Origin of the sequence: Lewinella cohaerens DSM 23179, assembly GCF_000379805.1 — a bacterium.
Classification (GTDB): Bacteria; Bacteroidota; Bacteroidia; order Chitinophagales; family Saprospiraceae; genus Lewinella; species Lewinella cohaerens.
In genome coordinates, this window is record NZ_KB903556.1 from 1 (window position 1) to 57,671 (window position 57,671).

The window sequence follows — 57,671 nt, forward strand, 5'->3', positions numbered from 1 at the left end:
TCGTAAGCAGTCTCAATATCGCCAGGGAATGCCAATGGCAAATCAGAACAAGTCAAGCTTACTGGTGCTGGTGCATAACAGTAAGGGTTCAATTTATCTTCAGGAGTAATGACCATCCAACAGATGTTCTCATTACCAGATTCGTCAGTTACACGTAGTTCAATGGTGATTTCGTTGTCGATATCACAACAGTAGAAGTCAACGTAGTCACCCCATGGGCTCCAACGGTTAGCACTTGGGTTACAAGTCTCGTTGCGCCAGTAGTTACGACGTACTTCCAAAGTTACTGCTCCACAGTTGTCGTTAGAGCCTTCGTCTACATCTGCAGCGAAAATGCGAGCGATACCTTCGATACCGTTGGCTACATCGCCACCGCCGATAGATACGTTCAACTCATCATCACAAGCTGCACTTGGCTCGATTTCGTCAGCTACGTTCAATTCGTATTCTTCACAAGTTTCGTTGCCACAGTCATCTTCTGCACATACGATCAAGGTGTGTGAACCGATTGGTGCCTGTACAACATCACCGTCACACAAGTTACCGCCAGCGAAGAATGAAACGCCGTTAGCAAGTACAGTGTAAGTTGTGCCCACTACGCTTGAACAACCGTTGCCATCAACAATAGTAGGGCAAGGAATAACTACGTTAGCCAAACAGCTGAATGGTGAGGTAGATACGTTGATTACAGCAGGAATACCACTGATAACAGGACCAGTGAAGTCTCCTACTTTTACGTACTGATCATAAGTGAAGTTCGTTGAAGGATTACACCAGTCAATGAAATTCCACTCACGACGGAACTTGTACGTGCCATCACATACGTTGATACGAGGCTCATCTGAGTAGTTTGCACCAAGGTTACAGTAAGTAGGATCTAGTACTACGTAACCAGAAGCCGTCAAAATGAAAGGCTCACCAGCAAACTGAGCAGTTGGATTGTCGTCAGGACCACCTACGCTACCGTCAGTTTCGAAGTACTCGTCACACTCAATTACTGCAGTGTAAGGAGGTAAAACGAAGAATGGGTTAGGATCACCAAAAATGTCATTCTCTAAAGTAGGACGATTGAAGTTAATCGTCTGATCACAAGATACAGTACGTGGAGTACCAATACAAGCACCATCGTAGCGATCAGCTACAGTGAAAGTACGCGTAAGTGTAATATCTCCACAATCGCCATTTTCTACTACTACATCAGACAAGGTAACCAATACAGGACCACAGTTGTCGCCAACTACAGGGAAACCAGTAAGGCCAACCTTATCAAGGAATGCATTCAATGCAGCAGAGCTACCTCCGAAGAAGGTGTTACGAGTAGCAGTGAAATCAAGAACGCCATTAGCGTCAGCAATCCAGTTCTGAGGAGTTTGGAATCTAATAAGATCAACATCACCACAGTATAATGGCACGTTAAGATCTACTGGACGAGGAACACTAATGCCAGCAGCGCTAACACTGTTACCATTGTCGCTTGTAATACCCAAGTCATAGTCGTTAGGTACATCATTACTTGCCACCATGATGGTGTAAGTCTGACCTCCTTCTAATACTAAAGGAATGCGGAAGTTACTAGTGAAGTAATTCGCAAGTCCAAGCTGAGTATTGGCCCAAGTACCTTCGGTACCGCCAAGGATATTCTCACAAGGATTGTCTGCGTTAAAGTCACTGAAAACAGAAACAACCAATTGATCAGCAACTACACCATCAACACTGATATTGTAAACATCAGTTGTACTGATGGTAACCTCAATCAGGTCATAGTTGTATGCACCAGGAACCGTTTCGAAGAAACTCTGGAAACAGCTGTAGTCGCTCAATTCGATGCTAGGATCAGTAGCGTCAATAGTACCACTCAACTCCTGAACAGAGAATAATGCAGCAATTTCATCGGTATCATCAGGACAAGTAACAACAGGGTCGGTCTTGTCTTCAGCGAAGACATTACCCCAACAAGTGTAAGCCAAGTTGTCAAATGCGTCATAGATTTCAGCAACGTAAGTGTGCGTTCCACAACCACTGATTACATCAGAGTTGGTACCGTCTACGAGGATGAAAATGTTCTCTGCACAATCAACGTTAGCACCCGTCAGAACCATCTGAGGAGTGATACGAGCAGTACAATCAGCACCTAAAGTAACGTTTACATTAGCAATACAGCCAATTTCACCGTCATAAGGCATGAAAGGACAGTCAGGATCAACAGGAGGAGCTTCTACAGTAAGTGTAAGATCGAATTGGTCAATCTCACCACTGTCACCAGCGAAGTTGTCATTGATGTTCAGCGTCCAAGTACCATTGATTTCCTCACCTGCGAATACAGTTGCGAAAACATTGTCAGTAGTACAATCTCCTTCGGCATCAACAGTCAAGCCACCTTCTGGCTCAAAAGTACCAGTGTAAGGAGCTGTGCCAGCTTCGATACATGTGCCTCCACCATTAGCAAAAATAGTTCCTAGATAATCATCAGCAGCACCACCATTGCCGCCAGAAAGCAGCATAACAGTACCAGCAGGAGAAATCAAGGAAATGTCTAAGTCACCGTCAAAGGTGTGCGTAAGGTTGATGGCTACTTCGTCAACAGAAGCGTTCGTTCCAATAACACCATTCAAGGTAACATTGGTCGTAACTACTGTAGTACCTGATGTTCCAGTACTAGGAACAGCAGCAGGTAAGCCAGCACCAGAGAAGGTCTGCGTCGTCTGGGAAATACCCAAGATCGGCAGAGCCAGCATGAGCAAAAGGCCTAGGCCCCACTGCGTCATGTTTTTTAAGCGTAAAGTTCGCTTTGGTCATAAGATTACAATTTGTTAAAATAAAAAAAGGTTATGTATGCTTAGTCAAATATAAGCCTATACAGTATGTCTTGATTTTCTGATAGTTATACACTATCAGTGTGTCAAAACATTTTTTTTGGTCGTCAATTGCCCGCAAGATACTATTCTAGCTAGCAGATCACCAAAAAAAAAAAGACTTTTTTACATATAATCTCAGGAGTATAATCACTAAGTGCTCACCCTGTCGTAAAAAAAAGCGGCTGAGTCGACTCATGTCTACTCAACCGCTACAGTCATCATTATCGCAATATTTTACAATAGCCTGGTTGTATTCCTGGCGTACTTGGTTTTATTTGGTTCAGTCTTTTCTATTTATTCACTATACGCAAGCTGCTGTCATCACTAATCACTTGCTCACTGACCTCAACACCTTGGCCTAGTTTCACCCTGCTCCCTTCTGCGGCTGTGATACTCGCTGTTTTCACCTCTCCTCGATCAGTATCCAAGCGACTGCCTCCATTCAAATTGGCATTCAGGTGTTGGGCATTTCCTGTAAACTCGATAGCCACCCCTTCATTACCTGTAAACATCAGTTCTTGTACATCAACCGTCGTCTTAAGCTCAAAATCTCCACTAGCTGTTATATTCAACTGCTCTCCACTGAAATCCTTGACGCGTACATCATCGGTATGGTTCAGTGTCAAAGCCTGCAAGTCAGGTAAGGTCAGGTACAATCTCACAGGCGATTCAAGGTCTGTTGCTTCCAGGTTTACCATTAGCATTCCCTCCTCCAGCGTAGTTACGACCTCGCTCAGGTACTGCTCCTCGCCTGTAAGGCGCAAATCATAGGTGTCCCCTTTTTCAATCGTAACCTTCATTGGGCCGATCAGGGTAATATTATTATAGTCCTGATACTGCGGCATTGCTTCTTGTTGCACAGGGGCGGCATCCGAACTATTTCCCTCACTGTATCCAGCCGGGCAGTCCTGACAGATCAGTCGGCCTTCAGCATTCATTTGATAAAGTTGGGTTGCTTCGGGATACTTATCGACTGACAGGTTTCCAAAATCTGCTACGTCTTCTCCTATTATAAGGTAGGCTCCTACCGGCACTTGCAATTCCATCTTCACCTCCTGCGCTCGCCATTTGCTTAATTCCGAGAAAGGAACCTCTTGCGGGATGGCTAAACTCCCCTCACTCACTTGTAATGGATAAGGTAATTCCGTAGCTAATGCTCTCGCATCTGCTCCACGCTTACCGCGTGCGGTCACCTGCTTACTCAAATGCCATTCGCTATCCGGGCTTTTCTTGATACTGAATCGGCCGGTTGCACCGGGTAGTTGCACTTCCTCATCAAAAACCATGAAGTGCTCGTTTTGGCGATTTTCCAGTTGGTAGTAGGATAAGCTGACAGTCTCTGCCGAAAAGGATTCCGTACTCAACTGCTCTTCAATATGCTCTTCTACCATAAACTCCTGAGCCAGGGTGCCTCCAATACTCGCCAGCGAAAACACATTGATAAACCAAAAAACAATCATTGCTGTAGACCAGCCCTTACCCATCCGTCGGCCAAAGACCACTCTTACGATCAGCAGAATGATGGCCAATAGTGGTAGCCCTACCGAGAACAGTACATTGATCATCGCTATGACCGTCATCATTTCCTGTCCAGGGAAAAAGTTAGTTAGTAAAGGCATGGAGAAGGTAAGTCCGGCAATAATGCCTAACCACACCATAGCAAAGATGAAGATGAAAAAGATGGCTGCGGCGATCAATAACGCACGCAAAACCTTCCCTATTTTGGGCAGCTGCTCGCGTGCAGCTTGCCAGCTATCATTAATGGTGTCATTTACAGCAGCGAACCGCTGCGAAGGGCCCTCGTCGTTCTCGTCATTTTCGCGCGGACTTTTTTTTTACCGGCCAGTTCTTCTCCCAGCTCGGTCATCTTCTCTGATAAATGTTCGAATTCTTCAGTAATGATCTTACTGATATTCGAGATATTGATCGGCTCGCCCCGCATGGCCAGTCGATCACCAGCGGTCTTCGCTTCAGGCATTAAGGCCCAAAGTATCAAATACAGCGGAATACCTATTCCACCAGAAATAACGACCAGTACAAAGAAGAGTCTTACCCAAATCGGGTCAGCAATACCAAAGTAAGCGGTCAGTCCGGCAGCTACACCACCTACTACCGAGTCTTCGGTATCCCGGTAGAGTCGTTTGCCGGTTTTTATCTTAAACTTGGCATCGGTGCCGCCGGCATCAGCCTGAGCACTGCCACTTTCGGTAAAGCTTGCGCCCTCGCTCATAGGATCGGCTCCGAATTCTTCGGGCCGTCCCATGATAGCGATAGCATCTTCGACTTCTTGGAAACCAACAATCGGGCGATTATTCAGCTGCTCTACAAATAGCTCAGCTAAACGGGCTTCAATGTCGTGGGTGATTTCTTCGTATCCTTCCGTAGCACGGAAATGATTGTGGATAGCTTCCAAATACGAGCGAAGGTGGTTATAGGCGTCTTCATCAATCGTGAAGGGATAGCCACCGAGATTGATATTATAAACCTTATTCATTAGTTTGATTGTTTTGCGTGTTATGATGGACTGCGGAGACTAAGTCGCTCCAGGTAGACATCAGGCCATCCAAAAATTCGCGGCCGTCATCTGTTATCGAGAAATACTTGCGCGGAGGGCCACTCGTGCTTTCCCGCCAGGTATATTGTAGTAGCTGACTATTCTTCAGCCGGGTGAGCAACGGGTACAGTGTACCTTCCTTCACCTCCAAGGGTGTATCTTTCAGCTTCTCCTGAATGGTAGAAGAGTAAATCTCATCCTCCGCAGCAATGGCTGACAGTACACACAGCTCCAGTACTCCTCGTCGCAATTGCTTGCCCGCCGCATCCAAAGCTTTTATCTGTTCTTCTGTCATCATAATGGTCTGGGCTTGTAATGTGGAATAACTATTTTCATTCGTACGTTCCATCATTTTTTTTGGCCATTTGTTTAAGCTTACTCAAGCGCATCATTTTCATTAACAATACCTTCTTTCTGTAAGTCTCGATACAAAGATAAGGTAACGCTAGGTATTATGCAATACATAGTACCTAGAAAAGACAGCTACTGTAGCCCTTTTTAAGTGCTTTCTCGACCAACAGCTACTTTTAGCCGATAAACGTCAAAATAAACTTTCAAAAAAAGAACGATCGCAGCCCTTCCTTATGTTTTTTCATCGGTAATAGCTGCGCTATCGTAAAAAGGTGATCTAAATCAGCATTGATTTCTCGTACTGAAGAGGTTGACCCTAAGGCAATATTCCCTACCTTAGTTTTCAGGGCACATCCCCCGCTTGGAAACAGCACACAAATAAATTGTGCAGTACGCAAAGCGGCGGTCGCTCCCTTACAGGGTTCGCTATTCGCTCCGTCCCGACCTGCAAAACCAAGTATGGCTTTGCAGGTCGGGGCCGCTCACTTTGTTCGCGCCTTCCAGGCAGCTTGCGCGGGTACTCCTCAGGTTGAGCTCCCCCTCACAAGCAAAAAAGCGCAACGCCCCCCCTGTAGTATAACCAGCAACAGTATATGGAAGAATTAGACCGCATCATAGGACGTTACACAGGATCACAACCAGGGCCACTTATTATCGCCTTTGGTGCTATGCATGGTAATGAATTGGCCGGCGTACGGGCCATTGATATGGTATTCAGAATGCTCAAGGTAGAACCCCAACAAAATCCAGATTTTGTTTTCTATGGTCGAATGCTCGGAATCAGAGGAAACTTAAAAGCTTGCCAACTAGGAGTGCGCTACCTGCAAAAAGACCTCAACCGGCAATTCACTCCTGAAAACATTCAACGCGTCCGTCTATCCCAAAACCATGAACTGAGCGCCGAAGACCTGGAACTTAAAACCATCCTGGAGTTGGTTGATGCCGAGATCGCTGATTATCAACCTACCGAGCTTTTTGTTATTGATCTACATACGACTACTGCCGACGGCGGCATTTTCTCCATTGCTTCGGATGCCCCCCAGAGTTTAAAGCTGGCCAAGTCTTTACACGCCCCAGTCATTACAGGTATGTTGAGAAGCCTCCGCGGAACAACCCTTCATCATTTTTGCTGCGATCATTTTTCCTGCCCTACTACCAGCGTTACTTTTGAGGCTGGGCAGCACGAGGACCCACTCTCTACCCGTCGCGCCATTGCTGCCCTCATCAACTTACTTCGCTCTGTACGTTGTGTTCGTTCCGAAGATGTAGAAAACCGCCACGATGATATCTTAATGAATTACAGTAAAGGCCTCCCCAAAGTAGCCGAATTACTACAAGTACACCCTATAAAAAAAGAAGATCGTTTTAAAATGGAGCCTGGGTTCCAAAACTTCCAGCCTGTCCAAAAAGGACAGCTATTGGCCAATGACAAGAATGGCCCCATCTATTCAGGTTATGATTGCCATATCCTGATGCCGCTCTACCAACACCAGGGCGAAGATGGTTTTTTCCTCATCCAGGTTATCGAGTAGGTCTGTTTTCTAAAACGCCTACCCCAAACAAGGCAAAGTCATACTTCACGGGATCATCAGGATCCAGGCGGCGCAGGTTGTCGGTCAATTCTACTACGGTCTTCCAATCTCTTTGTGTTCTGGTAATCAAACCCAAGCGTCGGGCAACCCGCTCTACGTGTACATCCAGCGGCATCATTAACTGAGCTGGGCTAATGCGTTGCCACAGGCCAAAGTCTACGCCACGCTCATCGTTTCGAACCATCCAACGTAAAAACATATTCAACCGCTTACAGGCTGAATTTCGTGCGGGGGTAGCAATATGCTTACGCGTGCGCCGAGGTGCATCCGGCAAACTGAAGAAAAGTTCATGAAAGCCCCGCAAGGCAGGTTCCGTCGTAACCGTATCGGGTGTCATAAAACGAGCGAAGGCATCTTCCAACGAATCATGCTGTCGGTAATACCACTGCAGAAACTCCAAAAAGTATAAGGTATCTGTATACTGAAAGGTGCGATGCTTGAAGTCTGCAAAACGAGCGCGATCTTCTTCCGTATGATTAACAATAAAGTCGTGAGGTGTGCCCTCCATCAGTTCAATCAACCGGATAGCATTATTGATAATGGTTTTACGCTGCCCCCAGGCCAGTATGGACACCCAAAAGCCCATGATCTCCTGATCCTGTGGCAATGTAAACTGATGCGGAATCGATACCGGGTCCGCAGGAATGAACCCTGGTTCGTTGAAGCGGTCTACTTGCTCATCGAGATAAGCTTTGAGGTCTTGGGGCATGAATGGTATTTTTCGCTAAGGTAGCAAACTGTGATCTAGCGTGAAGCTCGAAGGTGCGCAGCGAATAGCGTAGCACGGCGCACGGAGGAGCAGCAGCAGCGATAGCAGCGGTACCGACCACCGGGAGGTAAGAGCGAATAGCGCGATGGCGAGCCGACAGGCGCAGCCAGCTGCCCAAATGTTTTGCCTGAAATATTTTAGTACACTTATTCCGTGCCTTCAGCACTACCTATTCGTGCCAAAAACGTAGACTGGGCTTCAGCCCGGGCGTAAAACCCACGCTCGGGCTGAAGCCCAAGCTACACTTACGCCGTACCTTCGGCATTAGACGCCCCCTCCTTTCTAGTCAACACTCCCAAGATCACCAGACTCAAAAAAGTAGATGTATAGAACAGGTAAGAATAGGGCAAGGCGTTCATATTGAAAAAATAAACCAGGCAGAGTTTCAAACTACATAACGCAAAAAGGGAGGAGGCCACTCTGTGCCGCAACCGAAAATGATACCATATATATAGCAACGGAGGAAGTAGTAATGACCCCAGGAATACCGCCTGGTGCAAAACCAGCAAATGGTCAAAATCTACGAACCGTGCCAATCCAATATTTTTGGCAATCGTATTCTCGGTACGCCACCTTACATCGGGGTTCTGAAAACTATCCAGGTAAGCATCTTTCAGGGAATAGAAAAGATCAATTTCATAAATACCTTGCGAGACAATCATCAACAAAAGGCACATCACTGCCGTTCCTCCCATTATCCACAATGCTTTCCGGCGGTCTTCTTGCCAAAGCATATATATAAGGTAGGTGGCCGCCCAAAAAAGCAGGGCGTAACGACTCAGCAAACAGCCTGCTAAAGCGACGACTATCCAACCCGTTCGTTTATGATATACGGTATAGCCCAACAAGGCATAAAACCCTACTACTATCGGCTCTTCGGAAATGGTGATAAATGTGGTGTAAGTAACGAGGATATAACTGAGCAATATGAGCAAAGGCACGTACACCCACCATTGCCGGCCCGAATATTGCTAGCAGCCAAACTGTAGCGCCGCCCCACTCGCCAGTGCAATAAAGAACAGGTTTATGATTCTGATGTCAACGCCCGCGAGAATAGCAGGTATGTAAGAGAGCCACATCACGGGTAAATAGATAGGCTGCATACCATCCCATATTTCCGGGATCACGGCGTAAACCTCCTCCCCTGCCAACCAGCGCTCACCCATAATCTGGATAATAGGGAGCATGTCTGCAAAAGTATAATCCAGCGGTTGCGCCTTAATTGCCTGAATGCCGAAGTAACCTATTCCTGCTACTAGTAAACCAAAGGCAATGGTCGTCCACCTATTTGAACGCAGCCCCTCCCCTTGCGGAGCAAGTTTGCCAGCCTCGCGCTTCAGTACAGGTAACAATCCGATTCCGATTCCGGCCAACAGGTAAGTAATTGCAGCCAAATCCTTGTTACCAAAAGCAGCGAGGTAAGTCTGGCTAATGACTTCCAGCACCACCAATAATAGCAACAACGGATACCAGGAAGGTTTAAACAAGGGAATTGATTTTGGGCAAAGGTAAAGAAGTTTTCAAAGTAGTCATCTTGAAAAGGCAGACCAACCTACATGCTCTTCCTGCTGAAACAACCTACACATTAATGTAGGAAAAATGATTCGGCGCGATAAAGAAACTTACTCCAATCACCTTACTGCGCTCCCAGACTAATGACCTCAAACTCTGTCCGTCGATTTAGTTTTCTGCCTTCGGGGGTATCGTTTCCAGCCAGAGGTTGGCTTTCGCCGAAGCCTTTGTAACTCAATCGTTCTGTCGGAATCCCTTGGTTGACCAAAAAGCTGTAAACCGACTTGGCACGCGCCTCACTCAGCACTTGATTAGCGGCATCATCCCCCACATTATCGGTATGACCATTGATTCTGATGTTCAGCTTTACGTTCTTTTCCAACAGCTCCACTAAACGATTCAGCTCCATTTCTGACATAGGGAGTAACTCTGCGGAACCAGAGACAAAAAGTACATTCTTTAGTATGATCGGCTGCTCTCCGTTTACGGACAATTCTTTAGGAACTGGCTGTAAAGGAATAGATAATTCGTAAGGCTTTTCTAAGTCAAACGCTCCAGCCAATTCAAAGCGATCGGAGTAAAAAAGGTACCCTTCCCTACTCACCTCAAAGGCGTAGTTTTCGCCCATTGGCAACACTATCAGAAAGGTTCCATCCTCAAGCGTTTTTACTTGGGCGAAGGTTGTGGTCTTACCTTCTGCAGTAATCAGTACGTCAGCGCCCTCGATGATTTCCTTAGTCTGTGCATCTACGACGAGGCCTTCTACGTAAGTCAGCGACTGAGGGCGAGCTTCCTGATAGAGATCAAACTGGTAGATATCAAGGTCTAAAGGTGACCCTTTTTGGGTATTCTGATCAGTTGTGTAGTAAGCCTTCTTACCATTCAAGCTCACGACCAGAGTACCTTCTCCAGCCGACGTATTGATGGGGTAGCCTATATTCTTGGGCTCACTCCAGGAGCCATCTAACTGCATCCGACTGATAAAAATATCGAAATCACCTAATCCCGGATGGGTATTGGATGCAAAATAAAGCGTCTGTCCATCGGCATGAAGAAATGGGGACTGTTCATTCCCTTCTGTATTGATGGTGGGCCCTAGGTTTTCGGGGTTACCAAACCGGCCATCCAAACCTCTTTTACAACGCCAAATATCGCTACCACCGAAACCTCCGGGTCGAGTACTGGTGAAATACAGGTAATCGCCGTTGGCCGAAAGGCTCGGTTGGGTATCCCATTGTGCACTATTGATGGGTGTTGCAGCGTGGCGAAGGTTGCCCCACTCTCCTTTTTCCCGACGGGCATAGTACAAATCGCAACTACCGTAGCTATCCGGCCAGTTGCACCCCGTAAAATAGAGCAGTCGACCATCGGCGGACATGCTCTGCGCACCCTCGTTCTCCAAGGTATTAACCCCTGTGAGCGCCTGCCCTTTCGTCCAGGTGCCGTCTTCTTTCAATTCACTATAATAAAAATCTTCTCCTCCTGTATAGTTCACGGTATACACCAGATAGCGGCCATCCGCCGAAAAGGCAGGCAGGTATTCTTTGCCTGGTGTATTGATAGATGGGCCTATAGATTCAGGCGAAAAAGGTACAGGATTGCGGCGTAATTCTGCTGCTACCTCTGCATTTTTTAGATATCTCTCCACGCGCTCGCGGCGGCGATCCCGTTCATCAGCTTGAGCCAAGTAAGCTTTGTGGTGCACTGCTGCCTCTTCGTATTTCTCCAGGTCATACTCAACCAAACCTAGTTGGTAGATCAACCTTGGCTTATAATCCATAGACATGGCGAGCACCTCTTCCAGGTCATGCTCAGCCATCTCCAATTCCCCCTTAGCATAATGCATATCACCGCGCAGGATTAAGGCGTCAATAGCTTGAGGTTCTCTCTCTAGTAAAGCATTTAAACTTTTGATAGCATTATCAAACTGCTGCCGGCGCGCCAAAGACTCTGCCTCTTCCAGCAGCTTACGTGAACGTTTGTCCAAATCCTCATTGGTTATGTACCCTTGGGCTTGAAGATTTATAGTCAAAAAGAACGAAATGAAAACGCAACTGATAAAAATTAAGCGAGGCATTGGCAGGTCATTATTATTCTATAACAGTTTCTGTACTGAAACCGTGCTCTGCCAATAACGTTATATGTCCTCAACAAAGTTTATCTTGGTTCAATACTTTATCTAAAGTATCACCTAATTTTCAATCTTGTTCTATGCCTGGTTCTCTTTCCGACGAAATTCTGTCTTCCTGGCAGGCCAATAGCCAAAGCTGGATAACTACAATTGACCAAAACGAAATTATTTCCCGACAATTAGCCACCAATGATGCGATCGTCACTGCCATTGAACAGCATAACCCCTCTCGTGTCCTTGACATCGGGTGTGGCGAAGGCTGGCTGAGTCGTGCAATTTACGCTCCTCATCGTTTTGTCATTGGCATAGATGGTGTAGAAAAACTGGTAAGCAATGCTACTAAAAAAGGTGGTGGCCCTGCATATGCTTGTTTTAACTATGAAGATATTCGGCAAGGGAAGCTCCCTTCTTGGGAGCCTTTTGACCTCATCGTCTTCAACTTCGCTTTGTTTGAAGATCGGGCTACTTTCACTTTATTAAATCAACTAAAGCAACTCTTAGTCCCTGGTGGGCACCTTCTCATTCAAACCATTGCCCTTCCAGCGCACGAATTTTCTGGCTGGCGAACTGAATACTGGCGCAGTATGAAAACCAACTACCCCGCTCCATTCCCGTGGTATTATCGCGAGCGTGATGAATGGAAAAAAGACGCGCAGCAAAATGGCTGGAAAATCCATCGATTCACCGATGTTGTACATCCTGAAAACAAACAGTTGTTATCCTGGATTATTGAGTTGCAGGTAGCCTTTTAGATAAGCCTGTATTTGAGTAAGTTCCTGGTATTGACTATACGTTTTGCAACCATCGGGCATAAAAAATATGAGTCATCCCGAATTTTGATGGTCATCAAAATCCGTGCTGACCAACTGCAAAACCTATCGTTAAAAACGAAACCCCATGATTTCTACTAATGAAATCATGGGGGTTTCTACAAAAAGTCGGACAAATCACTCTTTTCAGCTAATTACGGACTCTTTCTAAGTTAAAGTCAGGCTGGATTTTGGCCTTAGCCAAAATTTGGGATGACTTATGTTTCCAAAACAAGTGCTACGCAAGGCTGTTAGGCAACCTCTGCCAATAGCTCTGCCGCGCGCTTAGAGCCTTCGTTGGCAGCTTGCTTCCAATTTTCTTTAAATCCCTTTTTTCCGCTTTTTTGCATAGCAATACCACGATGAAGCAATATCTCAGCCTGTAGTAGGTTATTGCCGTCACGCGTAGGTAGATCAAGAGCTTCATCAAAGCACTTGATTGCTTCGTCCATTTTACCGTCAGCACTAAGTGCACGGCCTTTATCAAAAGTTACCTGACGCCTGAAGATAAACTGTGGATGATCTTCTAGCAATGGCCGGGTCAGGAAGAAGTTAAAAGAGGCAATCGCCTTACTGTTTTCTCCCATCTCCATCTGGCATCTCCCTTTGCGGTGTAGTGCCTCCAAATAGACATTATGATGAGGCATAGAGTGCTTCATACTCTGCGTAAGGTCAGCAAGGGCCGCGGGCCAATTCTCTTGATCAATATGTATTTTTGCTCTTCCCAGGTAAGCATCAGGGCGCTTGCTATCAGCGGTCATACTAGCCGCATAATCAGTCATTGCTTTAGCGGTATCCCCCTGCAAATAATAGATAAACCCTCTACGCTCCAGTGCTTGCGCATGGCGAGGAAAACGCTTGATTGCTAAAGACAGTTTCTCTTTTGCAGCATCTAATTTTCCATCTACTAAAAGGTCTCTTCCTTCCCGAAAAGCCTGAACAGTTGTCTTATCACTATTAGGCTCGATACATTGGTAGTCCTGCAATTCTCCGTCCAGAACTTTCCACATATTAATATCACCTGCTATAGAGAACTCAGCTGCCTTACTCAGCATGTGTAGCGTATTCGTCCACATTTTTTCCGAGCTGGTAAATTTTTCTCTGGGAACAGTTAAAGAACAGGTTTCTTCATTCAATAACTCGTTGGCTTCCTTATAACGGACGTCATTTTTATAGCGCGTTTCTAAAAGGTGTGCAATTACCTTTATTGCTTGCTGAATACTTCGGGTATTCGCAAACTCTAATCTCCCCAGAATAATGACAGTGTATTCCATGCCCCCTGCTGCTATTTATAAGTTACTAATTTCAATTAAAAACAGCTCTGCACCTTGTCCCAATCCTCACTCAATAATAGATGCCAAACTGCCTTTGCTTAGGCCGTCACGCGACCCAAACAACCCCCAAACAATGTTTTCCGTATCAGTAAATACTCGCGTATTAATTCCAGAAGGGAGCAAGATTTCAACAAGAAATCTTACGACAAGTATTTATTTTGCAACTTAGAAACGTCAATAGGTAATAAGAAACTCCCTGCCTTTATGACAATACGTCTGCACTTGCAAACTTATTTAAAAAATCCGACTTTGCAAAATTTAATCAGGCTGCAACCATACTTTGCACCCTTCCGTGCAATTTGTGCAAATGTCAATTTGGTCTCTACCTGAAAACAACTGCTTCCGAAAATGTTGATAAGGTACCCCCTCCCATACTTCACGAAATGAACTTTCTTTTAGGTTTCCTAGTCGATGTTCAGCATCCTTATCAAAGCAACAAGGCACAACCAACCCATCCCAGGTAATAACAGCTCCGTGCCACAACTTCCAACAATGATTATGCAAAGATGCTTTTGGTTCATAGCGGCCATCTTCCAACTTTCTATATCGCCTCAAGCCATCTGCATCTGGTAAAAGTGGATTTCCAAATTCGTAATCATAGACCTGAGCTGTTTTGAAAGAAAGTGCATCTACCCCCAGCTCTTCTGCCATTTTCTTTATTTCAGGTATTTGGTGCTCATTNGGTTTCACTACCAAAAACTGGAGTACAATATGTGGCGTGGAGGATTTTAATTGCCGTTTCCATTTAACAACATTCCTTATCCCTTGTAATACGACCTCTAATTTCCCCGCTTTTCGGTATTGCTCGTACACTTCCTGTGTTGTTCCATCTACAGAAATAATTAGTCGATCAAGGCCAGAGCTTACGGTTTTTTCTGCATTCTCATCGTTCAAAAAATGGCCATTGGTAGAGGTAATCGTGTATACCCGCTGAGCATGGGCATGGCGAACCATATCCAAAAAAGAAGGATTGATATAAGGTTCTCCCTGGAAATAAAAAATGAGGTAGAGTAGATGACCTGCCAATTCATCTAATGTTGTTCGAAAAAAGTCTGCTTTGAGGTTCCCTGTAGGTCGACTAAACTGCCGAAGGCCACTTGGGCATTCCGGGCACCTCAGGTTACAAGCCGTTGTAGGCTCAAAATTGATAGTAAAGGGTAAGCCCCATTGGCGCGGTTGCCCTGTCCAGCGACTAACATAATAGCTGGCTATAACCAGCAGCGCATTCCAAATCTTGCGCCACCTGAGTTTTCGAATAAAATTGATGGTATCTGCCCAAACGATGCGCTGCATAACCTTAATATTGCGCAGAAAATAAAACACTATTTTCCACAAGTCCAAACAGTTAACCCACTTAAAATGAACCGCTTGGCCAACTATTGTGAAAGCCAAAATCGTGTTTTGTTTTCGTGCTGTCCCTTAGAGCTTGTTTGGAAATTTCATTTGGTGAAAAATAATTACTCCAAATTAAAGGAAGAAATAAAGTTAATGCTTCCTTATTTCCAAGGAATTTCGAACCTGTCGTCGAAATAAAACCCTTACTTAGCCCGCTAAGCTCGGCTTTGATTTCTTTGCCAGAACCGTAATTCGTTGGAAATCAGTTCGCAAAATTTCCAAACAAGCTCTTAATTAGAGTCCTCTTCGTAAGAGACCTTCACACGCTCATTGATGTTGAGCACCTTGACTTCGGTACGACGATTAAGGACGTGTTCGGCATCGCTACAATTAACGCCATCAGCACAATGGTTTCGCAAATGTGCTTCTCCATAACCAACTGTTCGGATACGGTTAGCTGTAATCCCTCGCTGAATAAGAAACTCTTTCGCAGACTGGGCTCTCCGCAGAGAAAGATCAAGGTTGTACTCGTCTGTTCCCCTGCTATCAGTATGAGCGCCCAACTCAATTTGCATACTTGGATAAAGGTTCATCAATTGTGACAAGGCCTCCAAGTCCTGGGCGGCTCCTTTCCGAATTGCCGATTTATTAAAATCGTAATAAATATTTTCCAAGACAATGACTGTGCCTTCTTTGATTGGCTCTCTTAAAATCGCATCGGAGGTAGGGTGAATCATTAAATTAGCACTCAAAGAGCGACTTCCCCGCAAACGAACGGTAGTTATCCGTGTAGCTCCTGACTCGTAACCTGGCTTTGTACCCTCCAACACATAGTCGCAACCAATAGGTAGGCATATCTCATAATTCCCCCCAATATTACTACGATAAGTTGCAACAGAGTTATCACACAGGTTCGTTAATGTAATCGTAGCACTGGGAATAGCAATCTGAAAGCGATCTGAAAGAACCGTCCCTGTTAGCATAATACAGTTGGTTGGTTCCATAAGAAAATCCAAGGGTTGATCAGGCCCAAGCTCATCCGTTTTAAAGCGTAATTCCTGAGTAAAATAATCAGGCTTGGACACCAATAGAAGATAGTCTTTCTCCGCCTGTAGCTGTAGAACAGCTTCCCCGTTTCGGTCAGTAACAGCAAGAGGACTCCCAAGGTTATCATCCTTTTTCCTCACCATTTTCATCATCATCTCACCATCCTTGCCCTCACTTGGCACCAACTCCAGGTCATAGGCGGCTTCATCGTCAATTAAGCCATCTTTATTTAATTCAAAAAGTCGTATTGCGGCACCTATCATCCGACGACTTGTTGTTTTATCCGTAATACTCACGACACCACTCAAGACGGCTGTTGGCTGAATGCCCTGCATTCCCAGAGGGGCTTTGAACATATAAACATCATCCTGCCCAAATCCACCTTCTCTTGCCGATGAAAAATAACCGCTACGGCCATCAGGTAATATGACTAAACCCAAGTCATCGTCAGGCGAATTAAAGGGGTTACCCATATTGAAAACTTGGCCCCACTTGCGGCCAGCCATATCAATCATGTATAAATCCAGGTCTTTCCGCCCTGCGCCGTGGTGACCGTCCGAGGAGAAGAAAAGCGTTCCACTCTGATGAAAGAAAGGAAACACCTCATTGCCACTGGTATTTATTTCCGGGCCTAAATTGATTGGTGCTGACCATTGCCCATTGTCCCATTCTACCACGTAAAGGTCCATTCCTCCGTAACCATTTGGGCGATCCGATGAGAAAAAAAGTTTTTTCTCATCGGCCGAAATAGCGGGGTGAACACTACGATAATCATCGCTATTAAACGGGAGTTCTTTGACGTTTTCCCAATCAAATAAGCCGCGGGTAGCCTCATAGATTTTTTCTACAGAACGCCCTCTGCCATCTGACCGACGAACGCCATTACGTGAGTTGGTACGGGTAAAGAAGATCCGGTCTCCTGAAGGACTAAAAGAGACAGGCCCCTCGTGGTAAGCAGAGTTCAATTCGGTAGAAAATGACTCGGGTTTACCGGGCATCCCGTTAGGGTCTAGTTCTGCATAAAATAGCTCAAAGAACGTTTGGCCTGTTTTGGGGTCTATTGGCCCATTTTTATAACGAGAGACAAAGACCAGACCATTTTCATAAACTGCGGGGCAAAACTCAAGCCCTTCAGAATTAACCGGACTGGTATTAAATATACGAACCTCCTGCCCGGTGTGAGAATACTCCGAAACAGGTTGAGCATGCACCATGACTGTCAGCCATAATAAAACCAGCCCTATTAGGTTCCTTTTTTTCATTGTGTTCAAAATACGTCAGCATTGCGCAAAAAACAAATTGAGCCGTCTCTAAGGTTTTTTCAAATAGCTGACACGCTTTGAATGAACCGCTTTGACAGCTTTTTGAAAAACGACAGCTCAACTTATTTTTGTGCTGTTCCTTATCATGAGATTAAAGCATACCTACCATGCTTTAAAAAAATCGTGGACTCAATATTTCACCACTACGAGAACGGCCACCAATACCATAGCGAATGACCGCTTCTACTGAGCCGCTAGAGTAGTTCTTTAGTTCGGAAAGGGTGTAATCATAAGACAGACCAAACATAAATTGGTCACTAAACTGCATTCCTAGCAGAATTGCAGCAGACTCCCCAATTCCCGAGACACTCGAACCACCTAGGCGGTAAGATACGCCACTATATACGGTTTCTCTAAAAATAAAGTTTAAATTAACATCCCCATCAAATGGTGCTCCTTCTACATATTTAAAAAGAAACTGGGGTTGCATTTGCATATTCTCTCCCAAACTTACCAGTACGCCGGCCATTAAATAATAATGAGGCACCTCACGGGAAATCACCGTCCCTTCATCCGCAAAGTCGATATTATTGGTCAGTAAGCGGGGTGCACTAAAGCCTACATAAAAGGTTTGGTTGCTGTAATAGATTCCTGCACCAAAGTTAGGTAGCATTTTGCTCTGTTTACCTGTTGGTATAGCGGGGTCCCCTTCCCGAGGCTGAGTAGATTCGGTTTCATCAAAATTGACTTGCAGCATTCGTACAGAGCTGGATAATCCAATACCCATACGGCCGCCTCTGCCCAAATTAAAGCGATAACAGTAGGAAATATCGGCCGTCAGGCGTTCTGTTGCGCCGATACTATGACGTGAAATATTGGCACCTAAACCAATCCCTGATGCTGTCAAAGGCATATTAAACGTCAACAACTGTGATTGGGGGGCACCTTCCAGCCCGATCCATTGTTGCCGCACCAGCGCGGTAAACGTAGGGGTTTCCTGCATTCCAGCATAAGCAGGGTTGAACCCTAGCTTATGATACATAAACTGGGTAAACTGCTCGTCTTGCTGAGCCAGCAAAACACAACTGCTGCTCAGTAAAAGGAATATGGCAAAGTATAGTTTGCGCATCTTTTTTATTTTTTCCAATCAGCAGGTATTCTAAGTATTGCGCAGAAAATAAAACGCGATTTTCTTCAAGTTTTTCAAATAGTTAAAACACTTAAAATGAACCGTTTATTCAACTATTATGAAAAACAAAATCGCTATTTATTTTCGTGCTGTTCCTAAAATACCTGTCAATCATTTTTATGGCCCTTTGGTTCGGTCAGATGCCGAACCCAAGGGGCGTTTTTGGGAATAACTATCGTTGTATCATCACGTAACCTGCAGTAGGTTCACTTCCATCACCCAGGTCAACAATATAAAAATAAGTGTCCACAGGTAATTCTTCGCCAGAGTAGGTACCATCCCAAGCGCTGTCATATGGCGTACCTGAGCGGTAAACCTCATCTCCCCAGCGATTGAATATTGTAACCTGACTCCTTGGGTAAGCATCCTTATCCAAAAGGCAGGGAATCACAAAGTGATCATTGTAATCATCACCATTCGGCGTGAAAATCGAAGGTACTTTACAAGCAACACCATTTCCAATAATGAAATTAATTGTTGCGGTTGTTGATTCGCAACCCTCACTCACTGCGGCGTAGATCAGCTCATCCGTTCCTACAAAGTTAGCAGGAGCGATATAGTGAACAAGCTCAGGGTTGGTCAAACTAGCTTCACCACTGAATGGCCCACTTATAATAGACACCGTTGTTCCAATAGGCACCATGTCATTACCCAATGGGAGTACATCTGCTTCGCCGCCAAAATCAACACTCACATCATCGTCCATAAGTACTGGCGGAAGTTTGTACAAAACAATGGCCGTATCACGAGAAGATGGCCCACAATAGCCTTGATCAACCTCCATTATCAATATATTCTCTCCTACTTTTAGGCCACCTACTGTAGGTGTCGCAGATGTTGCATTAGAGAAGGTAAGGTCACCATCGGGAGAATACCAGCGAATGGTACTGCCCAGCGTTGGTTCTTCCCCTACTAATGAAACTTCGTTGAGATCATCACACACAATCCTGTCTGGGCCTGCTTTGGTAATCGGGTCACTCACGTTTACAGCTACCACATCAACGCTCATGCCACAGACACAATCGACCTGCCACTCAAAGAAATAGAAGTTATCTGGTGCTAAACCAATAATTTCCGTATTAGGGTTTGTTGGCTCTACAATCACTACCCCCAAACCAATTTGCGCAGGATCTTGCACCCAAATCCCAGTGCAATCCTCGCCGGGAGGAACGCCTTCCAGAATAACAATTTCATCTTCACAAACGAGCAAATCGGGCCCTGCGTTAGCTGGTTCCGCATTGATAACGTTGAGTGTCACTTCATCGAAAGAATAATTGCGACAAGCACCATTAGAAAGCGTCCAGCGCAAGGTGTAAGGATCACTTACCGTGGTAAGTCCACTCACAACAGAGTTGGCTGCATCAGGGTTTGCCAACACAAAGCCAGGAGGATCCATTGGACTCACTAAACTCCACATACCGGTGCCTACGGTAGGTACAGCCCCCTGCAAGACAAACTGACCAGAACAAACCGTGCTATCAACACCTGCAAAAGCAGTATTTACAGGAATTGTATCGAAACGCACTAGTGTAGGATTTGACAGCGACGAACGACAGCCATCCGCTTCTGAACGTGCGTAGAACGGAAAGATGCCTCCATTGGCAAAGAGGGCAAAATCTGTCACCTCCAGTACTAGATCGGGGCCAGGGCCGCCGATTTGAATTTCGCCTCCATCACCCGTATACCACAGGTAATCAGCTCCCGACACTGCGGACATACTATCAACAGCAAGGGTTAATACCGCGTCGGGATCATCCAAACAAATAGAAATATCGTGAGACACAATCGGCGTCTGAGGTCGATTACGCACCACTACATTGGTAATAACAGTATCTGACACACAACCTGCCACTTCTACCACTACACGATATACGCCATCATGCGTCAAAGAATCAGCATTATTGATCACCGGATTATGTGCTTCTACTCCGGTACCAAAAGAACTAGGGCCACTCCAAGAGTAGTCACCGCTAGGGTAAAACGTACTTTGTAGGGAGATCACATCACCCGCACAAACAGGCGAATTGCTCGTGAGGGTAACATTAGGAATTGGGTTAATCGTTATATTTCGTGGCGGAGAAAGGCTACTAGCGCATCCTTCTCGTACAACATAAACACGGTAATTACCTGCATCCCCGACATTCGCGGGGGGGACTACTAACATATTTTCACTACCTGTAGGAATATTGTTTCCAAACGGAGTATTCCAAAAATAGGTAACATCTGAGCCCGGTACCGCCGATGTAATCAAGGTAAAACTCTCTCCTTCACAGAAACTTGTCCCCCCTGAAACGGTAACAGGTTGGGTTAGCTGAGCAGGTACAAAGTTAAGGTCGACGGTTATTGATTCTGTTCCTGAGGAACAGCCATCAGCAGTAAAGACTTCCAATACATACACGCCATCGTCAGCGGACGTAGCGTTGGGGACATTTAGCATTGGTACGGTTGTCTCGACTGGTATTGGATCGCCAGGTTTTTGCCAGACATAGGTAAAGTCACCATCGTCAGCAGGCAAGGTAGCAGCTGTGATTTCGATATCAAAACCTGCATCTACACAGGCAGGCACATTATCGCTGAGACCTGTAATACTAACATTATCCAGCACATTGACCTCTACCATGGCACTATCTACACACCCGGCACCACTCGTCACGGTAACTTCGTAGGTACCCGCTCGTGAAGGTGTGATATTATTAATGACCGGATTTTGGATGCTCCGGCTATAGTTATTGGGGCCGCTCCACTCATACGATGATCCAGCGACGGTACTGAACCCACTCAAGGTTACATTATCGCCTTGACAAGCAGGCTCAGGATCAGCTGAAGCAGATGCTACCGGGGTAGGGTTAACGACCACACTAATACTTTCTGAGGCAGAGGAAGGGCAGCCATTGAGCGTCACAACCAAGCTCCACGTTCCTTGATCCATAGCCGATGCCATCGGAATGGTAAGTGAAGGCGTGCTCGTCGTTGTTGAAAATCCTCCACTTCGGCTCCACAAATAGGTACTTGCTCCAGTAAAGCTGGTTTGCAACACCAGAGGCGCGCCAGCACAAACGGGCGAATTACTGGCAATGGTAGGCTGAGCAGGTCGTGGTTTGACCGTTATCAGGGTAGAATCCGGAGCCGATACACATAAGCCTCGGTTAACCTCAACGAAATAATAACCTGCTTCACCAGCAGTAAGTACTGGTGTATTGGGAAATTGCACGTTTGCAGTAAAACCATTAGGGCCAGACCAGGAATAAATAGCATTGCTTTGAGGGTTAACCCCTAGCGCTATGATTTCCTGCGCACATACTAAGGTATCGGCGTAGGTAACAACTGCCGTAGGCCGCTGAAAAATGGTCAACTGCTGACCTGCAGAAGCTGCGGAAAGACAACCATTGGCCTCCACTTTCATATAGAAGCGTCGGACTCCCAGCGGATGAGGGCCTGACACCGTAAACATTGGTTCTGTACTGGTTCCTAACAAGGTTCCGTTGGGGGCAATTCCTTCGTACCAATAAAAGGTGACGTTCATGCCCGACGGAACCATAGGTGTCTCTAACAAAATATCTTCGTCACTACATAAACTACTGACAATTTGCAATTGTGGCGTTAGCGGAAGGTCTTCAATACTTACATTTACTACACCTTCTGCGGTACAGCCAGTAAGCCCCGTAATTACGACACGATAAGGACCTTCATCACTTCCATCGATGCCTGTAAGCATAAGATCCGGATTCGGGCCTGCTGGTGAAAGTGACATCCCTGTAGGTCCAAACCACTGATAAGTATATACACCAGGATTGGGAGCTGGCGGATTAGCCACCAAGAACAAAGTATCCCCACCACAAAGACCAGAGTTGGCTGTAGGCATAGGGCCATCCGGCGCAATCCCTACAATTGTTTGGCAGGTACCAATATTTCCCGAGGTGTCGCGTGCGCTCAACGTAACGTTGATGACTTGCCCAACCTGAGAGCAATCAAAAACATTAGGACTCAACCAGAGGCTATCAATCACTCCGCAGTTATCAAAACTGCCGGCATCTACGTCAACAGCACTCACATCCTCGACTTGCAGCCCCGATGGGTTGATAAATAAATTGGTGGGCTGACAAAGTACCATAGGAGGCGTAACATCTTCTACGTTTACGTTAAACGAACAAGTATCAGCATTACCAGCCTGGTCTTGAATGAGGTAAAACATTTCTGTCGTACCTACATTAAACGTGGCCGTAATCTCCCCGGAAGGGCTTGGAAAAGCGCTTTGCGGCATAGGTGTCGCTCCTGTAGCGTAATAGGTAGAAAGGAGTTCATCGTACCGCAGGGTAGCCGTAATATAGCTAATACTGTCCCGGTCACCGTCCATCGTAACGATCATCGGATTACAAGGATTGATGCCATCACCGAGTACCCCAGGAGGCACGGTAATATCATTGGGTACAATTTCCAAATTCACCAAGCCATCCGCAGCCCAGGTATTGAAAGTAGCTGCAGGAATTGTGACGCTTAGTTGGCCAGGTGTCGTACAATTGGCAATGCCAATATTCGTTGTAGCCAGCGTACTTCCATCATCACCAAGAATGGTCACAAAAGCGCCATTGGAGTTGAAGTCGCCCTGTAGATCAATCGTAAGCGTAACGTCGCTAAAAACATTTGCCGCTACATCATCAAAGGCGAGGGTCTGCCCCTGTGGCAGGTAATCGTTCAGGTTAGGATCAAGGAAGAACTGCAGGAATGCCTCCCCCTGTGTTGCTGGCAAGGTACGTTCATAAACGGCGTATACATCACAGTTATCGACAGCTCCCAGAGGAACGGGGAGCGTTAGCGTTTTTTGGCAAGAATCAGCGTCTACAGCTACCGTTATCGGCATTGGACAGCTGATTTCTGGCATCTGCATATCCTCTACAGTGATAGAATATTCACAGGAATCAATATTACCAGCACAATCAATTGCAAAATAGCGGATCAAGTGCTCACCCTGATCCAGCGTAACATCCACCGGCGCAATAGGTGCTACAGTCACGCGGCTACCACCATCAATACTATACTGGTAGCTTATCCCTCTTAGTTCATTGATAATAAAACTCAGGTCAGCCTGTACAATACTGCCTCCTGGGCAATTGGCGTTGATTGCGAAACGCTCCGGCTGCCCCATAGGAATATTGGGCTCTAACCGGATATTGATGACGCCATCAGCAGACCAGTTGTTGAGCTGACTAATTGTTAAAGGAAAAAGTGTCACCCCATCTCCACATTGAGTTGCAGTATTACTGGTTTGCCCTAACAGGGTACCATCTTCTCCGTACACGCGGAAAAATTCTTCTGGAGATTCGGCATCTGCTGTGAATAAACTGATGGCCAAATCGGCTACTCCGTCCACGTTGATCGGTAGCGTATTGGTGATCACTAAATCCAGGTCTACTGCATCTACTACAACCTCTCCTTCTTGGCCAGGGGCAGCCTGTGAGGTCAAAGGAGCATTGGCAGACAAGATGATCGTATCCATATCCAAGGAACACTCATCGGTGATTAAAGGTGGCACTAAGGTAGCTTCACCTGCACAATCACCAGGGTTGGTACCCACGATAAAGTCTGAAGGGCAATTACTAATAATCGGCGCTAACTGATCCAATACCGTAAAGGAAACCGTCGCGGTATCACTCAACCCACATTCATCAAAAATGATAAAGTCGATATCCTGGCGTTGAACGATCTGATCGGGGCCAGTAGGGCAATTGACTAAGACCAAGCTGGGCTCATCTGTCGTACCACTATTGTAAGCGACCCAGGTAATATCTTCTTCCAGGGTACAATTATCGGATGCTGTTCCATTACCATTGTTCATGATCCATTCATGGAACACCAATTCCGCTTCTGTATCTACGGCACAGAAAATCAGAAAATCCTCCGGATCTTCCACAAACTCTGGTGCTTGCTGATCAACGACGGTAATTTCCTGGGTAATTTCCGTAAACTGGCCACAGCGGTCTGTCACTATCCATTTACGGCGAATCAGATAGTTATTAGGGCAGGTATCCGGAAAAATATCATCGGTAAAGTTTACATCCGGATCAGGATCACAATCATCCATTACGTTGGTAGGTGTACCCGTAAGATTGATATCATCTGCCTGACTACAATCAACCGTAATATCTGGTGGTACGTTGAAGGAGGGGCTTTGCAAATCAGCAATAGTGATAACCTGCACCTTTCCTGAAACATTACCACAAACATCCGTTGCCCGCCATAGGCGAGTAATCGTTGCTTCGTCTTCGCAAGTCCCAGGAGTAAACTGATCGGTAAACTGTACATCCACATCTGCCGAACAGTTGTCAAATACATTTGAGACATCCCCAGTTACGGTCAGGTCCAGAGGGTCCGTCGTACAGGAAATCGTAATATCTGCTGGAGCGTTATAAGAAGGAGGCTCCTCATCCGTTATCCGAATAAATTGCGTTGCTACGGCTGAGTTTCCACAAGAATCACTTACCACCCAAGTTCTTAAAATATTGTATTCGTATTCCTGGCAGCTGCCATCAAATACCTGACTAGAACTAGGGAGGTACGTTGGTACTAAATTCGGTGTACAGTTATCGGTAACTGTTACTACTGGAGGGTCAGGGACCACATCATCACAGCTAAGGTTTAGATTCCCCGGCACTCCAGACAATACCGGAGCGATGGTATCGATCGTAGTGTAAGAAGCCATGTATTCACTTCCATTCCCACATTGATCGCTCAAACTGAAGGTCACAATTCGGGTAGCACAAGCCTCTGTAAATGAATTACTACTATCATCAGTGATCGTAATAGGGCCAGTACAATTGTCCGAGGCATTGGTACTGACGGCTACTCGTAGGGAGCTGATCCAAACATCATAGCGATCCGGGTTATTGGGTGCCGATGGAATGGCGAACTCACAGGCCACGGTATCATTGATAACGGGTAGGGCTACCATAGGGGCAGTCCCATCAGGCAACACTGTAATATTCTGGGAAACGGTTGTCGATTCCATACCTACGGTAGCTGTCCAGGAACGGACAATTATCCCTCCGGCACAAGGATCAATAGAAGCAGCATCCGGTGTATCAACCGGGCTGACTTCAAAATCAGCACCTCCCATTCCATCGTTCGCCGTTAAGTCTACGGGAGCAGGGACCGCATCAATACAAGGAACAGTAACATCACCGGGAGTAGGATCTACAAACACTGGTGCCATTACATCAACCGCACGTGCGGGAGGAGTAGGGTTAGTAAATGCTGAGAACAGCAACAAACTAAGTACAGCAGAAAAAACGATCGTGGTATATCGTAGCGCCATAGAGCAGCTTTTTGGGTCAATTTTCGGGTTTACAACAGGAAAGGGAATAGGTTCCTTCCCAATAGGAGGCCCACCGTGAGCACCATCGGGGCCAGGGTTAAGCAACATTGGTAATATTTGTGTTGATCGAAATCAGATGGAAAACACGTACCTGAAAATGACGGGCACCACTAAGAAGGGCACCATCGGGATGGACGTTTTGCGTGTAGTTCATGGGATCAAATCGGTTTGGCAAATGGATTATCTAAGCTAGGCTTAGACGATTCAGTATAGATCAAAAAGTAAAAAATATACTTTTCAATCCTTCCTTTGGGTAACAAATTTCGGTTAAAATAGTGAAAATCAGGAAGGAAATGCCAGAAAAATAAAAAGGAACGGCAGAAATGACAAAAATCATCCAAGAATAAATTAAAAGAGGGGAATCGAATGATCTTCGATTCCCCTCTTTTAATTTCCGCAATGAAGCGTTCTATTTCTTGAACACAAAACGGGTGATAAAAATGCCTTCACCATCATCTCCACCCGCTGAGCTTTCCACGCCGCTGGTGACAAAAGCCAGTTCCCAGCCCTCGGCGGTGAGATTGTTAAGCTTATCGGTAATCATGGCATCATTGGACGCTACATTCTGAAAATTGATCCCACCCAAACTGAAGAAGTTTAGAAGTTTTGTTTCTTCAAAATTGTCGATTTTCAAATCACGTCGGCGCACATCGTCCATATTGCTATTCTTGCCATCAGTACGACTAGTGGTTGCAGCATCGGAATTTNCCTCATCTTTCTCTTCAATTATTCTTGAACGGCCAAGCCCAGCAGGTACAATAGATTCAACGACTGTAACAATTTTATACTGGGTTTGAGCACTAAGGTCAATCGTAAACAAGCTGGCGATAGCAAGTAAAATAAATAGTTTCTTCATGATTAGTTTTGGTTTTAAGTACTGAAGTTATTTAAATAAATCTGGGCAAAGATAAGCCTACACAGGCTCCCTTTTCTTTACAGTATCGTTAAAGGGGGCGATAAAAAAGTTAAGAAAAACTAACTTTGCGTCCCTATTCACGACTTAAATTCAATGCGCAAACTATCTTTTTTTCGCCCACTGTTGCAAAAAACTTCGACCGACTGGCCCTGGCATTTGATGGGGCATCTGTTCTTCGGGATAATGTTCATCATGAGCCTTGTGCTTTACAAAGAGCGAATGCTGGCCATGGATAGTGCCTATTATGCGTTTAAGGTTATCGTTCATGAGGATTTTTTTACGGGGCATCATCGTTCAATCAGTTATCTCCCACAATTATTCCCTCTGCTGGGGATCAAGCTCGGGTGGTCACTGAAGGCGGTCTTGATGGCCTATTCTGCTGGCTTTATCTTGTTTTATTATGCTGCTTACAACATCATTGTATACCTGTTTAAAAATCCGCAAGCAGGGCTGTTTCTCGCGCTTTCTTTGGGATTAAGCATGCGTTATAAATTTTATGGCCCGGTAGGTGAAGTTGTTCTTTCTATCGTCTATATGGCTTTATTACTTGGTTGGTTGACCAAGCCCAAGGATAAATTTACCCGCCTAAATGCATGGCTGGATGTGCTCATAGGCATAGCGATTGCCAGCTTACTTCATACCGCCCACCCTTTCATTACCATCACAACAACGATAAGCTTAGGCTTTGTTTTGATTTTTCAAAAGGAGTGGAAAAACCTGCGCTTTTGGGCCACCAGTATTTACACGGGGGCACTTTTGCTTTTCTCTTTTGTTTTCGTGGAACGAAATGCCTACGAGGCAAACCGTGCCGATCGCTTGAGTGAAGCATGGGAAGTCCTGGAAAACTACAATGACTATTACNTCTCAGAGGTTATCTATTCGTATTTTGATGCTCAGTATGTACTTCCTTTTGTTGTTTTTCTGGTCAGCCTTGCGTTTCTCTTCTTCCGCAAGCGCTTTTTCTCGGCACTCTATCTCAGCTTAAGTTTCTTGATACTGCTTGGTATCATTATCGTTATGCATGCCTACTTGAGTTCTAAAATCCTCATTATGCTTGATGGTTACATGGTGCATTTAGGTGTCATCTGGGCGCTTCCATTAGCCTTTCATTGGGGTAGGGAACGACAACGATGGATGATTCCGGCAATGGCACTTTTATTGATTTTCAGCTTGGCCAGAATCAACGACAGTAAAGTATTCTTTCAGAAAAGGTTAGCTTATCTCGAAAATGCCCTGGCGCAACATACCAGCCCGGAACACCCCAAAGCCGTTGCTTATCTCGAAGACTTCAACTACGAGAAGTTATGGATTGGCTGGGCAATGAGTTGTGAAACGACTATGCTTTCTTCGTTGGAAGGCCCCACTTTTAGCCGCAGTATTTATCTGGCCGACAAGCGTGGTGACCTAGATGGGCGTTTTGATGAGCCCAGTCTTTATTTGAATGTTCCCTTCGCACCAGATTTCATCAAGAACGATGATTTACCTTCACAATACTTTCAATTCCGGAAGGTACCTTATCGGGAAATAGAGCTGGATTAAGCACCGCCCGACCACTAATGCCAACCTTCTTCGGAGATACTGTGTTTTTGTCAACAGAAGAAAATAAAGACAGCACAAAAAATACCAAGTCAATGTACATCGAACAAATCTATACCGGCTGTTTGGCACAAGGTGCTTACTATATTGAAAGCGAAGGCGAAGCTGTCGTTATCGACCCTTTACGGGAAACAAAACCTTACTTACAAAGGGCCCAGGAGCGAGGTGCTAACATTAAGTATATTTTGGAAACACACTTCCACGCTGACTTTGTTTCCGGCCACCTTGATTTGGCTCAGAAAACAGGAGCTACTATTATCTATGGTCCAGAAGCCCAGACATCGTACGAAAAGCACCTGGCCAAAGACGGAGAGACGTTCCAGGTAGGCAAGCTCACCATTCGCGTATTACATACACCAGGCCATACACCAGAAAGTACGACCTACCTACTCCTTGACGAAAACGGTAAAGAACACGCTATTTTCACTGGCGACACTCTTTTTATTGGTGATGTTGGCCGCCCAGACCTAGCGCAGAAAAAAGGGAGCCTTACGAAAGAAGACCTTGCTGGCTGGCTATTTGATAGCCTGCGCAACAAAATCATGCCACTTCCAGACGATGTCATTGTTTACCCTGCTCATGGTGCTGGCTCGGCTTGTGGCAAAAACATGAGTTCAGAAACCTGGAGTACACTGGGCGAGCAGAAGCAGAGCAACTATGCCTTACGGGCAGACATGAGCAGAGAGGAATTCATCCGTGAAGTAACCGACGGGCTATTACCTCCTCCACAATACTTTGCGAAGAACGCACAGCTCAACAAAACAGGCTATGCCGACATAGACGAAGTAATGGAGCGCGGTGCTCAAGCCCTACCGCCAGCAGCTTTTGAAACCGTCGCTAACGAACACGGCGCACTCATTCTTGACGTTCGCAGCAAGGAGAAGTTTGTAAAAGGATTTGTTCCAAATTCTGTTTTCATTGGCCTCGACGGCAGCTTTGCCCCTTGGGTGGGCGCTCTGATTACCGACCTCCAGCAACCCATTCTTATTGTAGCCCCTGAAGGGCGCGAAGAAGAAACAGTAACCCGCTTGGCGCGTGTAGGCTATGACAATGCCTTGGGCTATCTCCGGGGTGGTATTCCTGCCTGGACAGCCGCCGGGCAAGAGGTAGACACCATTGATACTATCCAATTAAAAACTTTTGCAAAAAGATTTAAAGGCAACCCTGAATTAGCGGTTCTGGATGTCCGCAAACCTTCTGAATGGGAGGCAGAGCATTTGGAAAACAGTCAAAATTTTCCGCTCGATTTTATCAATGCGCACATGCATGAAATCCAGCGCGACCAGCCGTACCACCTTCATTGTCGTAGCGGCTATCGTTCTACTGTTGCGGCATCAATCCTGAAGGCTCGTGGTTTTCAGGATGTGGTAAATGTTCAGGCAGCTTTCTCTGATTTCGGCGATGCTGATTTGCCGCTGACGGCTTTTGTCTGTCCATCTACATTGGACAAAGGGTAAACGCATAAAACCGTAAAGAATTCACTTAGTATTGCGCAGAAAATAAAACGCGATTTTCTTCAAGTTTTCCAAATAGTTAAAACACTTAAAATGAACCGTTTATTCAACTATTATGAAAAACAAAATCGCTATTTATTTTCGTGCTGTTCCTTAGAGAGGGGTCGGCCATAGATCAAACAGGTTTACACGAATTTAATAGCTACAATGTTATTATCTTAGTTGTCAACTTTTTTATTTAAACAACCACCTATCATGAAAAACTCCTATTTAACGATGCTGCTATTGCTGTTGCCTTACCTGATGACAGCCCAAGATGCAGACGGATGCACCGATCATCCGCTTATTTCCCGCTATCCGGACGCCCAAATTATCTGGTGTAGTGCGGAAGACTTTGCAGAATACCACATTGCCACCGGGCCAGTGACAGGCTACCAACACATTGACGAATGGATTGACCTGGAAGGAAAAGTATACCGTTATAATTATGAGTTACGGAATACGACCAACACGATGAACGAGGTCTACCAAAACTACCGTAACGCATTACAGAAAGCAGGTTTTGAAATACTGGCTGAAGGCAACGACCCTAATCGCGATCGCATGAAGGCCAATGAAGTGGGCGGCAAGAGTTGGATGCCGGTTGCCAGCCGCAGAAACCCTTTACCAACCACAAGTATGAGTAGGCTGAACACCGGCTCCTCCTCTTCTGGTGGGTACGGTTTCGCAGCAGGGAAGTTAGAAAAACCGGAGGGCAACGTCTTTGTTACCGTCTCTGCTTACCAGTACCGTTCTGATATTGTAGTCATACAAGTGGATGTGATTGAAGAAAAACCGTTGGACGATGGTAAAATCACCATTGACCCTGACTACCTCGCGCGGGAAATTGCTACCAAAGGCACCGTTACCCTTTCCGGCATCTTCTTCGATTTTGATCTCGCCATCGTCAAGCCGGAATCTGCGGATGCATTAGCCGTCATCGCCACCTACCTCAAGCAAAACGCCGATGCCCATTTCTTTGTCGTTGGCCATACCGACTATAAAGGGAATTTAGCCTACAACCTCAATTTATCAAAAGAGCGTGCGGCAGCGGTCGTCAACAAGTTGGTCAGTGATTATGGCATTGCCAAAGAACAACTGGAAGCACAGGGTGTAGGCCCCTTGGCACCGCGTACTACCAATGAATCAGACATTGGCCGCGAAAAGAATCGGCGCGTGGAGCTGGTGTTGGGCAATTGATTACTTCCGTTGAATCGGGCAACTAGACCTTTCGGCGAAAGTATGTAGAGAGATAATCTGCGATGATGACCTTCGGTGATCGCCCCTTCGGTTCTCAGCGTTCAGGCTGCTTCGCGCCCTGGAGGTAAAGGACATGAGGATAGCTAAATATCAAAGGCTAACTCACAACTTCGGGAAGAAAGGCTGTAAACAAATGAAGAGAAAAAGTGCGCAGGCCAACAGGCCGGAGCTCGGGGCCCGGAGGGCGCAAGGACGAGGGATAGCGTGGAGCGACAGCGACCAATAGCCCGGTGCCGATCCCGTCCCGACTTTTCTAGTCGGGACGGGACATGGCATGGCCCCAGATGAATCAGGAGGTAAGTACCTACTGGCTACTGCTTGATCACCCTCAGCAATTGCCCCTCTAGCTGGAGCAGATACACCCCTTTGGGTAAGCTGGCCACCTCTATTTGTGGGTGATTAGCGGCCAGGACACCTGACTTTAGTACTTGCCCCGTGAGGGTAGAAAGTTGGTAAAAACTACCGGGAACCGTTTTTCCGATAAGGTTAATAACATCTGTCGCCGGGTTGGGAAAAACACGCACCGTATTCTCCTTCAAAACCACTTCCGTACTGGTAGTCATTGGTATTAGGCCATTGATATCATACTGCGAAAAAAAGCGCCAAATTTCTTGCGAAGCGTTGATGTCATAATTGGTGCCCGGAAAGCCAAAAATGGTGCCCGGCCAAGTATGGCCACCATCGAAAATTTTAAAAAGTTCTACCTCTATACCTGTTGCGTTTTCCTCCGAGTAAACCCAACGCTCAACGGTTGAGCCATCATTGGTATTTGTATTAGGCACATCGGTAATAGTGGGATCAGGGCTTAAATTATTGAAGTTGGCCCAAAAGGCAACAACCTCCTCTGTGCCTTCAATCCAGTTGGCACCATTATAAGGTACGGTACCATCGGAGGTACCGTGAATCTCCATGACCGGCATCGGGTGACCAGGGTTGCAGCTACCAAACCGGCCGGCGTTCATCGTGCCCGTCACAGAGGCGATGGCCGCAATCCGCTCGCTGAGTTCACAGGCTAATTCATAGCTCATAAACCCTCCATTGGACATGCCTGTGCTGTAGATCCGATCCGCATTAATGTGATAGTTTGCCAAAAGCGTATCCAGCAAAGCATTGGTAAAGCCAACATCATCTACGGTGCTTGCGCCCCAACCGACGTTCCAGTGGGTGGTACCCGTATTGTCTTCGGTGCCCATGGGGTGTACTACCAGGAAGTTGGCCGTATCGGCAATGCCTCTAAAGTCACCATAGAACATCTGTTCGTTGGCCGTGGAAGTGTAGCCATGAAAATTGAGAATCAACGGTACTTCGGGGCCTACCGCCTCATAAATAGCAGGTACATAGAGGATATAAGATCGCTCTAGTCCATCATATTGGATGGTGGCGGTGATCGTCTGCTGAGCAGAAAGGAAGAGCGTGATAAAGAGAAAAAAGGTGGTCGTAAACAATGCTTTCATAATATTCGTTTTGGTCATGCACAGCAAATTTACAGTTTCCGAGTCAACCTCTATACTGAATCGTGCTCATACCGTGCAAAAGGCGTAGATTATTTATTTCCTCATCCCTTATTTAGTATATTTCCCTAACACTAGAAACTATCCTTTCATGAGAACGATAATTGTGGCAGTAGCCATCCTTTCCTTCAGTTTTTCCGTTAGTGCCCAAAACACCCCTAACGAAGATCAGCTTGGCGCTTGGTACATGTACTTTTTCAATGCGTCTTTGGGAGAAAGCCAATTTGGGATACAGGGTGATTATCAATTTCGTTTTTGGAATATTGGAAATGACTTAGAGCAAATACTACTTCGTACCGGCCTTACCTTCCGGCCCAAAAATGCTAATGTATTATTCACCCTCGGTTATGGCAACATTACCACTGGCGTTTTTGGAGAGAGTACCGCCACGACTTCCGAAAGCCGTATCTACCAAGAGGCGCTTCTTCCCCAAAAAATTGGCAGCAGGTTTTTGCTCACTCACCGCTTTCGCTACGAACAACGCTGGGTGGAAGGCCAAGACTTCCGAACGAGGTATCGTTATAACATCTTCGTTAACATCCTCCTAAACAAAACTCGTCTAGAGAAAAACACGGTCTACCTCGCCCTTTACAACGAAATTTTCATCAACGGCCAACGCAGTATAGGCAATGGCCAGCAGGTACAGTTTTTTGACCGCAACCGTACTTATCTGGGCCTCGGTCTGGGGTTGCGCAACAACCTGAGACTACAAGCAGGTTGGATGAAACAAACGACCGTCAACTGGAGTAAAGGCCAAACCCAGCTTAGTTTGCACCACAGTTTTTAACGCTCATTCAGCAGCTTCGCTGATCGCCTACGGAGGATAAAGGTCCGTTTACAAGGTCATAGCGGCACTCCACACAATGAGGCGAGGTAACAAGGAGCACAGGAGGTTTCCTATTCGTTTATTTGCTTTGAACGAAGACCACTACTTCAATAGGGGCTACCTCTTTATTTATTGATGACCGATGAAGCTGATTACCCAATCAAAGGGCGAAATACAAAATGACATCCTCAAAACGATGATCCATTCCTGGGACTACTTTGACATGGATTTCCCATTAGGCCCAAGTTTTGCTAATGCCCCTTCCTTTGTACCTAATGGCTTCATAGAGTTAATTTTCCTAAAAGATTTACAAGTCTACGAGGCAGCAATTAACCAGCCCCTACAGAAACTTTCTCAATCATTCGTTTGGGGGCAAACCAAACAAAGTAATCAAGTAGCAGTGACCGGCAAGGGCGCTTGGATCGAAATCAAAATCTACCCTTGGGCCTTTGAGTTGCTCTTTGGGCATTCGGCTAACAGTCTATCTTCTTGTGCAACCACAATTACGGATATCACTAAAGCTCTATCCCCTATTTCCGAGCAAATCAATACCGTGCAAAATGCAGCTCAGTTTATTCATTTATTTGAACAGTTTGCCATCCAACAACTACATAAAAGCAGAACTGTAAAGCCATTTTTGGTTCATGCTTTTGATTCCATAGTAAATAGCCATGGGCAAGTGCAGATTTCCGCACTTTGCAACAAAATGAATGTCAGTCGACAATACTTCCATCAGTATTTCAAAGATAAGATAGGCCTATCTCCCAAGTCCTATGCCAGGATCATACGCCTCCGAAAGACGGTAGATAATATCTACAAAAACAACGACTTATCTCTGACACAAATAGCGCTGGGGGGAGGCTATTTTGATCAAGCACATTTCATACATGACTTCAAATCTATTCTACACCAACCGCCCTCTACTTTCTTTAAACAGAAACAATTTATTTATTGGGATTTATGAGTCTTTACTGTGAAGTTTTCCGAACGCTTCATCAAGGAATCTTACATTTCTACAATCGCTGGCCTAGTGGGCAGAATACCTTTGCAAGAGCTAATATTGCTCAAAGCACAGCACCTTGTATCTACTTGACAGCTGCTGTTTCACCCACTAAACCAATCAAAATGATCACTGCTCTTCTCCTTCTTACCTTCTTCTTAATATTCACCCCCTGTGCAGAAGCACAATACGTAGAAACCATCATTTCTAATTCGGAACTCAGAGACGGTTTACACGTTGATCCAGCCGGCAACATTTACATTGCCTCCGGAGGGTTTGCTGGCTTTGAAGTAGGCCGTTATGATATTCAGCAGGAAACCTACAACCCCAATTTCGCAACAGGTTTTTTCGGGCCAGTAGATGTAGATCAATACCGTGACAGTCTACTGATTGTTACCAACTACGATAACAACACCGTAGCTGCACACAACCTGAATACTGGGCAAAACAGTATCATTGCTACTGGTTTAGACGGCCCCTCAGGCATTGCAATTGATGCAGACGAGAATATCTATGTGGCCAGTTGGGGCAACGCTCCGGCCTACGCCGGGCATCAGATTCATAAAATATCGCCAACCGGACAAGTAAACTTATATATCGACTCACCACTGCTTTACCGCCCACAAGCCATGACTATCGGAGCTGACGGAGCCTTGATCGTCCACTCCAACGAGCGCCTCTACCGTGTAAACCCTGCGGATAGTACCCTTCAATTATGGGTAACTCTTGGAGCTACTACTGGTCACATGATTCTCCGGCAACAGGACTCTTGTGTTTATGCCACAGCAGGTTCCAGGGTTCTGAAAATAACACCAGATGGAACATTTAGCACCCTTACTGGTGGGTTGGCGGGCTATCAGGATGGGCCATTAGCATCTGCAAGGTTCAGAGCGCTACTAGGGATACATTTTTCACCAAGTGAGGATACCTTATATGTCTGCGATTCGGGGTATGGCCAAAATATCGGGCGGCTGAGAAGAATAGTTTTAAACATGCCAGTCAGTACGGAATTGCCATTAGCTTCCAAGGAAGTAGAGGTTTTCCCCAACCCCACGCAAAACAGTATTACCATTAAGCATTCAGAACAAGGAATTGTACCTATTGAAATTTACGATGCTTTAGGTCGCCTTATTTTAGCCAGCCCCAAAGCCACCAGTAATACCCAATTGGATTTTGGTAATTGCGCTCCTGGCACCTATAGCATAAAGTTGTACTACCCAGAGGGCGTACTGGTCAGGAAGTTTGTCAAGCAATAAGTTTTTGACATCCCTATACCGGAGCAGGCACGCGCATCACGCCTGTAAAGTAATGCGCGTGTTCATTTTCGGGAAATTCATCCCATCGAAATAGTCTTAATCAACGTTTCCGACTTCCAATGTCTTTATGGGCCTCCGCCTGCCTGCGGTGGCGTCAGGCTGTCCGTCCTTGCAGTCCTCCCATCCTTAGTCCCTGCGCGCTCCGCTTACCGCGCTCACCTGTTCGGTTCGCGGAATGACCGAAGAGTTCGATACGCCCACACAAAGGGGGAATCTAAGGTTAGGGTATATCCATGTGTTTAATATTGACCTCAGCAGAGGCCATAGAATTAGTAGAACAATATTTACCGGAATAATGCGACCTCGCACGCTGTTCAACCTTTTAACCAGTTAACCAATCTTTTGGTTTAGAAAACGAGACTTCATATCCAGTACCTTCTCCTAAAACTCCGGTCGCCGACGATTTGCTTTTTTCTCGGAATTGAATCGCTTATTCTTCAGTCGTTTCCGTTTCACGCTCGCTGGAGTACGGGTTTTCTTGCGTATCCTGGGAGGCTGCACTTTTCGCTCCAATAATTTGATAAACTTGTCGGTTACCTCCCGCTTGTTTTTCAGCTGGCTACGGGTGCGGCTGGCGCTGAGTACAATCTGCCCTTCCCTGTTTATTCTGCTCTCAAGCGCAGTGCGCAACAGGGCCTTTTCGGTTTCATTTACAGCTTGCGACTCCTCCAGGTTCCAATACAGTTCCACCCGGGTGCTCGTCTTATTGACGTGCTGCCCGCCCGGGCCACTGCTGCGGGTGGCCTTGTAGGTGACTTCATGAAGGAGGAGTTGGGTATTCATGCTATTTGGTTAATACGGCGCTCGTAAGGCCTCAAATTCATAATTATTAAAATCGTGTACCATTACTGGTGCTGAAACCTGACCATGCTTGAAGCGGGCAGTAAATAATTGTCCGGCATTCGTCCAGAACAACTGACTACGATAAACATCCAGGTTTTCAAAATCAAGATGCTCAAAGGTATCATCTTTAAGCCCTTTGATCTTGTGGCTCTCATAATAACCCCCTTTTCCTACTGGCGAGTTCAGTGATACATGGAACGACTTCTCCAAGGTTAACTGCCGATTTGCAGCTTTCGTAAAATGATGAATCCTGTCCTTACCTTCTTCCGAAACGCCGGTGTACTCCCAATCATCACGCAGCAATTTCGGGAAATAAATCCCCGGATCTTCTCCACTACGAACCGGAGATGACAGTACCCCTGTTTTAACCTTAAATTTCCCAGATTGATGCAATGGCTTATCACCATACATACCATTTAGGAAATATTCCTTTTCGTTCGTAAACAATCCACCTCCATGCCAGGCATCGCCTTTGGGCCATAAATCCAGTGCCTTTAGGTAGGGATAACGAGACACCGCCGTGTAAGAACCTTTCGTTTCGGAGTTCCAGTAACCATTCAGCGAAAAATAGATCACGTAGTTCCCTTTCGGGGAAATATCACTCCTAAAAGGATACACTTTACCTTTCATCCATTGCCCTACCGTCACCTCATTGGTACGCCGATTCCAGCCGAAGAAGCCCGTAACTTTTCCTGGCCCGCGCCGGATAATCAGCGCGTGGTGTGTTTCCGGACGGTGGACGATCCACAGACGTGGAGGTATGGTCGTAGACATAGATTTTTGTGGTATTAGCACTTTGAAGAATACTTCAAGGGAAAGAAAAGTTCCGACAACACCAGAAGATACTAATTTTGTAAAAATTCCTCAGCATCGCATTTCAAAAGCGCGTATCTTTGCCCCATATTTTGAGCGACGTATGCCCTACAAATAGGGGCGTCCATCTCCGATTAATTGCGTGAGTTATCAACCCGTCAGGGCTGGTGGCTTTTTTTTGTGCTTAAAACAAAAAACATGGTCAACGAGACGCTTTTAGTAGCTGAAGAACAGCAATTTGAATTATTGATTGATGCACTTGTCAACAACGAATATGGCGTGTGTGACAACTTTTTCACACCGGAGGAAATCAATGGCTTGCGGGAGAACCTTCAGGCCTATCACCAAGGTGGACTCATGTACCCTGCTGGTGTTGGAAGAAATTTCGACTATCAAAAAAACGCAGAAATCCGGGGCGACGTCATTTACTGGATCAACGAAAGCTCCAAAAATACACTGGAAGCGTTATTCATTGCCAAGATAGAACGTTTCATTGCCTACCTCAATGCCACCTGCTACACCGGGATCAACGACTTTGAATTCCACTACGCCTACTACGAGCAAAACAGCTTTTACAAACGCCACCTTGACCAATTTAAATCCAATCGAGGCCGCCGTTACTCGATGGTGCTTTACCTCAACGAAAACTGGCAGCAGGAAGACGGTGGCTCATTGAGCCTCTACATCGGTGACGACACCCTGAGTGTTTACCCCATGGGCGGTCGCCTCGTTTTCTTCAAAAGTGACGAAACGGAGCACGAAGTACACGCTGCGCCTAATCGGCCAAGGATCAGTATTGCGGGGTGGTTGAAGCGGTCATAAGTACAGCCTTAAAATACCGCAATGGTGAAATCCGGCGTGTCTGGCGGAAAATTAGTCACGGGAGACTGCTTGCCCTTGGTGAGGGCTTTCACTCGTTCGGTGACGTAGCCGTCTAGTGATTTGCAGGTGACACGCCCGTCAGAGGCTTTGGCTTTGCCTTCGAGGCCCTCCACCAGCGCTTTGGTAAAGGCACCATTTTGCCATTCCGTATTTTCCAAAGAATACTGCCGGCCTGTAGAGGAGGAGTAAGTGATCGATCCATTCTCTGCCGAGGCAAATTCGTTGAGGATACGACTGATATCCGGGCTGCCGCCTCGGCGAGTCTCTTTCATGAGACCACCCGCGTGACAAGCATCCATAAAGGTGATCACTTTGCCGGGTATGGTCGCAATCGCCTCTTTGATAGCCTCTTTCATGACACCCGTGCGGCGGAGGGATTCCGTCCTCGCAGCTTGGGGCATAAAAAAGAAAGTACCTGCATTGTTATCGAGGCCGTGCCCTGAAAAGAAGAGTACCGCGAGGTCCTTACTCGTCGTTTCGTGTACGATCCAGTCGAGGCCATCAAGGATATCATCTTTGGTGGCCTCGTCATTGGTGAGGATTTTAGTGACCACCTCGCTGTACATCATCCCTTTCTGTTGGGCAAATGCTGCTGCAAAATCCTGGGCATCCTTCGCCGCATATTGCAATGGAGGAAGATGCTGGTAAGTACTGACGCCTACCGCCAGCAAGTAAAGCTTGGGCTTGGCCACATACACGGGCGTTTTACCGCGCCAGGTGAGGTAGGTACTGGTAGCCTCGCTGCTACCGTGCTCGTTTTCGGCAATTACTGCCACGGTACAATCCTTGGAGGGGATATCAACCGTTATTTCTTCGGTGGTGCCGCTGGGGCGTCCGGCCCGGGTGGTATTTCCTACCGGTCGGCCATCTACCAATATTTTCACGGCCTGGATGGGAGTGCCATCGGGCGATTCCATGCTGTATTTGAGTTTGATGCTGGTACTGTCGACGGTCTCACCCTTGCCGGGAGAGAGAATTCTCACCTTGGGGGGCAGCTCTTGCAAAACGGAGCGGGTATTTGCCTTACGTTTCCCTTCGGTATTGGCGCGCTCTAGTGCTTTTTTCTCATCCAGTTCCTCCAAGATAATATCAATCACATCCGGCCGATAAAACTGGCTACGGAAACGGGAGATCGGATAAAAAAGCCCCTCTTTGTCAGCCCCCTGGTTGACGTGCCAACCGATAAGTTCTTCTGCGCCCGCTGACGCATCGTAGTAACCGGAGGGGGTCCAAAGTACCCAGCGTTCTTGATCGGGGTGGAGGTAGAGGGATAGGAGAAGCGCCCCGTCACTCATCCGGTACCAGCAGACGCGACCGTTGCTTAAGGCGGCAGCGACCAGCTCGTTATTACCGGTTATTTTTACGGCACAGGCCATGGCCTGGGTGCGGGTATTCCAAATTTTATTACCTTGGTTGTCTAGTTTATAAAGGCCAAAATCTGCACCAAATATGATGCTTTGTTCATCATTGGCAATATCGGCAGCTCGACAGCTTTCGTATTGTTTCAGGAAAGACAAAGGCTTATTATTAAGTCGGGGTTGATAGGAGTTTTGCCATTTCGTAATTTCAATCGTCCCCCGGCTTACTTGAAAAGTAGGCATATTGGAACTCGCTTGCCCCAAAGTACGTGTTCCCACATCAAAAGTGAACGTTGGATAGTTGACAGGCTTAAATCCTATTTCAAAACCAGCCCTACTGACTTTGAAATGAGATTTGTCTACACTTCTATAATTAAACAATTCTGCCGGTTTATAAATGTCTTTTTCTCCAGTCTGGGGCGTGATAATTCCCCAGTCTGGAGCACCACCTCCGTACAAAACATTGCCACTAGGCAATGGCTTGACATCCAATATGGTACTGCCAGCTGCAGCAAAATCTTGACACCCTCCTTGTCCGGCCTCTTTCCAATAGCGTAGTTGATACCACCATTTACCATCATTGTATTTTGATAACACTCCACCAGCAATCAGCTTTTTTCCATCTTGAGAGAAAGCAACACAAAGAAGCCTATTAATTACTTCATCAGCGTCAGTGATGTCGGGTTCGTAGGCTAGCTCTAAGGTCTTACTATCAAGCACTTGTACTTTAGGGCTGTCATCATAACCGATCGCAATCAAAGTTCCATCTGGAGAAAAGGCAATCGAAAAAGGTTGGGAACCACCGGTCGTTTTTGTTTTTTTGAGTAGGGTTAAATCACTATCGTACAAACGAAGGTATCCGTCCAAAGCAACACTGGCCAATTGGCCGGAGGCAGAGAAAGAGAGATTATTACTCCTATCACTATAATCAGAGTCCCTGAAAATTTCGCGGTAGGTACCTCGCCGAAAAACACGCACCCCATTTCCGCGTCCTAAAGAGACCGCTAAATAACGCCCGTTGGGGGAGAAAGCCAAAGACTGGATCAAACTTGGGAAGCCTAAAATTTGCTGCTCTAAAATACCCGTAGAGGCATTGAAAATATAGATGCTGTTCTTTAATCCATCTTTGCTGGTCCAACCACCACACGCAACCTCTTGCCCATCGGGCGATAGGGCACAAGCGTACAACATCCCTTCATTCCCTTCGCCGATGGGGGGACGATACGTTTGCAACAAGCGCCCGCTGGCACTGTCCCACAGCTTGGCTGTTTTATCATTACTGGCGGTCAGTACGTATTTACCCTGGGCATCCGTCGCTATCCGATGAATCTTTGCCGTATGCATCTCTGTATTCAGGGTGAGAAAGGCTTTTTCCATGGTGTTTTTTTGGGTGGGTAATGTTTTTGATTGTAAGCGTCGCGGTGTAGCCTGATCTTTCGTACAAGCAGACATAAATTATTGAGCTAAAGCTCGATATACGGGGACTGATGGTGAAAATAAAAATTAAATCTGAATACGAGAGGTGTGTTATTGATAAATAGGGCAAACGTATCAAAGGTCAAGTAGGCTGGGCTTTGCGGGAGGTATGCCTTGGAGCTCCGCATATCTTTGCGTACAGATAGTTTTGTGTAACCAGGAGGGCGTGCTATCTCGCGGAATGTATTCATTCAAGTGTAGTTTTCGATAACGAGCAACGGTGAGGTATATCCTTTTTGCTTGACAAAAAAGGATCAAAAAGTCAAGGCTTATGACGATTCTTCTAAAAACAGACAGTGATTCCTGATCGCTTGCGAAGCCGTTCGCCCCTAGCATCTTTTCCGCAAAGTAAATCAACAGCTTTGTTCGTTTTTTGGGATGTAGTCACTGATTAGAAGGGGGCTCAACTCCCGCGCAAGCTGGTAAGATATCCTTACTGTCTGTTTTTTTTAACGAAGAATAGTCAAGAGCCAAGAAATCAGTAGACTAAACCTGTGAATTATGAGGCAATAAGTATTACTCCTAGTTCTACAGAATTTGATTTGGTGGAAACAGCCGAAAAGCCTCCTTACAAATACACCACCTCATTCACTCCTGGCAAGATCAAATCGTGGCTTCGTTCTTGCTCGGCCATTGCTTTTTGGATGCGGCGATAGGGTTCGCTGGCGGGTTCGTTGCTCAGGTCGTAGGTGCCGTAGTGCATGGGTAGCAAGCGTTTGGCGCCCAGATCTTGCCAGGCTTGTACGGCTTCTTCCGGGTTCATGTGGGCACCTTGCATCATGTAGTCGGGGGCGTAGGCACCGATGCCCAGCATGGCGATGTCGATATCGGGGAAGTGCTCGCCAGTATCGGCAAAGGGCCAGTGGTAGGCGCTGTCGCCGCCAAAATAGTGGCGCTTGCCCTGGTATTCAAAAAGGAATGCGCCCCACAGTACTTGGTTGAAGTCAAACAAGCCTCGGCGGCTCCAGTGCCGGGTGGGCAAGAATGTCAACTGGGGTTCGTGGCTGGGGCTTTTGAACTGCTGGTACCAGCCTGCCGTTTGCATCGGGGTGTCGTCTATCCACTTGCCGATTGTGCGCTCCATGCCGAGGGAGGTGAAGATTTTTGCTTGTGGGTTCGCACTTAGGAGCTGCTGTACCGATTTTTGGTCACAATGATCGCGGTGGTCGTGTGAAATCAGGATGTAATCTACGCCGGTTATCTGCGGCGTTGGGAAAGGCGGATGCACGAGTCGTGGCACCATGGGCATTCCATTCAATACCGGATCGGTGATGTAACGGGTACCGCCGAGTTGTATCACGAAACAAGCATGACCCAACCACACCAAAAAGTCGCGGTCTTTATTGGCTATCCAATCTGTAGATGGAAGGACGGCTGGCCGCCACTGGTCGGCTTTCTTTTCGCGGCGCTGCGGGTTGGGAGTCATGAGCATCCGCAAGACGGTCTTCCACTCTGGAAAGAAAGGATCTTGCAGGTATTGGAAAGCGCCATCTTTATAGGGATTGCCCTGCCAATCGGGGCGTATAATGGGGAGGTCGGGATTGTATCGGTATTCCAAAGAGGGGGTGATTTTTTTAGCAGAATTTTATCCGCAAATAGAGATATCCCGACAACTAAGTAGTTTGGGTAAAAGCCCAAACCGCTTTAAGATCGGTATAGATACTATGAAACGTAAAAATAGGTGGTGGGGTTTAGTGAGGAGTACTGGCAGTGCTGGTCCGAAGACCAGCGGGATACTACCTGTTAGTTTGGAAACTAACAGGAGCGAGACTCATTTTTATCTTTAGCCCTGACCTCGGTAGGAGGTCGCACATTGCTCGCTGTACTCGCCGTGAGTTATACCCCTCGAAGCAGGCAAGTCGAACTATGACTGGAGGGAATCCACCCCCGATTCTGCGAATCGACCCCGCCAGCGGGGTACATGGGCGGGCCGTGGCCCGTAGGTTATCTATTGCGCAAGCCGGAGGCTGAAGCGCGAGGCCCGGAGGGACTAAGGACGAGGGATGGCAGCGGTACCGGAGGTAAGAGCGAACAGCCCGGTGCCGTAGGGGCGTTTGCAGCGCAACGCCCCTACCGGCATGGCCCCAAAGCTTAATCCTCAATCAAATAAACATCCTTATTCGTGAGGCTAAAGATGCCGTAGCCGTTGGGGATGTTACTGTGTACCGTCACTGGCTCTGCAAAGGGGTTGTCTATCGCGTTTTGGTACTGCTCATACGAACGGGCATACAAAAAAGCGTCTTCCGTAAGTTGATAAAGATGCACTTCCACACCACCCCCTTCGCCAATACTGTAGTACGTGTAGCAGCGTGCCTGGTACTCTCCGTCAGAAAAACTTTCGTCATTAAAAATCAAGCTATAGCGCGAACCGTAAGAAAGCAGGGGGTCGTTGGTGTCGATACTTACTTTGCTGCGGTAGATATTCGTTGTATCTCCTGAAAAAGGGTCTATTTCATAATAAAGCTGAAACAAATCCAGCCCATAATAATTGGTCTTTCCCGGTTCTTGGTCTATAATATCTACGATCAACTCATCTACCCTGTATCCTTCCGGGTCAATGGTTCCTTCTACCTCGTAAGTGGCATTTTCAACTTTGGGAATGACCGGCATTTCCTGGCTAACTTGCACCAGGTCAAACGCTGGAATTTTGGCCTCCAGGAGGTAAGTATCGCCAGCCTGATTGGGGAAAGGATCGCTTAAGCCCGCCAAATAACGCTGATCAAATTCTGAAAATTTGAAAGTCGCAAAAACATCCCCGTTGCGGTAAAGCGTGACCTCTGCATCGGGAGGTAGCTCGTAGGTGCTTTCAGGATCAAGTATCCCTTTACTATTGGTGACCAAAGTATTGAGTATCCCCTCCTGGCCTGCTTCAACCTGGAGGTTAAGTACCGGACGTGGATCATGCTCCGGCACATCAATCTCGACTACCTGGGAGAAAGAATCTCCATCGCAGCTATTAAGAAATAGTGCCAGGGCTGCTATTGTAAAAAGGTGGATTATATTTTTCATCTTCTAAAATTTAAACTGGTAAGAAACAGATGGGATAATGGGCAGAATACTGATTTCCTTAAACACCCGCTTTTCGTCAATGACATTGCCTTGAGCGTCGCGCACATACTGCGTATCAGCAATAACGTAGTAGGGATTGCGATGGTAGTAAGCGTTGTAAACACCAATAACCCATTTGCGTTCCCATTTGGGTTTCTGTTTGCGAAACTCAACACTCAGGTCCAGCCGGTGAAAATCACTCATGCGGAAGGCATTCTTCTCGCCGCCTGTTTCAATCTCGTTGAAGAAAGGAGATCCGCCACCGCCGTAAACACTATTGGGATAAGTGATTGTATTCAGCGTAATGGCATTGCCTGTTCCATAAACCCACGCCGCTGAGACTCCAATTTTTTCAGAAAAATCATGGTTCACGACGACAGAAACATCATGGCGGCGATCATAACGGAACGGGAATTTCCGACCGCTATTGATTTCATCGAATTGGCGATAATTCCAGCTAAGTGTGTAGCCGATCCACCCTGTGGTACGGCCACGCTTCTTTTGAAAGAAAAGCTCTAGTCCATAAGACTCGCCGTCGCCCTGCGTCACTTTACTTTGCCAATCATTTTCGAGACCAAACAAGAAACTCGCGCCTTCTTTAAAGGAGATCACGTTTTGCATTTCTTTGTAGTAGCCCTCTACACTCAGTTCATAATCGTCATTGATGGTTTTGGCTACGCCCAAGGCGACCTGCCAACTTTGTTGCGGTTTTATTTTTGCTGTACTGGGCACCCACAAATCCGAAGGCAGGGAAAGTGCTTCGCTGGTGAGCAGGTTGATGTATTGAGTCATTGTGCTAAAGCCTGCCTTGATAGCCAAATCGTTGTCTAACAGGTATCGAAGTCCCACACGCGGTTGTATGGAAGTATAAAACTCGTCTTCTACCGCAAAAGCAGAAGCGTGAATACCTGCGTTGATTTTCAGCGGGCCCAGCGTGAAGTCATCTTCGACATAAAGGAATAGCTCGTTGCTGTAGCTATTTTGTGAACCGATCAACGTATCCAAGTTAAAGTCTTCGCCATCTGTAAGCTCAAAATTGAGGGCACCTGGGCGGTAGGTATGATTTGTCCACCCCGCTCCAAAGCGGAGGTAATGATTGGGGTTGGGAATAAAGTCAAAGTCAATTTTACCGCCAATATCTTCAATACCTGAAACGTAGAGGGCCGAGAATTTCTCGTCAGGGCCATTCTCGTTAAAGTTTTCACTACCTGCGCTGATATCGATCTCGTACTTGCTGTAAGTGAGCGTAGTATTGGCGAACATTTTAGGGCTGATTTGCCAATTCCAGCGGGCCGCAGAGATCAGGTTGCCCCAGTCTATACCACCAGAAAAAGCGCCAAATTCGTCAGCATAGCGGTTGGTAAACACATCCGCACCAGTGTAGGCACTGAGGAAAACCCGGTGTTTGTCGTTGATTTTGTGCTGTATCTTGGCATTGAGATCATAGAAATAGAGCCCCACATCAATCGTCTCATCCGGAGGCGTATTGGCCTTAATTATGGGCTTAAAGATCAAATCGGCATAAGTACGCCGGCCCGAGATCAGAAAGCTTGTTTTTCCTTTCTGGATAGGCCCTTGTAGGGTGAGCTTGGAAGAGATAAGGCCGATGGATCCTTCGCCATGCCATTCCTGCAGGTTGCCTTCCTTCATATTTATTTCCAGTACACTGGACAAGCGCCCGCCATAACGAGCTGGAAAACCGCCTTTGGTAAGGGTCACATTCTTGATGGCATCGGCGTTGAATACCGAGAAAATCCCCAAAAGGTGACTTACATTGTAAACCGGCACACCATCCAGAAGTACCAGATTCTGATCGGGGCTACCGCCGCGTACATAGAGGCCGTTTTGGCCTTCGCCACCAGATTGCACTCCTGGCAAGAGCTGTAAGGCTTTAAGCACATCTACCTCCCCAAGAAGGGCTGGAATCCGTTTAATCTGTTCAATGGGCACCTCTACCCTACTCATTTGGGTTCGTTCTTCAATGCGATCTCCGCGCTCGGCGGTTACCTCTACAGTGACCAGTTCCACGTAAGGCGACAAACTGACATTGAGGGTGCGGTTTTCCGAAAGTACAAATCGTTCTTCCTGGCTTTGATAACCGATGTAACTAAAAGAGAGTGCCACAGAATCGGCTGGTAAGGTGAGGCTAAAAAAGCCATACGTATTGGTAACGGCACCAGCCCCCGAGAAACTATCGTAGACATTGGCAGCGATGAGCTTTTCGCCAGTCGCTTGGTCTTCCAGGTAGCCACTAATAGTGTAAGACTGGCTCCTTGCGAAAAAGGAAAGCAGAAGGGCGAGCCCCGTCAAGTAGCGTTTAGGCATACAAAAAGGTTTTAGTTTTAATGGGCAATTGTCTATTTGCTATTTTTACCCAACAGAGTTGGTTTTATGGGAAATTCCCTGGATTTTTGAGTACTTAAGTATTGCGCAGAAAATAAAACACGATTTAGCTTCGCTTCTTCTTCGAGGTTTCATAAGATTTTCAAATAGTTAACCCGCTTAAAGTGAACCGCTTGATTAACTATTATGAAAGTCAAAATCGTGTTTTATTTTCGTCCTGTTCCTTAGCATTTTGTAAGTACACAATAAATCTACTCCTGCATAGACGGAGGAAAAGAACCCACCGTTTGTATTAACACAAATTTTAACGCAATGATAACAAGCTGGAAAAACCTAAGCTTAATGAGCTACCTACTTCTCGCCTTAATGACGGCCAGTTGTCAGTCTTCCCCAAACACAGACACGACCAACGAAGGGTTTCAAGACCTTAATGTTGCTGAGTTTAAGCAGAAGATGGAGACAAGCGGTGTTGTAGTTCTCGATGTCCGCACGCCAGAAGAAACTGCCGAAGGGATGATTACTGGTGCGCAAGAACTTGATTTTCGTGCGCCCGATTTCCAAGAGCAGCTGGAAAAACTTGATCCTGACAAAACCTATTTGGTCTATTGCCGCAGCGGAGGGCGCAGTTCTTCGGCCTGTAGTATGATGGAAGAAATGGGCTTCAAAGATGTCTACAACTTAGTAGGTGGTTACCAACGGTGGAGCGCAGAAAACTAGTAGTTATGCCTACTGTATCCGCCGTAGAACGCCAACGTGACATTTACCTTCAGGGCCTTAGTGGCCAGATGCCATTGGTGCCTAGTGACCCACTGGCCCTGGAACGAGCTGCCCAAAAGTGCATGAGCCCCGAAGCTTACGCCTACGTAGCCGGAGGTGCCGGCCGCGAACTGACCGTACAACGCAATAGGGAGGCCTTCAAGCAGTGGAGGATTCAGCCACGGATGTTACGCGATGTGAGCACCTTCGACACCACTATTGAGCTATTTGGCAAGCGTATACCTGCGCCCATCCTCTTGGCGCCCGTAGGCGTACTTGATCTTTGCCATAAAGAGGCAGACTTGGCCGTAGGACGGGCAGCCGCTCAGTTAGGCTTGCCTTTCATTTTCAGTAATCAGGCCAGCGTGCCGATGGAAGAAGTGAGTAAGACCATGGGGGCCGGGCCACGCTTTTTTCAATTGTATTGGAGTAAATCCTACGACTTGGTAGCCAGCTTGGTGCAAAGAGCAGAAGCTAGTGGCTGCGAAGCCATTGTGGTCACACTAGATACCACGATGCTTGGTTGGCGCTTACGGGATTTGGACATGGCCTACCTGCCTTTTTTGCGAGGCAAGGGCATTGCCCAATACACCAGTGATCCTGTTTTCCAACAAATGCTGGACATGCCGGAAGAAGAAGGGCTCGTTTCTCCAAAACGGCGGATTACATTAAAGACATTGCAGGCTATTTATCAATTGATGAACAACTACCCCGGCAGCTTTTTCGGCAACTTACGTAGTGGGCGGCCACTGCGGGCGGTTAGGCAGTTTATCAACCTTTATACAAAACCGTCTTTGAATTGGGACGACCTGCCTTTTTTGCGGGAGCATACCAAGCTGCCCATCATTCTGAAAGGCATTCACCACCCTGAGGATGCCCGCCGTGCGATGGACGCCGGTGTAGATGGCCTCATCATTAGTAACCATGGTGGCCGCCAGGTAGACGGTGCCGTGAGTACTATTGAGATGTTGCCGGCCATCAAGCAGGTTGTCGGTGACCACTTCCCCTTGCTGCTTGATAGCGGGGTGCGAACAGGTGCCGATGTATTCAAGGCCCTGGCGCTGGGCGCTAATGCCGTTTGCATTGGTCGCCCTTACACCTATGGCCTAGCTATAGCAGGCGAAGCTGGCGTAAGTACCGTCCTCCAAAACCTTTGGGCCGACTTTGAGTTGACCATGCGATTGAGCGGCTGTGCGCGGGTGGAGGAGATTGGGTTAGAAGGGTTGATGGTTGACGGTTGATGGTTGATGGTTTCACACGATTAGAAAGAATGAAAGAAATACCAATAAAGAAATATGTGAGGTATCTATTTGGAATATCGATCCTTGTCTTTATTCTGAATAAATTTTACCTGAGACCTTGGGTTTTAGAAAACGAACTGCCAATACCTATCCAAATAATGGTGCTCTCCATTCCGAATTTTATTGAAGCAATTGTTGGGACACTTATTGCAACAGGCATTTTATTGCAGCTGAGACAATACTTCGACAAAACCATAGGTGATATTAAGGACACCTACATTCATTTAATCGCGGCAAGTGTAGTCGCAATTTATGTTATATCTCAGGAATTAAAGTTTCATAATTTGGGAGGGAATAATGTCTACGACCCTTATGATGTTATAGCCTCAATTATTGGCTTATTACTCACTTTGGGGTTAATTCAGGCTTGGGGGTTTGTAGAAAATCGTGACCCATAAAAGCGATAAGTGTCTCTAGTGGGAACATGAGCTAAGGAAATGTAAGGGTGTAATGTACATCGTTACTAAGTGGGGTAATACAAGGAACCATTACGTTTTGTGCCAAATCAATTCCTACCTACAGGTATCAAGCCTTTCAAGAGGCTGGCCCCTTCAAACTCAACGCGGGGATCTTTGATATCGACAAGTTCGTCTAGTTCGTAGATATTACGATAACCGTAACCGTAGAGATTAATGTAGGTAGGGACATTTAGTGCGAGGGAGATAGGTTTTCGCTCGGCCAAGAACCTTCGGTTCCCACCTCCTTCAGGCAAGACGTTTTTAGTTGGGAAAAATACATCGTCGCCAGAGAAATTATTGTTACAATAAATTAAGATAGTGGTGGTCGTATCAGGTATTAGCCTCCTGAGTGTTGACTGGGTAAATTCGGTGAATGGTAGATTTATTGCTCCTTGCAAGTGTTTACTCAAGTACTTGTCTCGGGAACGCGTATCTAATACAATCGTGTTGGTATCGCGCTGTAATTCCAAAAATTGATTGAGGCTAATCATGCGTTGTGACCTGATGCTTTCTACTTCTGCTACCAGCTCTTTAAAATCATCATAACTCACTTTGGCTTTAGGGTAGGTGGTGGTTTCTGCGTTTTGGGTGGTTTGTCCGATGCATGGTGCGGTGATCAGAACAAAAATCAGGGCCAGGGTTGTTTTTGGAATATTCATTTTTTGTTGTTTTTAACGCTCGGACAGAAGGCCTACTTAAAGAAGATCAAGCGCGGTACTAATACCAGTGGGCGAGCCCATAATAAAATTATTAATGCTCCCCATAATTCATCTCTCCTACTACAACCTCCACAGGCAGGTAATTCTCTGCACGCGGCAGCAAGCAGGTCGCAAATTCGGTGAATGCACAGGGCGGATTGTAGGCTTTGTTGAAATCAAGTATCGTGCGGCCATCTGATCCAGCACGAGCGCAATACAGATATCGGCCACCGCCGTAGGTAGACTCCCCGGTCGTATTGTCCGAAAAAATTAGAAACAAGTCATCTGGGCCACCATCGAGGGCTGTCAGTTCGTGCAGGCTATTGTTGAGGGTAAAGCGTAGTTTCCCAACAACCGGCACATAGTATTCCATATCGAGCACATTGCGCATTAACACCGAATCAGGGCCATTGCTGGGCTCCCAGGTAGCGTAAACGCGATAAGCAGGGTTGATTGAAAAATATTCGATAGGTGCCAGCCTGATTCGGGAAGGGAGTAAAGTATCGCGGATACGTACGCCGTGGCGACCACCCCGCTCCAGGAGCTGCCACTGTAAGGATTGGTATTCCAGCTGGCAATTATTGGCCGACAGCATAGTCACACCAGCTGACGTGTTGGGGTCGCAACTTACCTGTCCATCATTCAAGGTATAAGTGACGGCCACTGGCGGAGCATTGCTGGGTAAAGGCACCCGGACACCATCTTTACTACCACATTCATTGACGCCTTCTTCTAACCAATGCAGACCGATAAGGCTCAGCCAACCAGTGGGTGCTAGTAAGCCCGCCATTCGCGCTGAGCGCCATTCTTCGATTTCCTGGGTATAATTATCAGGCACAGGAGGTTGNACCAACTGCTGTGTTTTGCACGACCAGGAATTGATCAGAAGTAATGAGAATAGCAGCAGGGAGATTTTGTAAATCACTGTTTATCGTTTTAGCGTATATATATACCCGGTACGAGGTAGCACCTTGCCAGTAAACATACACTTTACACCAGTGATTTCAAAATACTTCCTGCTATGTTAAGTGGCATTCACCGTTTCCGGCTTGATGAGCCGAAAAGCAAAATCAAGCAGTAATTCTTCTACCTCGCTAAGGTCGCCATTTTCCACCTTAACATCCGTAAGGCGTGGGAGGTGTTCGGCAAAGTAGGTATGGTCTTTGGCCATTTCCAAGAGAGTACTCGCCAGTGCGCGTGGGTAAGAAAAACCAGGATTAATTTCGGTAATAAAGCCCCCAATCTTAGCGGCCAGGGACTTGTATGTAGCAAAGAAGCCTTCTTTGTTTTCCTGATCTACTGATTTGCTGTGGTAGCCTTTTACGCCTTCGGCAACTACTACTTTGTGGAGGATGTCTTCGTCTACAAACTCAATCGTTGCGTTGCGCTTAGCGGTATTGACGATTGTAGCAATAGCGATACGTAGTTTTTGGCATGGATCTTCTATATTATTGGTATTGAAATCCAACTGAAACTTGGTCCATTCCCAATACCAGCACAGCAAATAGACTAACAAGAGGTGCTTGTTTTCAAAATATCGGTAAACGGAAGCTTCTGTGGATTCAATCCTTTCCGCCAGTTTCTTGAATGTAAATTGTTCAAAACCAATATCATCAATTAGCAAAATACTATAGCGAATAATATTCCGACCAAGTTTGGTATCCTGTGGGTCTCGGAGGAATAATTTTTCGTTTAGCTGCATCTGTATTCGAATCGCCATGTTGTCTCTTTTTGGCAGGAGTGACTGCCGTTCGCAGCATCCCTATCCACAAAAATAGCTTTACTTTACTTTTTGTAAAGCATTTAGTCCAAAGACTTGTTCAGTTTTTTTTAAACTTCGTCAACTTCATCACTTATTCTGATAGAGTCAGCTAACTGGTCAGCTATAATATTCTTAAGGGTTTGATCATCCTTCATGATTTCAATTAACCACGCGGAACAAGTACGAAAACTCTTAAAGAGGTACTTTTCGTCGACCAACCCGGGGATAAGATTAATTCGCTTAAACATATCCAATGGCTGCCCGTGCAAGCCTGTAAACACAACAGCAATTTCTTGGCTATGAAGCTCCATGACTGCCTCTTCCATTGCATATAGCCCAGACTGGTCTACGTAGGGAACCCGCTGCATACGCATAATGACAATAGACACGTTGGGCAATGCTTGTACCATTTCTTGAAAACGACTGGCAAAGCCAAAGAAAAGAGGACCATCCAAGTGCTTTATATACACACGATCGCCGTATTCCTCAATTAAATCTGCATCATCTTCCCAGGCTTGTTCTCTGGAGAAATTACGTAAAGAAGAAGACGCCGTTTGTGTTTTGTGCTCAACGACATCAGAAATACTCTTCATAAACAGCAAAGCAGCTAGCACCATACCAACACCTACTGCTGTAAGTAGGTCTACAAAAACAGTCAATAGTAATACTACCACCATTATAATAGTATCTGGCAATGGTAATGCTTTGATGTGACGAAGTGCTTTATAATCTATGATCCCTACGCCTACCGTAAATAAAATCCCAGCCAAGACCGCATTGGGCACATAGGAAACCACTGGCCCTACGCCCAACAAAACGGCCAGTAAAAATATTCCGGCAATTATTCCAGAAAGCTTCGTTTTACCACCAGCATCTACGTTGATAACCGTCCGCATAGTAGCTCCCGCACCGGGAAGACCGCCAATAAGGGCTGCCCCCATGTTACCTATACCCTGCCCAATCAATTCCTGATTGCTATTGTGCTTGGTTTTCGTAATATTGTCCGCCACTACTGATGTCAGCAGCGAATCGATAGCCCCCAATGCCGCTAGGGTAAGGGCAAATTTAAAGATCGTACCGAGCATTCCTAAATTCCCAAACGCTCCTAAAAAATTAAGCTGTAAGGAAGGCAACCCAGACTCTACTTCACCGATTACGGGTACTTGCCCTGGGAAAAAGAAATAGACGACCAGTGTCATCAATATCAGCGCCACCAATGACGATGGCACCGCTTTGGTTATTCGTTTAAATCCATAAATAATCACAATGGTACAAAGCCCAACTATCAGGTTTATCCAGTTGATTCCATTAGGGATTTTGAAAGGGCGGCTTAGGTATTGAATAGTACCTACTGTGCCACTGGCTTCTCGCTTGGCCTGCTTCAATGCCTCGGCTCGAATGTCCTCCACGCTTACCTCTTGCGCTCGACGGGTCGTCTCCTCCAGGTCCTCCTTGCTCATAACTCCACTAAGTACGCCTTCCGCTTCTTCTTCCTGTAAGATTTTTTCCAGTATGATCTCTTCTGCATGAGGTAAACGTTGCTCAACAAGTTGTAGGTCTTGTGTAGGGTTGTAACCGATCAAGGGAAAAATCTGTGTTATGATAATGATTACACCAATACCACTCATAAACCCAGAAACCACCGGATAGGGAATATAACGGATATAGCGCCCCAGTCGAATGACGCCAAAAAGTACCTCCAAAACTCCTGCCAAAAAGAAGGTAGCTATGATCAATGGCATGGCTTCTGCTACGGAGGTTGCACCTGATTCGGTTATGCAGCTGGCAATCACTGCTGCCGACACAACCGTCATTGGAGCTGTGGGGCCACTAACCTGGGTAGCTGTCCCTCCAAAAAAAGCGGCCAAAACAGCCAAGGCTATCGCACCATAGAGACCTGCAATAGCCCCTAATTCTGTTTGGGCACCGAAAGCCAGTGCTAGAGGTAATGCTACAATACCCGCAGTAAGGCCACCAAAGAAGTCGCCACGGATATTAGAGAAGTCGAGTTTGAATATTTTCGATATAGCCAATAGGAATATTTTTATAGTAAAACTACTCCCATTATAACACATTTAACTCAAAAAAAAGTTCGACTTTCAAAAAAAGGTGCCTTTAAAGACGTGATTTACTGGTTTTCCCATGTTTATACAGACAAAATGACTCAATACGCTTTTTTTCTTCTGATCCACAATTCTACCAACAATAGATTTGGCACCCAGCCTAACCAGGCTACCAATCGGTAGGTATCCATCGGTGGCGGTGCCCAAACCAGCACAATCAACCACTTCCAGGATCGTAATGTCACGGCAGAAAGCGTCAGTACAAAACTTCGCCACATAAAGTCCTGATGTACCTTTATCTGGCCTTTTATAATGCTACGCCACGCCCGCCAGGTAAACCACCACCATAGTACGGCCAATGTGGTAAAAGCCAACTGCGACCACACGCCCCCATTTGCTTTAATAGCCAACAATAAGCCCGCTGGACCAGAAAGAAAAAGCAGCACAAAGACGTACAGCCTGCCCGCCCCCCGATGTACGCTAGGATACCGTTTTAGCAGCTGGGTGCTAAACTGGGTAAAGCCTGCCAACAGCAATAGAATACTGGTAAACACATGCACATAAAAAGCCGCCTTCCACCACGAGAGGTGTACTACCGATTGCTTGATTCGCAGAAATGCCACCCGATCATCAAGCGCGAGGTAGGGCCAGCTGAGCAAGGCCATCCGGTAAGTGAAGTAAAGTAGAATGGCCAGGAGGAGGTATTTTCCTCCCTTCACAAGCCTAGTATTTGAGTTGATTCCCATTAGCGATATCGTTATTTAGCTATTTTGGGCGTCCCCCTTTCACTGCGTTACAGGGGCGCTACGTTACAGGGCTCACTCTTCGTTCGGCCAGCTCACCCGATTAAACCGGGATCGCTGTCTGGCATGGTTTTCACCATGCCCCCCTTCCACATCGCTTACGCAAAGTTTGTGATAGAATGGCGCTTCAATATTTCTTCTAATTTATCAAAATTATAGTCATAGAATGGATCATAGCAGCTATTCCAGAAAATAATAACAGGCACTTATATGTTCTTTTATGAACTTATATGGTTTATTTTAGCATCAAGAATTTCAACAACACTAAGTACTAGAAAATTTCACCTACCATGATCCTAAGAATTCTACTATCAATGCTTTGCCTCGCTCTCTTTTCCTGCGGAGGCCCCTCTAACCCGCCAGCAGATACTACCGCTGCGGAACCCACCACCGAAACGACGACACCCGAGGCTACCCGCCCAGCTAAAGAACGCCCCAGTAATTCGGCATCCGCTCATTTTGCCAGCAATGTACAAGCCATCGGGCCAGCCATGACGGCCAAACAGGAGCTTATGCAGAAAGACCTACAACAATTGGGGCAAGCCATTACTGACAACGAATTTCTGGGATACTACACCGGCACTTTCGGGCCCAACCAAATCACGCTTATCCTTACGGAACTACAAGGGCAGGAACTCAGGGGTTACAGTGTATGTGCAGGCAACTATCGTCCGCTTACTGGTCGCGTCACGGAACAAAAACCAGGAGAATATTACACCTGTGAGCTTGCCGAACCTGGAGATGACCCTTATGATGGCACCTTCACTTTCACCATTGATCCGGCCAAGCAACTACTCAAGGGCGAATGGAAACCTTTTCGCGCCAAGGGGAATACCGCACGGAACTATACACTAGCCGCCAAGGATTTTCGCTACCAGCCCACGGTTGGCGAGTGGCCGGAAGCTTCTCAAAGGTTACTCACCGAAGACGATGTTTGGAATTACAATTCAGATGAATTACGCCTCATGCGCAATGAAATTTACGCGCGCCACGGGTACAGCTTCAAGATAAAAGATATGCGCTATTACTTTGAAGAACAAGATTGGTACATGCCTGTCACAACTGATATCCGCCGGGAGCTTACCACCACCGAGATTGCAAATATTGAGCTGATCTACGAATATGAGACGTACTACGACGAGTACTATGATGAGTTTGGGCGGTAGATTTTTTTGAACCACCTAAGGACACCAAGGGGGTCTATCACATAGGCACATAGATTTTATCTAGCCACAGCGTTTTTTTTACAGAGGTTACTAAATAATCTTCCTTCTCTGTGCCTATATGTAAAAAAACACACTCCTCATCTCGTACTCCTATGTGGTGACAAACTTTTGGACCTTAGAACCAGCCGCGCCAGCCTTTTTCCCTTTCGCGTTGTACGCGGTAGTATTCGTAGTTGAGGGCACCGAAGTGGCGGGCAAAATCTGCGTCTTGGGTGCTGGTATTAAAGTCTAGCGACTGGGGTTTATTGGCTTGCTGGCGGATCATCAAGTCGTAGAGATAGGCTTTCGCAAAGACTTTACTACCGGCCTCGGTTTCTACGGGAGCAAGGCTCATGACACGGCCGTGGCTGTAGATAAAAAACTCCGCGGCGAGCACTTCCTGCTCGCGGTTCATTACCCCGGAAGCGAACCCCCAACCACGATGGAGAATATTGTACATGATCCGCTGAAGACCATGAAACTCCGGCTCTGTGAGGTTGCCTTTCATTTTACGAAACAGTTCCGCTATCTTTTCGGGCTTGATGCTTGAAACAGGATAGAGATCGGCTTCTCTAGCGGTCTCTAATTGGTCGATTAAGGTTTGGGAATAGCGTTCACGGAGTACCTCATAGTCATCAGACAAGGGGAGAAAATAATTACTGGTCTCTTCTGTCACCCAGCCCTCATCCCTGGGTTGACTGAACGCATCCAGATGTAAATCTACTTGCTTGTATTCTTCTGGCAAAGCTGCCCAAAAGGCCTCGTTGCGCTTAGTTGATGGAGGGTTCACACTGTAGATCGCTAGTTCTCTCACCAACGGTGGCTGCACCAAGCCCTGTTGTCCCCAGTTCATGTCTTTATAAGTCAAAGGCATGACCGACTCATAGTCGCCCTCTACCAAGCCATCCCACTGGCGGGCCATCGCGTCCAGGTACCACATGTAACCGAAGACGTTACCGTTGGTAGCATAGTGGACACAACTGTTCCATTTGGTCTTGTCAATCTCTTCGCGAGGTATCCGGCGAATCTCCATAATTATTCATTTTCATCCTTCATAACACTCAAACACCATTCAGGTTTTGAAGTCAACTCAACAATAACTTAAACGCAGCAAAACGTCAAGTGCTAAGTGTACGTGATAGAACACGGATTTAACGGATTTAACAAAATTGAGAAGGTTTTTTATGACAATCAAGTTGAAAGGCATCTGTAAGATTCCTTCCAACAGGTATGCGTATTACAAGCCATAATCTACGCCAACATAAAAGTACCTCGGCAAAGCCGGATAGAAATACCTCGGTAAATTACCACCAAAACCACTAGCATTTACCTGCACCATTCCGGCGTAAGCCTGATCAAAAATATTATTACAACCTGCGTATATTTTCAGTCCACGTCCAAGGCGAGGGAAGAGATGCGACAGGCGGGCATGCACCACCGAAAAGCCATCTGCCGCAGTGGTATTGGCATCATCCACCCATTGCTTAGCAGCAACATCCAAACTGATAGAAGCCCCCCATCGATTGGCCTTCCAACTAAGGTCGCTGCGCCAACGATGTGGATGGACACCAGGAATATCGTTGCCAGAATAATCGCCATCTAATTCCCGGAAATCTCGAAACCGATAATCGGCCAGGGTATAGTTGGTTTTGAAATGTAAGAAGTGATCATTCAGCCACCAACCTTTGGCAAAACGAAACTCGATGCCTTGATGGCGAGCCGAGCCGCCGTTGAAAAACAGCACACGGCCAATCTCATCCTGCCGCTGTATGAGCGCACCTTCTAAATCCATTTGAAATGCGGTAATTTCCAGATAAAACTCATTGGCATACCAT

At 46.4% G+C, this 57,671-nt stretch carries 40 protein-coding genes (1 of these 40 running past the window's edge); 12 read left to right on the plus strand and 28 right to left on the minus strand.

Annotated elements, in window-relative coordinates; translation table 11 throughout:
• The 4 genes from A3EU_RS31130 to A3EU_RS0119550 all read right to left on the minus strand — a co-directional run.
• Nucleotides 1–2,765 (minus strand): proprotein convertase P-domain-containing protein (locus tag A3EU_RS31130; RefSeq protein WP_044086225.1); only part of this gene is annotated, 2,765 nt, incomplete at its 3' end.
• Nucleotides 2,766–3,145: 380 nt separating this feature from the next.
• On the minus strand, nt 3,146–4,618 hold the full coding sequence (locus tag A3EU_RS0119540) for a GIN domain-containing protein (RefSeq protein ID WP_425412716.1): 1,473 nt from the start codon (nt 4,616–4,618) through the stop codon (nt 3,146–3,148).
• Nucleotides 4,619–4,626: 8 nt separating this feature from the next.
• Complete coding sequence (locus A3EU_RS0119545) at nt 4,627–5,349, minus strand: PspC domain-containing protein (protein WP_020537889.1); 723 nt, start codon at nt 5,347–5,349, stop codon at nt 4,627–4,629.
• Complete coding sequence (locus A3EU_RS0119550; RefSeq protein ID WP_020537890.1) at nt 5,342–5,761, minus strand: PadR family transcriptional regulator; 420 nt, start codon at nt 5,759–5,761, stop codon at nt 5,342–5,344. The genes A3EU_RS0119545 and A3EU_RS0119550 overlap by 8 nt, the downstream gene beginning before the upstream one ends.
• Nucleotides 5,762–6,353: 592 nt before the next feature.
• Between A3EU_RS0119550 and A3EU_RS0119560 the strand changes: the two genes are divergently transcribed.
• The gene (locus A3EU_RS0119560; protein WP_020537892.1) at nt 6,354–7,292 is read left to right on the plus strand and encodes a succinylglutamate desuccinylase/aspartoacylase domain-containing protein; all 939 of its coding nucleotides are present in this window, start codon (nt 6,354–6,356) and stop codon (nt 7,290–7,292) included.
• Here the strand turns inward: A3EU_RS0119560 and A3EU_RS0119565 are convergent.
• The 4 genes from A3EU_RS0119565 to A3EU_RS0119580 form a co-directional block, all read right to left on the minus strand.
• Complete coding sequence (locus tag A3EU_RS0119565) at nt 7,282–8,061, minus strand: TIGR02757 family protein (protein WP_020537893.1); 780 nt, start codon at nt 8,059–8,061, stop codon at nt 7,282–7,284. The two genes, A3EU_RS0119560 and A3EU_RS0119565, sit on opposite strands and share 11 nt — an antisense overlap.
• A gap of 305 nt (nt 8,062–8,366) precedes the next feature.
• The gene (locus tag A3EU_RS0119570) at nt 8,367–9,062 is read right to left on the minus strand and encodes a hypothetical protein (RefSeq protein ID WP_044086226.1); all 696 of its coding nucleotides are present in this window, start codon (nt 9,060–9,062) and stop codon (nt 8,367–8,369) included.
• Between the two features lie 30 nt (nt 9,063–9,092).
• On the minus strand, nt 9,093–9,608 hold the full coding sequence (locus A3EU_RS0119575) for a hypothetical protein (RefSeq protein ID WP_020537895.1): 516 nt from the start codon (nt 9,606–9,608) through the stop codon (nt 9,093–9,095).
• A gap of 149 nt (nt 9,609–9,757) precedes the next feature.
• Nucleotides 9,758–11,620 carry an OmpA family protein gene (locus A3EU_RS0119580; RefSeq protein WP_169433377.1) on the minus strand — a complete coding sequence of 621 codons (1,863 nt, stop codon included), beginning with the start codon at nt 11,618–11,620 and terminating at the stop codon, nt 9,758–9,760.
• 224 nt (nt 11,621–11,844) lie between these two features.
• Here A3EU_RS0119580 and A3EU_RS31135 point away from each other — a divergent pair, with 224 nt between their 5' ends.
• On the plus strand, nt 11,845–12,516 hold the full coding sequence (locus tag A3EU_RS31135) for a methyltransferase domain-containing protein (RefSeq protein WP_020537897.1): 672 nt from the start codon (nt 11,845–11,847) through the stop codon (nt 12,514–12,516).
• Between the two features lie 308 nt (nt 12,517–12,824).
• Here the strand turns inward: A3EU_RS31135 and A3EU_RS0119590 are convergent, their stop codons facing one another.
• The 6 genes from A3EU_RS0119590 to A3EU_RS0119630 all read right to left on the minus strand — a co-directional run bounded on the left by A3EU_RS0119590 (nt 12,825) and on the right by A3EU_RS0119630 (nt 26,965).
• Nucleotides 12,825–13,847 carry a tetratricopeptide repeat protein gene (locus tag A3EU_RS0119590; RefSeq protein WP_020537898.1) on the minus strand — a complete coding sequence of 341 codons (1,023 nt, stop codon included), beginning with the start codon at nt 13,845–13,847 and terminating at the stop codon, nt 12,825–12,827.
• A 318-nt stretch (nt 13,848–14,165) separates the two neighbouring features.
• Nucleotides 14,166–15,200 carry an SPASM domain-containing protein gene (locus tag A3EU_RS0119595; RefSeq protein WP_026211481.1) on the minus strand — a complete coding sequence of 345 codons (1,035 nt, stop codon included), beginning with the start codon at nt 15,198–15,200 and terminating at the stop codon, nt 14,166–14,168.
• 332 nt (nt 15,201–15,532) lie between these two features.
• Nucleotides 15,533–17,551 (minus strand): OmpA family protein, encoded by a 2,019-nt coding sequence (locus A3EU_RS0119600; protein ID WP_020537900.1) that lies wholly within the window; start codon nt 17,549–17,551, stop codon nt 15,533–15,535.
• A 172-nt stretch (nt 17,552–17,723) separates the two neighbouring features.
• Nucleotides 17,724–18,680 (minus strand): PorP/SprF family type IX secretion system membrane protein, encoded by a 957-nt coding sequence (locus A3EU_RS0119605; protein WP_020537901.1) that lies wholly within the window; start codon nt 18,678–18,680, stop codon nt 17,724–17,726.
• 232 nt (nt 18,681–18,912) lie between these two features.
• Nucleotides 18,913–26,049 carry a T9SS type B sorting domain-containing protein gene (locus A3EU_RS0119615; RefSeq protein ID WP_211213954.1) on the minus strand — a complete coding sequence of 2,379 codons (7,137 nt, stop codon included), beginning with the start codon at nt 26,047–26,049 and terminating at the stop codon, nt 18,913–18,915.
• Nucleotides 26,050–26,518: 469 nt separating this feature from the next.
• Nucleotides 26,519–26,965 carry a hypothetical protein gene (locus A3EU_RS0119630; RefSeq protein ID WP_020537906.1) on the minus strand — a complete coding sequence of 149 codons (447 nt, stop codon included), beginning with the start codon at nt 26,963–26,965 and terminating at the stop codon, nt 26,519–26,521.
• Nucleotides 26,966–28,656: 1,691 nt separating this feature from the next.
• Between A3EU_RS0119630 and A3EU_RS0119640 the strand changes: the two genes are divergently transcribed.
• Together A3EU_RS0119640 and A3EU_RS0119645 are read left to right on the plus strand one after the other, a co-directional pair.
• Nucleotides 28,657–30,078, plus strand: a complete 1,422-nt coding sequence (locus tag A3EU_RS0119640; RefSeq protein ID WP_020537908.1) for an MBL fold metallo-hydrolase — start codon at nt 28,657–28,659, stop codon at nt 30,076–30,078.
• Nucleotides 30,079–30,330: 252 nt separating this feature from the next.
• A complete protein-coding gene (locus tag A3EU_RS0119645) occupies nt 30,331–31,314 on the plus strand; it encodes an OmpA family protein (RefSeq protein ID WP_020537909.1) in 984 nt (327 codons plus the stop codon).
• Between the two features lie 371 nt (nt 31,315–31,685).
• Here the strand turns inward: A3EU_RS0119645 and A3EU_RS31140 are convergent, their stop codons facing one another.
• A complete protein-coding gene (locus A3EU_RS31140; protein ID WP_020537910.1) occupies nt 31,686–32,828 on the minus strand; it encodes a T9SS type A sorting domain-containing protein in 1,143 nt (380 codons plus the stop codon).
• A gap of 148 nt (nt 32,829–32,976) precedes the next feature.
• Between A3EU_RS31140 and A3EU_RS0119655 the strand changes: the two genes are divergently transcribed.
• The 3 genes from A3EU_RS0119655 to A3EU_RS0119665 all read left to right on the plus strand — a co-directional run bounded on the left by A3EU_RS0119655 (nt 32,977) and on the right by A3EU_RS0119665 (nt 35,967).
• Nucleotides 32,977–33,672 (plus strand): DUF2490 domain-containing protein, encoded by a 696-nt coding sequence (locus A3EU_RS0119655; protein WP_020537911.1) that lies wholly within the window; start codon nt 32,977–32,979, stop codon nt 33,670–33,672.
• A gap of 181 nt (nt 33,673–33,853) precedes the next feature.
• Complete coding sequence (locus A3EU_RS0119660; RefSeq protein ID WP_020537912.1) at nt 33,854–34,675, plus strand: helix-turn-helix domain-containing protein; 822 nt, start codon at nt 33,854–33,856, stop codon at nt 34,673–34,675.
• 161 nt (nt 34,676–34,836) lie between these two features.
• Complete coding sequence (locus A3EU_RS0119665; protein WP_169433378.1) at nt 34,837–35,967, plus strand: T9SS type A sorting domain-containing protein; 1,131 nt, start codon at nt 34,837–34,839, stop codon at nt 35,965–35,967.
• 441 nt (nt 35,968–36,408) lie between these two features.
• On the opposite strand, the gene arfB is transcribed toward A3EU_RS0119665, so the two are convergent.
• Both arfB and A3EU_RS33100 read right to left on the minus strand, forming a co-directional pair.
• A complete protein-coding gene (arfB, locus tag A3EU_RS0119670; RefSeq protein WP_020537914.1) occupies nt 36,409–36,810 on the minus strand; it encodes an alternative ribosome rescue aminoacyl-tRNA hydrolase ArfB in 402 nt (133 codons plus the stop codon).
• A 9-nt stretch (nt 36,811–36,819) separates the two neighbouring features.
• Nucleotides 36,820–37,644: a hypothetical protein gene (locus A3EU_RS33100; protein ID WP_020537915.1), complete on the minus strand. Its 825-nt coding sequence runs from the start codon at nt 37,642–37,644 to the stop codon at nt 36,820–36,822.
• A gap of 237 nt (nt 37,645–37,881) precedes the next feature.
• Between A3EU_RS33100 and A3EU_RS0119680 the strand changes: the two genes are divergently transcribed.
• Nucleotides 37,882–38,505, plus strand: coding sequence for a 2OG-Fe(II) oxygenase (locus A3EU_RS0119680; RefSeq protein WP_020537916.1), 624 nt, complete (start codon nt 37,882–37,884; stop codon nt 38,503–38,505).
• An 8-nt stretch (nt 38,506–38,513) separates the two neighbouring features.
• On the opposite strand, the gene A3EU_RS31150 is transcribed toward A3EU_RS0119680, so the two are convergent.
• The 4 genes from A3EU_RS31150 to A3EU_RS0119710 all read right to left on the minus strand — a co-directional run bounded on the left by A3EU_RS31150 (nt 38,514) and on the right by A3EU_RS0119710 (nt 46,772).
• Nucleotides 38,514–41,300, minus strand: coding sequence for a caspase family protein (locus tag A3EU_RS31150; protein ID WP_020537917.1), 2,787 nt, complete (start codon nt 41,298–41,300; stop codon nt 38,514–38,516).
• A 667-nt stretch (nt 41,301–41,967) separates the two neighbouring features.
• On the minus strand, nt 41,968–42,957 hold the full coding sequence (locus tag A3EU_RS0119695; protein ID WP_020537919.1) for an MBL fold metallo-hydrolase: 990 nt from the start codon (nt 42,955–42,957) through the stop codon (nt 41,968–41,970).
• Nucleotides 42,958–43,490: 533 nt separating this feature from the next.
• On the minus strand, nt 43,491–44,408 hold the full coding sequence (locus tag A3EU_RS0119705) for a DUF4249 domain-containing protein (RefSeq protein WP_020537921.1): 918 nt from the start codon (nt 44,406–44,408) through the stop codon (nt 43,491–43,493).
• Between the two features lie 3 nt (nt 44,409–44,411).
• Entirely contained in the window at nt 44,412–46,772 is a 2,361-nt protein-coding gene (locus A3EU_RS0119710) for a TonB-dependent receptor (protein ID WP_020537922.1), read from the minus strand.
• Between the two features lie 360 nt (nt 46,773–47,132).
• Here A3EU_RS0119710 and A3EU_RS0119715 point away from each other — a divergent pair, with 360 nt between their 5' ends.
• Genes A3EU_RS0119715 through A3EU_RS0119725 form a run of 3 tightly spaced genes read left to right on the plus strand, consistent with a single transcriptional unit; the run spans nt 47,133 to nt 49,245 of the window.
• On the plus strand, nt 47,133–47,507 hold the full coding sequence (locus A3EU_RS0119715) for a rhodanese-like domain-containing protein (protein WP_020537923.1): 375 nt from the start codon (nt 47,133–47,135) through the stop codon (nt 47,505–47,507).
• Nucleotides 47,508–47,512: 5 nt separating this feature from the next.
• Nucleotides 47,513–48,787 carry a lactate 2-monooxygenase gene (locus A3EU_RS0119720; RefSeq protein ID WP_020537924.1) on the plus strand — a complete coding sequence of 425 codons (1,275 nt, stop codon included), beginning with the start codon at nt 47,513–47,515 and terminating at the stop codon, nt 48,785–48,787.
• 29 nt (nt 48,788–48,816) lie between these two features.
• Nucleotides 48,817–49,245, plus strand: coding sequence for a hypothetical protein (locus A3EU_RS0119725; RefSeq protein ID WP_020537925.1), 429 nt, complete (start codon nt 48,817–48,819; stop codon nt 49,243–49,245).
• 107 nt (nt 49,246–49,352) lie between these two features.
• Here the strand turns inward: A3EU_RS0119725 and A3EU_RS0119730 are convergent, their stop codons facing one another.
• From A3EU_RS0119730 to A3EU_RS0119750, 5 genes are all read right to left on the minus strand, one after another.
• The gene (locus A3EU_RS0119730) at nt 49,353–49,964 is read right to left on the minus strand and encodes a rhodanese-like domain-containing protein (protein WP_020537926.1); all 612 of its coding nucleotides are present in this window, start codon (nt 49,962–49,964) and stop codon (nt 49,353–49,355) included.
• 91 nt (nt 49,965–50,055) lie between these two features.
• Nucleotides 50,056–50,793: a DUF1684 domain-containing protein gene (locus A3EU_RS0119735; RefSeq protein ID WP_425412717.1), complete on the minus strand. Its 738-nt coding sequence runs from the start codon at nt 50,791–50,793 to the stop codon at nt 50,056–50,058.
• Between the two features lie 234 nt (nt 50,794–51,027).
• On the minus strand, nt 51,028–51,723 hold the full coding sequence (locus A3EU_RS0119740) for a TetR/AcrR family transcriptional regulator (RefSeq protein WP_020537928.1): 696 nt from the start codon (nt 51,721–51,723) through the stop codon (nt 51,028–51,030).
• Nucleotides 51,724–51,833: 110 nt separating this feature from the next.
• Entirely contained in the window at nt 51,834–53,798 is a 1,965-nt protein-coding gene (locus tag A3EU_RS0119745; RefSeq protein WP_020537929.1) for a SulP family inorganic anion transporter, read from the minus strand.
• Nucleotides 53,799–53,929: 131 nt separating this feature from the next.
• Nucleotides 53,930–54,547 (minus strand): DUF2306 domain-containing protein, encoded by a 618-nt coding sequence (locus A3EU_RS0119750; RefSeq protein ID WP_245569380.1) that lies wholly within the window; start codon nt 54,545–54,547, stop codon nt 53,930–53,932.
• A 374-nt stretch (nt 54,548–54,921) separates the two neighbouring features.
• Here A3EU_RS0119750 and A3EU_RS33105 point away from each other — a divergent pair, with 374 nt between their 5' ends.
• Nucleotides 54,922–55,797 (plus strand): YARHG domain-containing protein, encoded by an 876-nt coding sequence (locus A3EU_RS33105; protein WP_083937499.1) that lies wholly within the window; start codon nt 54,922–54,924, stop codon nt 55,795–55,797.
• Between the two features lie 175 nt (nt 55,798–55,972).
• Here the strand turns inward: A3EU_RS33105 and A3EU_RS31160 are convergent, their stop codons facing one another.
• Both A3EU_RS31160 and A3EU_RS0119765 read right to left on the minus strand, forming a co-directional pair.
• Nucleotides 55,973–56,869 (minus strand): hypothetical protein, encoded by an 897-nt coding sequence (locus A3EU_RS31160; protein ID WP_020537932.1) that lies wholly within the window; start codon nt 56,867–56,869, stop codon nt 55,973–55,975.
• A gap of 204 nt (nt 56,870–57,073) precedes the next feature.
• Nucleotides 57,074–57,671: the final stretch of a TonB-dependent receptor gene (locus A3EU_RS0119765; RefSeq protein ID WP_020537933.1), read on the minus strand. 1,676 nt of this gene lie beyond the right edge of the window; 598 of the gene's 2,274 nt are visible here — the last part of the coding sequence; its start codon lies beyond the right edge, outside the window; it ends in the stop codon at nt 57,074–57,076.

Bases quoted from the DNA above. Each gene is read 5' to 3' on its own strand.
- A3EU_RS0119545 (WP_020537889.1), bottom strand. From the start codon at position 5,349: ATGAATAAGGTTTATAATATCAATCTCGGTGGCTATCCCTTCACGATT.
- A3EU_RS0119550 (WP_020537890.1), bottom strand. From the start codon at position 5,761: ATGATGGAACGTACGAATGAAAATAGTTATTCCACATTACAAGCCCAG.
- A3EU_RS0119560 (WP_020537892.1), top strand. From the start codon at position 6,354: ATGGAAGAATTAGACCGCATCATAGGACGTTACACAGGATCACAACCA.
- A3EU_RS0119565 (WP_020537893.1), bottom strand. From the start codon at position 8,061: ATGCCCCAAGACCTCAAAGCTTATCTCGATGAGCAAGTAGACCGCTTC.
- A3EU_RS31135 (WP_020537897.1), top strand. From the start codon at position 11,845: ATGCCTGGTTCTCTTTCCGACGAAATTCTGTCTTCCTGGCAGGCCAAT.
- A3EU_RS0119590 (WP_020537898.1), bottom strand. From the start codon at position 13,847: ATGGAATACACTGTCATTATTCTGGGGAGATTAGAGTTTGCGAATACC.
- A3EU_RS0119600 (WP_020537900.1), bottom strand. From the start codon at position 17,551: ATGAAAAAAAGGAACCTAATAGGGCTGGTTTTATTATGGCTGACAGTC.
- A3EU_RS0119605 (WP_020537901.1), bottom strand. From the start codon at position 18,680: ATGCGCAAACTATACTTTGCCATATTCCTTTTACTGAGCAGCAGTTGT.
- A3EU_RS0119615 (WP_211213954.1), bottom strand. From the start codon at position 26,049: ATGGCGCTACGATATACCACGATCGTTTTTTCTGCTGTACTTAGTTTG.
- A3EU_RS0119640 (WP_020537908.1), top strand. From the start codon at position 28,657: ATGTACATCGAACAAATCTATACCGGCTGTTTGGCACAAGGTGCTTAC.
- A3EU_RS0119645 (WP_020537909.1), top strand. From the start codon at position 30,331: ATGAAAAACTCCTATTTAACGATGCTGCTATTGCTGTTGCCTTACCTG.
- A3EU_RS31140 (WP_020537910.1), bottom strand. From the start codon at position 32,828: ATGAAAGCATTGTTTACGACCACCTTTTTTCTCTTTATCACGCTCTTC.
- A3EU_RS0119655 (WP_020537911.1), top strand. From the start codon at position 32,977: ATGAGAACGATAATTGTGGCAGTAGCCATCCTTTCCTTCAGTTTTTCC.
- A3EU_RS0119660 (WP_020537912.1), top strand. From the start codon at position 33,854: ATGAAGCTGATTACCCAATCAAAGGGCGAAATACAAAATGACATCCTC.
- A3EU_RS0119665 (WP_169433378.1), top strand. From the start codon at position 34,837: ATGATCACTGCTCTTCTCCTTCTTACCTTCTTCTTAATATTCACCCCC.
- arfB (WP_020537914.1), bottom strand. From the start codon at position 36,810: ATGAATACCCAACTCCTCCTTCATGAAGTCACCTACAAGGCCACCCGC.
- A3EU_RS33100 (WP_020537915.1), bottom strand. From the start codon at position 37,644: ATGTCTACGACCATACCTCCACGTCTGTGGATCGTCCACCGTCCGGAA.
- A3EU_RS0119680 (WP_020537916.1), top strand. From the start codon at position 37,882: ATGGTCAACGAGACGCTTTTAGTAGCTGAAGAACAGCAATTTGAATTA.
- A3EU_RS31150 (WP_020537917.1), bottom strand. From the start codon at position 41,300: ATGGAAAAAGCCTTTCTCACCCTGAATACAGAGATGCATACGGCAAAG.
- A3EU_RS0119705 (WP_020537921.1), bottom strand. From the start codon at position 44,408: ATGAAAAATATAATCCACCTTTTTACAATAGCAGCCCTGGCACTATTT.
- A3EU_RS0119710 (WP_020537922.1), bottom strand. From the start codon at position 46,772: ATGCCTAAACGCTACTTGACGGGGCTCGCCCTTCTGCTTTCCTTTTTC.
- A3EU_RS0119715 (WP_020537923.1), top strand. From the start codon at position 47,133: ATGAGCTACCTACTTCTCGCCTTAATGACGGCCAGTTGTCAGTCTTCC.
- A3EU_RS0119720 (WP_020537924.1), top strand. From the start codon at position 47,513: ATGCCTACTGTATCCGCCGTAGAACGCCAACGTGACATTTACCTTCAG.
- A3EU_RS0119725 (WP_020537925.1), top strand. From the start codon at position 48,817: ATGAAAGAAATACCAATAAAGAAATATGTGAGGTATCTATTTGGAATA.
- A3EU_RS0119730 (WP_020537926.1), bottom strand. From the start codon at position 49,964: ATGAATATTCCAAAAACAACCCTGGCCCTGATTTTTGTTCTGATCACC.
- A3EU_RS0119735 (WP_425412717.1), bottom strand. From the start codon at position 50,793: ATGGCGGGCTTACTAGCACCCACTGGTTGGCTGAGCCTTATCGGTCTG.
- A3EU_RS0119740 (WP_020537928.1), bottom strand. From the start codon at position 51,723: ATGGCGATTCGAATACAGATGCAGCTAAACGAAAAATTATTCCTCCGA.
- A3EU_RS33105 (WP_083937499.1), top strand. From the start codon at position 54,922: ATGATCCTAAGAATTCTACTATCAATGCTTTGCCTCGCTCTCTTTTCC.
- A3EU_RS31160 (WP_020537932.1), bottom strand. From the start codon at position 56,869: ATGGAGATTCGCCGGATACCTCGCGAAGAGATTGACAAGACCAAATGG.